Raw genomic sequence first — 40,802 nt, forward strand, 5'->3', positions numbered from 1 at the left:
TCGCGGCCACGTGTGCCCACGCGCGGCATGTAGTTGGACATGATGGCATAGCGCGACTTGGGCATCACCGGCGTCTGGTCGAGCGTCCACACCGGGCTCGCCCCGAGGCCGAGGAAGCCGATCTTCAGCGGATCGGCAATTTCATAGACCTGCGCCATATGCGCATGCAGCTCGCAGGCCGTCTCGTGCAGATGCACCAGCGGCGCGCCGGAAAGCTCGAACTGTCCGCCCGGCTCCAGGCTGATCGCGCCACCATGCGTGGGATCCACAAGACCGATCGGCCGGCCGCGATCCAGAATCGGTTCCCACCCGAGCAGTCCGGCCATGCCCTCCAGCAGTTGCCGGATGCCACCCTGGCCCTCATAGGCCACGGGCGCATGCGTGAACTTGCGGAAGCCGACCTTCTCGTGCTCGGTGCCGATCCGCCAGCGTTCCCGGGGCTTGTTGCCGTCCTCAAGGCGAGCGGCGAGTTCGGCCACCGAGGTGATCGGTGTATCGTCGGACGTGTCACGCGCCATAGATTAGTCTCCAAAGGCAATGGGCCGGCACCGTAACCATGTGCAGGCCAATGATCAATCCATGTGACGATCACGTCGATGTCGGACCTGGATTCGCGGTTCCCGACGCTGCGACCCTCTCCCCGGCATGGAACGCAATCCATTGTATTTTCGACATATATACATTTGCATCTGGTGACTTTTGCATGATGTTAAATGTACGATTTAGATTAAAGTCTTACCCATTTACGATTTGCTTACATAGTATTTTCAAGGGCGAGAGTAGTATTTTGATGTGGTCGAGTTTCTGTATTCGATGAAAGGAATTATTTATTTGGTCAAATTAGCGCTTTTTCCCATCAGTTGATGGGTGAGGGTGTTACATGTTCGGGTTTGCATATGAGTTGATGCTGGATGCCAACGACGGAGAAGCGTGCCAGCAGCAGGAAAGCTCTTGCCTCCCCCTGAGCCGGAGAGCCCTGCTGGCGGGAAGCGCGTCGGTCGCCGCCGCTTCGGTTCTGGCCTCGCCGGCCGCTGCCGCGCAGCAGAAGGCCGGCCGCTTCCGCCATCCTGGACTTCTTTTTTCTGCCGATGACCTCAAGCGCCTCGGCGCAAAGGTCAACGCTTCGGCTAGCCCCTGGATCGATGGCTGGCAGAAGCTGATGACCAGCGGCTTTGCCAACGTGAACTGGCAGGTGCATCCGGTTCCGATTCTCTATCGCAACTCCGGCGTTGCCGAGTGGCGCGACAACTACATCCCCCTCTGCCGCGACATCATGGTGGCCTATGCCTGCGCCTTGCGCTGGCACGTCCTCCAGGACAGGACGGCCGCCGATTGCGCCGTGCGGATCCTGAACGGCTGGTCCTCCACACTCACCTTGATCTACACCTCGGCCCGTTATCACGACGGGCAGCTTCTGGCCCGCCTCCAGGGATATGAGTTCGCCAATGTCGGCGAACTCCTGCGCGGCTACGACGGCTGGGCGAGCGCGGACTTCGAGCGCTTCAAGACGATGATGTGCGAGGTCTTCCTGCCGCACAACGGCGGCATCCTCAACATCGACAATGCCAACCTGTCCTCATACGCCAACTGGGAACTCGCCGCCGTCGCCATGGTCATGGCGGTGGGCGTGCTCTGCGACGACGCCGGACTGTTCCAGAAGGCCGTCGACTATTTCAAGCGCGGCGCCGCAAACGGCTCGGTGATGCAGGCGGTCTATTTCCGCCATCCCGGCAATCTCGGCCAGACCCAGGAGGCCGGTCGCGATCAGGGGCACAACACGCTTGTGACGGCCTTGATGGCGCCCATCTGCCAGATGGCCTGGAACCAGGGTGTCGACCTGTTCGGCTATGACAACAACCGCGTCCTGGCCGGTGCCGAATATGTGGCCAAGGCCAATTCCAGGGACGACAGCGGGGCCTTCCATACGGTTCCCTTCCAGCCCTACCAGGTCTTCAATGGCCCGTTGCAAGCCGAGCTGTCGACCGGGGCGCAGGGGATCGTTCGTCCGGCCTGGGCGATCTATTACAATCACTATGTCCGGCGGAAGGGCATCGCGGCGCCCTATGTGAGCCGCATGGTGGCCACGTCTGTGGCCGAAGGCGGCCCGGACAGGACGAGCCACACCAGCGGCGCCTTCGACCAGATCGGCTATGGCACGCTGTTGCTGACCGACACGGCCGTGGTTGCCAGAGCCCCGTCCGGGCTGACGGCGGCTGTCGTCGCCGGTGCCGTCCAGCTCGACTGGTGGGGGATGCCCGGCGCGACCGGCTATACGCTCTGGCGCAGCGGCAATCGTACCACGGGGTTCACCTCGATTGCCACCGGCATCAGCGATGTCTTGACCTATGTGGACACGCCGCCGTCGGCCGGTGTCTATTTCTACCGGGTCACCGCCACGACCGGGAACGGCGAGAGCAAGCCCAGCGATCCCGTTGTGGTTCTCTACGGCAACTATCCCTTCTTGGTCTATGATTTTGCCGAGCGGCGCGGCCCTCAGGTCACCGACCGGTCCGGCCTTGGCCTCAATGGCGCCTTGTATGGAGGCGCCAGTCGCGTCGCCGGCCGCAACGGCCAGGCCCTGGGGCTCTCCGCCGCACAGCCGGGCTGGGTCCAGCTGCCATCGGGCGTCGTTGCCCACATGGGCGATCTGACCGTCGCCGCCTGGGTCTACTGGAACGGTGGCGATCGCTGGCAGCGCATCTTCGATTTCGGCTGGAACACGACCAAATACATGTATCTCAGCCCGGCCGGCGGCAGCAGACAGCTGCAGTTCGGGATCGCGCTGAACGGCTACAAGAGCGAGCAGGGCGTCGTTGCGTCCAAGGGGTTGCCGACCGGCCAATGGTGTCATGTGGCAGTGACCATGACGGGCAAGGAAGTCGCCCTCTATCTGAATGGCGAGCCGGTCGCCTATAGCGACGCCATATCCTTCCCGCCGCTGCAGCTGGCCATGTCGCCGCGAAACTACATCGGCCGGTCGCAATTTCCCGCTGACCCGGCGTTCAACGGCATGATCGATTCCTTCCGCCTCATCGTCGGCGCCGTCGGCCAGGATGAGGTCAAGAGCCTGATGCAGTCCACCTGATCGGGCAGAACCGTCCGCCCCTTCCGCAGACAGGCGGCAACACCTGCCTGCGGACTTGACAAGCCACGGAGCCTCGCCTCTGTTTTGAGCCTTGCGATTTTCATCCTTGCGGGCTCACACGTGTCAAAAATCCTTGTTGCCGAAAATTACCCCGGTTCCCACCTTGGCGCCCTGCGCGCCGCCCTCGAAGCCGCCGGCGTCGAAATCGACGAGCGCTTCATGCACGAGGGGGCCGATCTTCCTGCGAGCCCCGACGGCTATGCCGGGATCATCGTGCTCGGGGGCGCGCAGAATGCGCTGGCCGACGACGAGCATCCCTATCTGCCGCATCTGGTGCGGCTCACGCGGGCCTTCGGCGACGAGGGCAAGGCCGTGCTCGGCATTTGTCTGGGTTCGCAGATCATCGCCCGCGCCTATGGCGGTCGCAATGTGGTCGGCGGTCGTCCGCTGGAGATCGGCTGGCAGAATGTGTGGCCCACCGATGCCGGCCGGGCCGACCCTGTGGTCTCAACCCTCGGCGATGCCGCGCCCATGTTCCACTGGCATTTCGATACCTTCGATCTGCCCGAAGGTGCCGTGCATCTCGCCAGCTCCGCGCTGACACCGAATCAGGCCTTCCGCGTCGGCGACAAGGTCTATGCCCTGCAGTTCCATTTCGAGGCCGACACCCAGCTGGTCGGCGAGTGGGTCGAGGGCTTTGGCGATCATCTCAACCGCGTGGCCCCCGAGTGGTTCGCCACCTATCCCGAGGCTCTCGCCGCTCACGCGCCGCGGGCCGACGCCGTCGGGGCCGCCATCGCCAGAGCCTGGGTGGCGCTCGCTCACCAGTCGCCGAGCGCCGCCTGAACCACGGTCAGCGCCGCCACGGCCGCCGTGTCGGCCCTCAGGATGCGCGGGCCGAGCGGAATGATGGTCACGAAGGGCAGGGCGTGCAAAGTGGTGCGCTCGGCCTCCGAGAAGCCACCCTCCGGCCCGAGCAACACGGCGAGCGGGCCGCGCGGCAGAGCCGACAGCACCGGCCAGGGATTGGTGCTGTTCTCGCCCTCGTCGCAGAAGATCAGCCTCCGGCCCGGCTCGTCCCTGGCAAAGCGGGCGAGCAGCTTGTCGAGCTTCTCCTCGTCCTCCACCTGCGGCACATGCAGCACGCCGCATTGCTCGGCGGCTTCGATCACATTGGCGCGCATGCGCTCGATGTTCACCCGGCTCGCCTGGGTGTGCTGGGTGATCACCGGCTTCATCCGGCCGACACCCATCTCCACGGCCTTCTGCACCATGTAGTCGAGACGTGCGTGCTTGAGCGGCGCGAACAGATAAAGCAGGTCCGGGTCTTTGGGCTGTGGCCGGCTGGCCTTGAGGTCGATCAGCTCGGCGCTCTTGCGCGAGGCTACGTGCAGCTGGCCGCGCCATTCGCCGTCGCGACCGTTGAACACCAGCACGTCCGCCCCTGCTTCGAGGCGCAGGACGTTGAGGAGATAGTTGCTCTGGTCGCGATCGAAGGTGACGGTGACCTCTGCGGCGAGCGAAGCGTCCACGTGGACGCGCGGGGTGCGGAAATCGGAGTGTGCCATGCCGGCTCTATAGCCGAGACGGCCGGTCCGACGGAACAAAAAAAGAGGCGGCATCTTGCGACGCCGCCAGTTGTCGCCGGCAGGGGGCCGGGAAGGGGGCGGGTTCGGCAGGGGACGAGCCGAACCCGGCGCGTGACGGCCGGAGGGCAGGGGCAGGGCCGAGACGCGCGAACTGTTGCCTGATACCAAGCGTCATTGAAAATGACTCTTGGTATTCCGCATTCGAATTTCTCATGCCTTTGACGCAAATGAGAAATTCGAACTGGTATGAGGACAGGACCTGGAGCATCGACCGATCACGTTGGTTCAACCCGATCGGAAAGCGCCCCAGATTCCGGCATCATCAAGCCGCGCAAAGCTCCAGCTGCCTGGGTGCCGGGCACGAGTAACGGATCACCGGTGGCGGCTGCAGGGCCGTCTCGAAGGCGATCGTCGCCGCCAGAAAGGCGTCGCGTGCGGCACGGTCGGCAAAGCCGACCACCTTGCCCTTGTAGAGGGTGAGAGCCTCGCCCGAGACCGGCTTGCCGGTCCACGGGCAGACGTCATTGATGCAATCGGAAAGCCTCAGGGACGTCATTCACTCCTCCCTCTGACCGGGGGCGCCGCGATGTCTCCGCGGATGCCAAGCGCGTAATTGCGGGCGATATCCAGGCTGCGAGCCGCGGCCGTATGGGCCAGCTGCCGCGATACGTCGACCGAAAGCGGTGCCGAGAAGGCATCCCGCAGGTCGTTGCGCGTCAGGCCGATGTCGGCGAGCTCGTAGTCCGTGAAATCGTGCAATTGTTTGGCCACCAGACGATTGGAGACGATCGTCCATGCACGGCCGGACAGGCGCACAAAGTTGCGCACTGCCATGGCAGCGGACGCAAACATGGCGGAAGCGAGGGCGTTCAGCGTGAGGACCGGGGTCATGATCGGCTCCAGAAAAAAGATCGTCAAAAGGGGTGGCGCGACAAGCGCGCTTTCGGTTCAGAGGTTGGTTGGAGGTTGGAAGGAAAGCGTCCCCTCTTTCGGGGAGCGTGCGGACTATCCCAGATCGTCAGTCATTGGTCCAACGAATGTTTTCGATTGCACCAATCTGATTTTGTGATGAGTACCGCCAGGATGGCCGCGAGCGGCCGAAACCGGTCAATTGTTGGCGGTACGCACTTCCAGGATCTGCGCTTCGCGCGCTGCACGGGCTTCCTCTCGCCTCTGGGCAAGAACATAGCTAGGCTTGGTACCAATCTCTGTCAGCAGTGCACCGGCAACGTCCGAACGGCTGATGCCCATGTCGCTGAGTTCGCGGGCGTCCAGCGCCATCAGGCCGAGGGTCTGCCGGCGGTCGATCTCGGCGGCGATGATCGCGCCGATGCCCTTGAAGGCGCGCAGGGCGAGCGTGCCGGTAAATCCGAAGCCGTCGCGCCAACTGCGCACGGTAGACTGGCTGTGGTCGAGGGTCAGTGACATCTTGGCTCTCCTTCAGGCAACGACAGTCCGTTCACGGCGACGGCGTGTCGCGTGGCGAGATCGGTTCATCTCTGGCTGTCTTTCGATGCTGTCGTTATCTCACATGCGCCATCAATCAGTCTAGCGCATGTTTTTCATATTTCTCATCACGGATATTGATGCGTTGTCCGTTTCATCATATGATCAGACCCAACAGCAGCCATCCACCCGAAAACCGCACGACTGCGGCGCGACGCGTTCTCGGGGGCGACAAGAAAATCATGACGGCCGAATGCGGCTTAAATTGGGGGGCACGATGAACGTTCTCGATCTCGACCAGCTTCGCACCTTCGTGGCCATCGCCGAGGTCGGCTCGTTCACGGCTGCGGCCGATGTCGTGCACAAGACCCAGTCGGCCGTGTCCATGCAGATGCGCCGCCTCGAGGAACGCGTCGGCCGACCGATCTTCTCGCGCGACGGTCGCCAGAGCCGCCTCACCGAGGATGGCCACCGCCTGCTCGAATATGCCCGCCGCCTCATCCGCCTCAACGACGAGACGCTGTCGGCCTTCGAGGACCCCGGCCTCACCGGCACCGTCCGCCTCGGCATCCCCGACGACTACGCCGACCGCCTGTTGCCCACCGTGCTCGCCGGCTTCTCGCGCATCAATCCGATGATCGAGATCTACGTCGATTGCCAGCGTACTCACACCGTCGTCGACATGATCCGCGAAGGCGCGCTCGATCTCGGCATCATCAGCCACGGCGCCCACAGCACCGCGCGCGGCCAGGTGATCCGCCGCGAACAGCTCTTCTGGGTCGGCTCGCGCGATCATTGCGTCCACGAGCTCGATCCGGTGCCGCTGGCCCTGGGCCCCGAGGATTGCTGCTGGCGCTCCGAGTCAGTGCGCGCGCTTGATCGCGAAGGCCGTCGCTTCCGCGTCGCCTATACGTCCGGCGCCGCTCTGGCGCTTTCCGGTGCGGTGCTCGCCGGCCTCGCCGTCTCGGTGCTGCCGGAAAGCGCGCTCAAGCCCAACATGCGCATCCTCGGCGCCCGCGATGGCTTCCCCGATCTCGGCCACGCCGAAATCGGCCTCATCCGCGCCGATCACGCCAAGAGCCCGATCCACGACGTGCTGGCCAATCACATCGTCAACTCGCTCAGCAACCTCGCCATCGTCGAGCCGCCCACCGTCGGCATGGCCGCCGAGTAAGCAACTGCGCCCCTTCGCCGGAGCTTGGCTCAGCGCTTGTTCGGTCGGCTCAGGATGATCAGATTGCCGGCCACCACCGCGATCAGGCCGGCAACCGCCAGCGGTGTCCACACATAGCCTTCCTCGACGCTCGATATCGCCAGCGCGAAGATCGGGAAGATGACAGTGGCATATCCCGCCCGCGCCGCGCCGATGCGCGACATCAGCGTCAGATAGGCGGCAAACGCCGCCACCGACGACACCAGCGCCAGCCACAGCATGCCGCCGATGTACTTCGCACTGACGTCGATGGCGAAGGAGCGGTCGTTGACGAGCGACAGCCCCAGCATCAGCACCGCGCCATAGGCCATGCCCCAGGCGGTGGTCGAGAAGATCGGCAGGCCCGACCGCTGGTTGGCGCTCGCCAGAATGCTGCCCGAGCAGAAGAACAGCGTGCCGGCCACGCAAAAGCCGAGTCCCGTCAGCGCTCGCCCGTTGAAGTCGGTGCCGGCGATCTCCGGCCAGAACAACAGCCCGATGCCCATGAAACCCGTCAGCGCCCCAAGCGCCACGCGGCGCTCGATCCGCTGGCCCAGCAGCAGCGCCGACAGCAGCAGATTGCCCACCGACGCCAGCGAAAACACCACCGACAGCAGGCCGGAGGCCAGATAGGCGCCGCCCCGATAGAACAGGTAGAAGTTGGTCGAGAAGATCAGCGCGCCTTGCAAGGCAAAGCGCAGGTGCACCGATGCGGGAAAGCGGAGCCTCTGGCCCGTTGCCGTCAGCCAGGCGAACATCACCGCCGCCGCCAGCAGGAAGCGATAGGCCACCGACACTTCCGGCGCCACCACGCCCACCTGCCATTTCAGCGCAATCCAGCTGGTCGACCAGGCAAAGATGGTGAGGCCATAGAGGCCAAGTTCGACCAGACCGAAGGAATGATGCGGGGCTGCGGCGTCACGGGGTGTGGCAAGCGTCGACATGAAGACTTCCGGCTGAGACGAGAGCCGGCATTGTGGCGGCTGCCCGCCACAGCGTCCAATGAGGATTGTTCGTCGCACCGATCGGTCGTGTTGATCGATCGGTCAGGATCAGCGCGTCACCACCGCAACCGCCGCGCCCGCCATGACGACGCCGGCCGACCGGTTGAGCCGCTGCATCGCACGCGGGCTCTTGAAGAACTCGCGCGCCCCCGCCGCCGCCGCCGCGTAGGCACAGCCGATCGCCGACAGCAACACCACCATGGTCGCCACCAGTTCAAGATAGCCCGTCACGGTGATGCTCTCCAGCGGCACGATTGTTGGCAGCAGCGCCAGATAGAACACGATCGCCTTGGGATTGCCCAGCGTCAGCGCCAGGCCTGCCAGCACGGTGCGCACCGGGCTCTCGGCCGCCTTGGCCGCCACTTCGGCCGGATCGGGCCGCGAGGTCCACAGCTTCCAGGCGAGGAACAGGAGATAGGCCGCGCCGGCATAGCGGATCACCACGAAGATCAGCGCGAATTTCTGCGCGATCGCCGCAAGACCGAAGATGGCCAGCGACAGATAGCAGAAGTCGCCCATCACGATGCCCGCGATCATCGGCACCGCCGCCCAGAAGCCGCCGCCGAGCGCGCGCCCGACGATGGCCCCGATGCCGGGGCCCGGGGTCGCGGCAGCAAGGGTGAAGGCGCCAGCGAAAAGCAGCAGGGAGATCAACGTCATGATGTCGTCCGGAGAAAACGCGGGCCCGTGCATTCGCGAATTGAAGCTTTCGCCATATGCCGAGCGCCGACCAGTATCGAATGCCAATGATAGCGCCACCCGGCCCAGCCTGACAAGGCGCCCTTTGTCTCTCCCCATCGCCAGCTCGGGTCGGGACGCCCCTCAAAAAGGGCCAGAAAACCCTCAAATTTACCTTGAATTACCCATTTCCGCAGGTCGCAAAGCCCGGAAACGTCGGGTTTTGCGATTATTTAACATGGTCACTCAACACTGATCGCATGAAAACGCCCGTTCTCCGCCTCCACCCGTCCGCCATCTTCAACCGCAAGGGCAACCTCGCCGGCTTCGTTGCCACGGCGCCCATGGCGGTGGCCATCGTCGCGCAGCTCGCCCTGATCGCGGCCGTGGCCTATGTCGCCTGGATGAGCGACATCGGGTTGGCGGACCGTCAGGCGGCGCTGGTGGCCAAGCGCCTGACCGACGAGATCGAGTATTATCGCAAGGATATCGGGGACATGGCCGCATGGCACGAAGTCTCCGACATGCTGGACAACGGCCCGTTCGATGCCCAGTTGCTGCAGGATACCTTCGCCTACAGCTCCTACACCTTCGCGCACCAGAAGACGCAGGCGGTCTTCACGCCGCAAGGCAAGCTCGTCTGGCTCGCCGACGAGGGGCTGACTACCGACTCGGCCCGCTATGACGAGCTGTGTGCCGGCTGTTCCGACGTTGCCGCGGCGGTGCAGGCCAAATATGCCGCTGCTGACAACCATTACATGGAAGATCTCTTCAACACGGAAATGCCCTTCGACGAGCGCCCCGCCTTGCCCGCAAGCTATCCGGCGGTGGCCAAGCTGGTGTCGATGAACGGCGAGCCCGTCTACATGATGGGATCGGTGATCAACGCCGCGCGGCCGCAGGATCGCAAGGCCGGTCCGCGCTACACCCTTGTGACGGCGCTGCATCTGGACAAGACCTTCCTCGCCCAGCTCGGGCAGGACCTCGGCATCACCGGTGTTGCCGTGGCAACCGACCGGGCTGCTCTCAAGGACGAAAACAGCTCACCCATCCTGGCGACTTATGACGGGCAGGTTCTGGGCTACATCACCTGGACGCATGAGCGGCCCTCGCTCGCCCTTCTGGTCAAGCTCCTGCCGGTTCTCGCCGTCTTCATGCTGATCTTCACCGGGCTGGTCGGCGCCCTCGTGCGCTGGCTGAAGCGCCTCTCCATCGACCAACTGGCCGGCGAGGTCCTGTCCAGCCACATGGCGCTGCACGACCCGCTCACCGGGCTCGGCAACCGCGCCTATCTTGCCAATGCGCTCGACGAGGTTCTGCCGCAGGCCGTCTCCGGCAAGCATCCCGCCGCCCTGCTGCTGCTCGACATGGACGGCTTCAAGGGCGTCAACGACACCTACGGCCATCAGGTCGGCGACGAGCTGATCCGCATGTTCGCCGATCGCCTGATGCGCGGCGTGCCGTCGAATGCGCGTGTCGTCCGCCTCGGCGGTGACGAATTCGCCGTCATCGTCCCCGACGCCGACCTTTCGCTGATCGAGCGTCTCGGCACTGGCATCCTCACCTTTGCCCGCGAACCCTTCCTGATCGACGGCATCGAGGCCCGCGTCGGCTGCTCCGTCGGTGTGGCGCTGGCTCCGGTTCACGCCGTCGATCGCACCGAACTCCTGCGCAAGGCCGACCTCGCGCTCTATCGCGCCAAGACCGACGGGCGCAATCGCTGGCGCCTGTTCGAAGACTCGCTCGATGTGGGCGCCCGCCAGCGCCGCGAGCTTGAAGAGAACCTGCGTTCGGCGCTCGAGTCCGGCGATCGCTTCTCGCTCGCCTATCAGCCCGAGTTTTCCGTCACCGGCCCCAATGCCACGCCCATCGGCGTGGAAGCGGCGCTGTGCTGGCGCCATGACAGCGGCGTGCTGGTCTCCGCCCGCGACATGATCCGCGCCGCCGAGGAAGTCGGTCTGGCCAGCGAACTCGGCAGCTTCGTGCTGCGGCGCGCCTGTCAGGACCGCAAGGCCATGGGCGAGGGCACCGTCACCGTCAACATGTCGCCGCTCGACGTCGCCGATCCCACCTTCCATGATCGCGTGATGATGATCCTCGACACCGCCGATTTCCCGCCCCATCGCCTCGAGATCGAACTGTCCGATGGTCTGCAGCACGCCAATGCCCCGCAGGTGCTTTCCGCCCTGCGCCGGCTGAAGGCGGCCGGCGTGCGCCTCTCCATCGACGGCTTTGGCGCCCGCTATGCCAACATCGCCCAGCTGCGCACCCTGCCCATCAGCAAGGTCAAGCTGGCGCCGACCCTGCTGCGCGGTCTCGAAGGCAGCCCGGACGCCCAGCGCCTGGTTGCCGCCATCACCGCATTGGGCAAGTCCATCGGTCTTGTGGTGGGGGCTGAAGGCGTCGAAACCGCCGGCCAGCTGCAGTTTCTCAAAGACGCCGGTTGTTCGGTTGCACAAGGAAGCTTCCTCGGCATCGGCGACGCTGCACCCAGCGTGCCGCCCCAGCGCAAGGCCGAAGACAAGGCAGCCTGATCAGGCTGCGCTCCGCACCGCTGCCCGCCGCCCGACCTCGGCGGCGGCGAACATCAGTCCGGCTCCCAGACAGACCGCCGCTGCGCTCGCCTCGAAGAGCGGCAGATATTCTGTGCCGTTCGCCATCACCCCGAACAGCGACGCCGACAGCAGCCGCGCCGTCACGTTGCTGAGGTCGAGCAGCGACGCCGACAGCCCGAGTCGGCCGCGGATCAGGTCCTGCATATAGGCAATGGGAATGCTGACCAGCGCCGAGATGGCAATCGCGCTCACCACCTGCAGGGCAAACACGTCCATCGTGCCGCGCGCCATCATCAGCAGCACGAGATAGGCGGCAAAGATCAGGGCCGCGATGGCCATCAGCGTTTCCCGCTGCAGCCGGCCGATGAGCCGCGCCCACAACATCATGAACGGCACTTCGAGGCCCGCGCAGATGCCGGCGTTGATGCCCACGTCGCGCGTCGTGCCGTGGAAGTCGTTGACCAGCGCCAGCGGCAGCGTCAAGGCGTGCAGTTCCAGCGCCATCTTGATGACCACATAGCCGGCCATGCCCACGAGGCCTGACAGTGCGATCGCCCGCCCGGGCCCGGCATCCGCTGCCCGCTTCGGCTGCTGGCTTGCGAGCCGTCCGGACGCCGTCACTTCCAGCCCGACGAAGATCAGTGCCACCACGCCATAGCCCGCCAGCGGCAAGGCATAGACGTCGAACACCGACCTTTCCGCCGCCAGCCAGCCGGCGAGCGGTGGCGCCAGCATCCAGGCCAGGGACAGGAGCGCCCGCATGGACGACAGCCGCACTTCGCCCTTTTCCCCCAGGCTCTCGGTGAAGAACAGCCGCATGTAGGCATAGATCTGGCCGTTCATTGCGCCGGCCACCGGCTGCAGTGCCAGCACCGAGGCCAGAAAGGTGATCTTGCTGCGAAAGAAGAAGTTGGCGCTCGCCGAGGCGATGCCGAACAGCGCGCAGAAGAGGATCAGCTTGCGCCGGTCGCCCGCCCGATCCGACAGGTGCCCCAGCAACATGGATGCGGCCACCTGCAGCAGCGATCCCGCAAACACGGCGCCGGCATAGGTTGCCGGTGCGAGGCCGATGGTCTCGACGCCGACGATCGCCCCATAGGGCACCGTCGCCCCCAGGGCGATACCGGAACTGAAGATCGAAATGGCGAGCAGGGAAGAGACGGGCAGGGTGCGGGGCATGTTCCCCCGCTTACACGGCAAACTTTCTGCCCGTCCATCAAATCTTTGCGATGGCACCCATCGCCCGTGCTTATCCCACCACGATCAGGTGCAGGCTGCGCGGCCCATGGGCTCCCAGCAGCAGCGTCTGTTCGATGTCGGCCGAACGCGATGGGCCGGTGATCATGTTCACCGTCCGCGGCAGCACGCCCACGCCGAAGCGGTCACGCAGCTGCGCCCAGACCGTTTCATAGTCGCCGGCGATGGTGCCGGCATGCACCACGATCAGGTGATGGTCGGGCAGGAAGTTCAGCGTCGTCGGATTGTGCGGTCCCGAGGTCAGGATCGCCGTGCCCGTCTCGGCCACGCCCGCATCGGCATAGGAGACGCAGACGAGGTCGTCGCCGGCACTCGGTCCGACCGCCACGATCAGCTGTCGCTGCGTGTTCCAGGGCAGGGCGGAGAGGCGTCCGTCGGCACCCATGCGCACCGCTTGCGGCAGGTTGTTCGAGCGCAGATAGCTCACCACGGCTTCCGGCACCTCGGTGGCGCTCTGGACCCGCTTCACCGAGGCGAACACGGCTTCGGCCTTGGCGCAGAACAGGGCCGTGCGTTCGTCCGGCGGCAGCTGTCCGCGTGCCGGGATCACCGATTTCGGCCGCCGCGTCAGCCGGTCGATCACCGTTGCGCGGCGGGTAAGGTCGGCGCCCGACGAGCCGATCGAGCGGCGCACGCGGGCGAGGATGGCATCACGGCTGGACATTACTTGCGACCCCGCTTCTTCCATTCGGTTCGGAAGGTCGAGCCCTCCGGCGCCGGCATGTCGCGCCAGGTCGTCCAGCCGCCGGCCAGCGGCAGCGACGTGAAGCGCCCCTTCTTGCGGCCGAGGAAGGACAGCGCCCGCGTGGCGATGCGTGTTCCAAGGCCATAGAGTTTCGGATGGGTGGCAGCAAACGCCCAGGCGCGCAAGGCCCAGCGCGTCGTGCGCGCGGTGAGATGTCGCTCGAACTCGCGCTCACGCCAGTGCCGCATCATCTTCGGCAGCGGAATGCGCATCGGGCAGACGCTCTCGCAGCGGCCGCAGAAGGTCGAGGCGTTCGGCAGGTGACCGCCCTGGTCGACGCCGATCAGCGACGGCGTCAGCACCGCGCCCATCGGCCCGGGATAGACCCAGCCATAGGCATGGCCGCCGATGGCGTGATAGACCGGGCAGTGGTTCATGCAGGCGCCGCAGCGGATGCAGCGCAGCATGTCCTCGAACTCGGTGCCGAGCATGGCCGAGCGGCCATTGTCCAGCAGCACCACATGATAATTCTCCGGCCCGTCCAGATCACCCGCCCGCTTCGGCCCGGTGGACAGCGTGGTGTAGACGCTCATCTCCTGTCCCGTGGCCGAGCGGCCGAGCACGCGCAGGATCTGCGCCACGTCGTTGAGTGTCGGCGTGATCTTCTCGATCGAAGCCACCACCACATGCGTCTTCGGCAGGATCTGCGTCAGGTCGCCGTTGCCCTCGTTGGTGACGATGATCGACGTGCCCGTCTCCGCCACCAGGAAGTTGGCGCCGGTGATGCCCACATCGGCGGCCAGAAAGCGTGCCCGCAGCTCGCCGCGCGCTTCGGCCAGCAGCGAGGTCGGTGCGGTCAGATCGCGTTTCGCGTCGAGATGGGTGTGGACCCGGCGGAAGTCGGCCTCCACCTCTTCCTTGTTCACGTGGATGGCCGGCGCGATGATGTGGCTCGGCGCTTCCCCGCGCAGCTGGATGATGTATTCGCCGAGATCGGTCTCGATCGGCTTGATGCCGTTGGCCTCCAGATGGGCGTTGAGGCCGATCTCCTCGGAGATCATCGACTTGCCCTTGGTCACCGTCCTGGCGCCGGCCTTCTGACAGATGTCGAGGATGATGGCATTGGCCTCGGCCGCATCGGCCGCCCAATGCACATGCCCACCGGCTTCCAGCACCCTCTTCTCGAAGGCCTCGAGATAGAGGTCGAGATGGGCGAGCGTGTGGTTCTTGATGTCGCGCGCACTGTCGCGCAGCGCCTCGAACTCGGGCAGGGCCTCGGCGGCAATGCGCCGTTTCTCGATGAAGCCCTTTTCCACATTGCCCATGGCCTTCTGCAGCGACGGGCTGTGCAGCGCCCCATGGGCATTGGACTTGAACTCGGGAGAGGTCGGATGAACGGACATGTCTGGCTTTCTTCCTGGAGCATCCGCCGATCAGGTTGAAACAACCTGATCGACAAGCGGCTGCTCCAACTTTTGAGGCAAGAGCGATTTCTGATCGATCAGGTGACCATACCTGATCGGAAATCGCTCTCGTCCGGCAGATAGTCGGGATCGCGCAATTGGGCGAACGAATAGGGGCATTCAGCTGGAAATGCCGCGCGCGGCAGTCCGGTCTCGATCATTGCTTCCTTGAGCCCGCGGCCGAAGGCAATCGTCACGATCTCCTGGATCTGCGCCTTGAGCGACGGGTTCGCCTTCAGGCGATCTTCGATGTTGTCGCGCTCACGGCTGATGGTGACCTGCCAGGACGCACTGCGCTTCTCCGGCTGGTACTGCCACTTCAGCAGATGGGCGATCAGCAGCCGATAGGACGATGTCAGGGCGTGCAACTGCTCCTTGCCCATGCTCTCCAGCTCCTCGATCACATTGGGCAAGTCCATTTCGGCAAAGCGCTTCTGGCGCAGGAGTTCGGCCTGTTCGAACGCCCAAGCATAGGTATCGTCCTCATAGTCCGTCGGGACGGCAAAATACGGCTTCTCCTTCGCCTTGCCCATGTCCGTCTCCATTTGTGAACCGCGACACGAACGTCAGCGGCCTTTACCCCTCTCTCCAACTCTCCCCCGCAAGGGGGGAGAGGGCCGGACAGGCGTTTCCGGCCAGAACCTTCCGCGCTTGATTGGTTCGCTTAGGAACCAAGCGGCGCTCTCTCCCCCCTTGCGGGGGAGAGTTGGAGAGAGGGGTGGCTGGCTGAAGCCAGTCAAAAAGCTAATCCCTCGCCCCACTATCGCACAAATCCTGCCTTACCGCTTCTCGCCAATCGCCGGGCCCGTCGCCAGGCCCGCCAGGATCTCCGCCACGTGGCGAACCTCGATGTCCGAGCCCTCGCGCTTCAGCTTGCCGGCCATGTTGAGCAGGCAGCCCATGTCGCCGGCCACCAGCGTCCCGGCACCGCTGGCCCGGATGTTGGCGGTCTTCTTGGAAACGATCTTGTTGGAGATCTCGTCATATTTCACGCAGAAGGTGCCGCCGAAGCCGCAGCAGACGTCGCTGTCCTTCATCTCGGAGATCGTCAGCCCGTCGACACTCTCCAGCAGCTTGCGCGGCTGGCTCTTGATGCCGAGTTCGCGCAATCCCGAACAGCTGTCGTGATAGGTGATGGCGCCTTCGAAGGCGGCGATCACCGCCTTCACGCCCAGCACGTCGACGAGGAAGCTCACAAGTTCGAAGGTCTTTGCCGACAGCTTCTCCGCCCGGATCGACCAGCCGGCGTCGCCCTCGAACAGGTCGGCATAATGGGTCTTCACCATGCCGCCGCAGGAACCCGACGGGATCACCACGAAGTCGAACTCTTCGAAAGTGGCAATCACCTGCTCGGCAATGCGCCGGGCATCGGCCTTGTCGCCATTGTTGTAGGCCGGCTGGCCGCAGCAGGTCTGATTGTCGGGCACGAACACGTCGCAGCCCGCATCTTCCAGCAGTTTCACCGCCGAAAAGCCGACCGTCGGACGAAACATGTCGACGAGGCAGGTCACGAACAATCCCACACGCGGCTTCTTCGTCATGTCGCAAACATCCGGAAAACGCTTTGGCTTCAACTGGTCTACGCGCAACGGCGACGGCAGACAATGGCCCCTAAATAAAACACCCATACTCGGATGTCGAGTATGGGTGTTTTTTATTTATAATAATCAGGAGGCATCTGCCGAACGTCGGTGCACCCGTCGCCCGGCCTTTCGCTGCCAGATATCGCGCCGCGCCAGACGCCACTGAGGCAGGCGAATGAGCCTCACTTGGTGGTGATGCGGCCTTCCACCTTCTCGTCGATGGTCTTCTTGGCGGCCACATAGTCGATCACGTCGGTCGCCAGCAGATGGCCACCGTGCGCGTCGACCAGCACCTTGCCCTTGGTCAGCGCGGTGAAGCCGTCGCCACCCGACAGCATGTAGTCGTTGGTCGCCACCTTGTAGGTCTTGGCCGGATCGATCGCTTCGCCGTTCAGCGTCAGCGACACGATGCGCTTGCCCGCTTCCGCCGCCGGGTCATAGACCAGCTTCACGCCCGCCGATACCTGCGGGAATCGGCCGGCGCCCTTCTCCACCTGGCTGACGCCGTTTTCCAGCGCGGCGAGCACGTCGGCGCCGGTAAGCTCGGTCAGCACGGTGATGTTGCCGAAGGGCAGCTCGGTCAGGATGTCCTTGCGCGTCAGCGTCGCGCCGGCATCATACTGCTTGTCGGCGCGGATGCCGCCGCCGTTCATGATGGCGAGGTCGGCGCCGGTCTCTTGCTTGATCGCGTCGGCGATCAGATTGCCCATGGCCGACTCTTCCTTGCGCACCACGTTGCGGCGCGAATCGAGCGGACCGGTCGTGGTGCCGATGGCAACGCCGAGATCGGCCTCCAGCTTGGCCGAGAACTGGTCGACCATCTTCTGACTTTCCGGATCGGCCGTCACGGTGGCCGTGTCGATCACGCGGAAATAGGGATACCACTTGACCGTACGCTTGCCGTCCTTCTCCTCTACGTTGATGTCGAGATCGATCAGGGTGAGGATCGCGCCGTCGATGGAGGTTTCCGCATAGGCGGTCACACCGTCATAGGCCAAGGCGAAGTCATGGTCGTCGCCCGAGACGAACACGTCGAAGGCATGGCTCTTCAGGATCGCCTGGTCGTCGGTATGCGGGGCCTGCACCACACCGATGACGAGGTCGGCGCCGTCCTTGCGCGCCTGCTTGGCGGCGGCGATCGCCGAGTCCGCCGTCGGGCCGAACTTCCAGTCGCCCGGCGAGGAAACTTCCGGCGTCGTGTCCTGCGCCACCGGGATCAGCGCCACCTTGAGGCCGGCGATCTCCTTGACCATCACGCCGCCGACGCCGTCGATCGGCGAGCCGTCGGCCTTGGTCAGGTTGATGGCGGCCCAGGGATACTTGGCTTCGGCGATGCGCTGCTTGAACACATCCTGGCCGAAGTCGAACTCATGGTTGCCTGGCACGGCAATGTCGAAGGGCACCAGATTGGTCAGCGCCACCGTGTTGGCGCCGAAGTCGAGACCGGACAGCAGCGAGGGCGAGAACATGTCGCCGTCGAACAGGTAGAGGAAGTTGCCGTGCTTGTCGCGCTCGGCGCGGGCCACAGCGTTCACCTTGGCAAAACCGCCCCGTTCCTTGCCGCCCTGGAAGTTGTAAATGTCGCCGACGCCCAGGATTGTCAGCTTGATGTTCTCCGCCTGCGCCGGAGCCAGCGCTGCCATCAGCGCCACGCCGCTCACGGCCAGCGTCTTCTTGAGAGAAACGAACTTGAGCATGACCTTGGCCTCCAAATCGGGATTTTTGGTTTCAAGGCGGCCACAGTGGCCAATAAAGATGACAAAGCCAAGACGCTTGTTTAGCCGGCTCTGCTGATCCTTTGGTCGGATAGTGAAAACTGCCAAGCTCCCCCTGTGCGGGCCTGCGCCATAAGACGCCATTTGCAGCCGCGCGGAATCGGATAAGCTCACCCTGCAATTGCCGCCGTTTCCAGCCGGAAGTCCTTTCATGACGAGCCCCGCCGCCCCCAACAGCGCTTCCCATGGTCCCTGGGCCGTGCATCCCTTGCGCGCCCGCATTCTCGGCGAGGTGCACGCGCGGCCGTTCCGCGTCATGGAAAGCCCGCGCGTTGTCCTGCATTATGCCTTCCAGACGCCACCGGCCTCCGCCTCGGCCGACCGGGCCTTCCTCAACTCCTATTGCCTGCAGCGCGGTCTCGAAGGGCCGGGCCTCGAGCGCAAGTTCCACGTGGTCGACGTGGCTGGCGGTACGCTGCGCTGGGAGCAGTTCACCGAGTTCACCACCTATACCTTCGACCGCGCTCCCTCGGGCGATCCCGATCCCTTCCGCGCGCCGGTCGAGGATCCCTTCGGCGCCGGCTTCCAGCCGCCGGGCGAACTGGTGGTCGCCACCCGGCTCGATCTCGTGCCCGAGGCCGAGCTTGCCGGCGGCATCGAGGGGGCCTTCGCCTCCTTCGAGGATATCTGGGTGTCCGCCTCGCATGTGGTGGACCGCACGGCGCTGATCGTCACCGATTTCCGCGTCGATCGCGACGGCCGCACCCGCATCCTCGTGGTCGATCGCGGCCTGCATGCCCGCCATGTCGGCGCGCTGATCCAGCGCCTTCTGGAAATCGAGACCTATCGCACCTTCGCCATGCTCGGCCTGCCCGAGGCGCAGGCCATCGCCCCCACCATCAACTCCATCGAGAAGCGTCTCGTAGAGATCGCATCGGAAATCCGCTCATCGGCCGGCCTCGAGCAGAACCGGCTGATGCTCGAGCATCTGTCCGAACTCACCGCCGACCTCGAGGCCGCCGCCGCTGCCAGCGCCTATCGCTTCGGCGCCTCGCGCGCCTATGACGAGATCGTCGGCTCGCGCCTCGGCGCCATCCGCGAGGAGGGCTATGAGGGCTATTCCACCTGGGCCGCCTTCCTCGCCCGCCGCACCGCGCCGGCCATGCGCACGCTGGAAACCCTGCAGGCCCGCCAGCACGACCTGTCGCAGCGCCTTGGCCGCGCCGCCAACCTGTTGCGCACCCGCGTCGACGTCGAGCTCGAACACCAGAACGGCGACCTGCTCGACTCCATGAACCGTCGCGCTCGCATGCAGCTGCGCCTGCAGCAGACCGTCGAAGGCCTCTCCGTCGCCGCCGTCAGCTATTATGTCGTCGGGCTGGTCGGCTATCTCGCCAAGGGCACCCACTTCCTCGGCCTCGAACAGCCCCCCGAACTCATCACCGCCCTTGCCGTCCTGCCGGTCCTGCTGCTGGTCTGGCTGGTGGTCCGCTCCATCCGCAAGAGCCACGGCGGCGAGGAGGGGCATTGAGGGGGAAGGGCTTCGCCCCCTCAAAACCTCGGGATTTCCGGAAACGGTAGCGCACCGCCGGAGATGTGCATCCGGCCGAGTTCGGCGCAGCGGTGCAGCTCGGGGAACACCTTGCCGGGGTTGAGCAGCAGATGCTCGTCGAAGGCCAGCTTCACGCCGATCTGGTGCGCCATGTCCATGTCGGAGAACATGGTGGGCATCAGGTCGCGCTTTTCGATGCCGACGCCGTGTTCGCCGGTCAGCACGCCGCCCACCTCGACGCAGAGGCGCAGGATATCTGCGCCGAAATTCTCCGCCGCCTCCAGCTCGCCGGGCTTGTTGGCATCGTAGAGGATCAGCGGGTGCAGGTTGCCGTCGCCGGCGTGGAACACATTGGCGACGCGCAGGCCGTGCAGCTGTGAAAGCTCGCGCATGCGCCTCAGCACCGTCGGCAGCGCCTTGCGCGGGATGGTGCCGTCCATGCAGTAATAATCGGGCGAGATGCGGCCGACGGCGGGGAAGGCAGCCTTGCGCCCCGCCCAGAAGGTCAGTCGCTCCGCGTCACTGGTGGAGAGGCGGATGTCGAAGGCGCCGCAGGCTCTGGCGATGGCCTCGACGCGGGCGATCAGGTCGTCCACCTCGACGCCCGGGCCGTCGAGTTCGACGATCAGCAGCGCCTCCGCCTCGCGCGGATAGCCGGCATGGACGAAATCCTCTGCGGCGTGGATCGCCGGCTTGTCCATCATCTCCATGCCGCCGGGAATGATGCCCGCCGCAATGATGCGGGCGACGCAGTCGCCGGAGGCTTCCGAATTGTCGAAGGCGATCAGCAGCGCCCGCGCGGTCGCCGGCGCCTGCAGGATGCGCACGGTCACCTCGGTGACGACGCCCAGCATGCCCTCCGAACCGATGACGAGGCCGAGCAGGTCATAAGCCGGCGCATCGAGATGCTTGCCGCCGAGCCTGATGATCTCGCCGGTCATCAGCACCAGCTCCACCCCGAGCACGTTGTTGGTGGTGAGCCCATATTTCAGCGAATGCACCCCGCCCGAGTTCTCCGCCACATTGCCGCCGATGGAGCAGGCGATCTGCGACGAGGGGTCCGGCGCATAATAAAAGCCGCGATGGGCGACGGCCCGGGTGATGGCAAGATTGGTCACCGCCGGCTCGACCACGGCGACGCGATTGTCGAAGTCTATCTCCTTGACGCGGGTGAAGCGCATCATCGACATCAACACCGCGTCTTCCAGCGGCAGCGCCCCGCCCGACAGCGACGTGCCTGCCCCGCGCGGCACCACCTTCACCTTCTCCGCATGACAATAGGCGAGCACCGCCTGCACCTCGGCCACCGTCGACGGCAACACCACCACCATGGGCGGCTGACGATAGGCCGTGAGGCCATCGGACTCATAGGGCTTGAGACCCGTCGGCGTATCGATGACCCCACCAGGCACAAGGCGTTTGAGGGCCGCGACGATGGAGGATCGGCGGGCGAGCGTGGCAGGGTCCGGGGATGGGAGGACGGGATGCGACATGGGCGACAACCAAGTTTGACAAATGTAAACTGCAACTTTAAAATGTATAATATCAAAAATTGCATTCGCGTTCTATATAAAAGAGTAAAAGCCATGGAAGATGTCGACAAGGAGCGCCTAAAATATCTAAATGAAGCATACAAGACATATATAACACATATTAATTCTATGTTTAACTATTCAATTCTAGTTTTAAGTATACTTTGCAATGGACTAATAAATTCCTTGTCAGATGACCGTTTAAATTCGACGATTGCGCCGGCAGTGATTGCTACTGTATCTTTTATGGTGTCTGTTATTTTTTGGCTGATTCATTTAAAGGGCCGGCAACTACTTGATACTATTGAGGCTCTTCTAAAAGGAAGATGAAAATATTCTATTTTCTGGCAAGCCAGGCTTCCTCACATATGAAAACAACTCTACATCCCCGCTCTTGAGGCATAAATATCAGTTTCAACTATTATATTTTATATCTTCATTTTCATTTTTTGTTACATCATTTTATCTTTGGGTTCTATTTGCATCTTCAAAGATGTGTATTGTAAATTGGATTTAGTAATACATATCAGTATCCACCAAATCTCTTGTGCGTGATTAAGGTAAAAATTGATCCACCTAGCCCTCCTCACCCCGCAGCCTTCCTCGGCCTCCCGCCCTTGGCGCCGTTGGCGCGAGAGGCCGCTGTCTTCGCGGGCGAGCGGGATTGGCCGGCACGGCGGGCAAGCTCGCGCGTCATCCAGTCGCGCGTACCGAAAATACCGGCGATGAGGGTCGGTACGTAAAGGTCAACGTCAAGTAATGGCCAATGCAGGTTGAAGCCGAGGCCGTCGATTTCGATGCCCTCAAGATCTTCGGGCGCGGCGCCCTGCAGATCCTGCACGAGGCTGACGGGAAAGACATAGGTACAGCCGTTGACGAGGTCGACGGCAACCCGCCCTAAAGAGGGTTCGTAACGGGCGGCAACGGCACGCGGCTCGGTCTCGATCAAAGTACGACCAAGCGCCTCTGCGCGTTCGAAATCGGCATCAGTCAAGTTGGCCATGAATGCGCTCCCATTGCTCCAGCAGGCGTAATTGGTGTTCGATCACCTCATCGACAAGGCGGAGCAGATCAGACCGCTTGATACCGATGGTGCTGACCACTTCCGGCCTGCCGTCAGGACCAAGCAGATTGATCTTCGCCTGTCCCGGGCCGGTGATGTGGACATGCGCCGGCTCGTGATCGGCGGTATAGATGACGAAGCGAAATCCGTGGGCGCGATGAACGACAACCATGCCTGAAGATAACCCATCTGATAGGTTTTTCAAGGACCGAGATGTCCTCCGAGTAGCAAGGTACATCGCCCCCTCTCATCCCACCCTCGACATCTCCTTCCCCCTCGTGCATCTTGGCGCATCTGCCCCTTGTGAGTGCACCGCCTTGATAACACGTCCCGATTCCGCTTCGCCCTATCGCCGCACGCTCGTGGACGCCTTGAACGTCGCCTCGGCGCAAGGGCTGGTGGCCCCCGACAAGGTGGAGGGACTGGCCGCGTTTCTGATCGCGCGCCCGGCGCTGCTGGCGCCCTTTCAGCCCGTCGAGCTCGACAATCCCGACGAGGCGAGCGAGGCGCCGCGGTTTCTGCGCGGCTTCCACGATATCCTCATCACCATCGGCCTCGTGGCGGCGCTGGTGGGCATTGCCGGCCTGCTGACCATCTATGCGGTGTTCCCCGCCATCATCCTGCTGGCCGAAATCCTGGTGCGGCGGCAGCGGCTGGCCCTGCCGGCGGTGGCGCTGGCGGCGGCGACCTTTATCGCCACAGGCGGGCTGACGGGCGGGCTGATGGGGAGCGACTTCAACTGGACGGCCGACAGCTGGCAGACCCCGGCCTGGGCCGGTTGGATTGCGGCGGCCATGCTGGCCTTCTTTGCCGTCTACAAGGTGCCTGTTGCTCTCGCCGCCGGCCTGACCACCGCCTATGCCGCCGTCGCCTTGTCGGTGGTGGTTGCCTGGGTGCGCGGGCATGGCGGCCTCGGCGCCGACGGCTCCGAGCGTGTGTTCACGCTGATGCTGGCCGCCTTCGCGGTCGCCGTGTTCCTGACGGCCCTTCGCTTTGACCTCCGCGATCCCCGCCGCGTCACCCGTCATTCCGATACCGCCTTCTGGATGCACCTCGCCTCGGCGCCGGCGCTGCTCTACGGCGCGCTGGCGCTGGCCTTCGGCACCGATATGGACGCCTGGTTCGCCTCCGATGTGGCCGTGGCCCGCGCCCTGATGACGGTCGGCCTGATCGCCACGCTGATGGTCATCGGCATCCTGATCGACCGCCGCGCCTTCGTCACCTCCGGCCTCATCTCGCTCGGCTGGTCCATCGGCGTGCTGATCGAGAAGGGCGGCTGGAACAACCTGAGCGGCCAGACCTCCTTCTTCCTGGTGCTGGTCGCCATCGGCATCATCGTGCTGACGCTCGGCATCGGCTGGCGCTGGATCCGTCGGCAGGCCGTCGGTCTTCTGCCGGCCGATATCGCCCTGCGCCTGCCGCCGCTGCACTGACGCACCTTGCAAGGACCTGTCCCATGAAAGCCATGTATTTCGAAGCCTTCGGCCAGCGTCCGGAGATCGTCGACGTGCCCGAGCCCACACCGAGCGACGACGGTGTGGTGATCGGCGTCAGCGCCACCGGTCTGTGCCGCTCCGACTGGCATGGCTGGAAGGGCCATGATCCCGACATCCGCCTGCCGCATGTGCCGGGCCATGAGTTCGCCGGGCGCATCCTGGCGGTGGGGCGCAACGTGCGGCGCTATCGCGTCGGCGAGCGGGTGACGGTGCCCTTCGTCGCCGGCTGCGGCCATTGCGACGAATGCCGCTCGGGCAACCACCAGGTCTGCCCTGATCAGACCCAGCCCGGCTTCACCCACTGGGGCAGCTTCGCCGAATGCGTGGCGGTGGATTTCGCCGACACCAATCTCGTCCGCCTGCCCGACGAGGTGGACGACGCCACGGCGGCCAGCCTCGGCTGCCGCTTCGCCACTTCCTTCCGCGCCGTGGTCGATCAGGCCCGGACGCGCGGCGGCGAATGGGTGGCCGTGCACGGCGCCGGCGGCGTCGGCCTCTCGGCCATCATGATCGCGGCGGCGCTCGGGGCGCAGCCCATCGCCATCGACATATCCGATGAGAAGCTGGCGTTCGCCAGGGCCTGCGGCGCGGTGGCCACCGTCAACGCCCGCTCGGTCGCCGACGTGGTGGAAGCAGTGCGCGAGATCACCGGCGGTGGCGCCCATGTCTCCATAGATGCGCTCGGCAGCCCTACCACCTGCTTCAACTCGATCCGCAACCTGCGCCGCCGCGGCCGGCATGTACAGGTGGGGCTGATGCTGGGCGACCACGCCACCCCCGCCATCCCCATGTCGCAGGTGATCGGCCACGAGCTGGAGATCTACGGCAGCCACGGCATGCAGGCCTGGCGCTATGACGCCATGCTGGCGATGATCGCGAGCGGCAAGGTGCGCCCACAAATGCTGATCCGCAACCGCATCAAGCTCGAAGACGCGGTGGAGCCGCTGGTCACCATGGACACCGCGGACGGGCTGGGCATGACGGTGGTGGAGTTCTGAGCACGGGATAAGCGCGCCGCCTGAGCACCCGCCGCTCATGTTGAACCAACGTGAGCGACAAGCGGCTGCTCGCGCCTTTGAATCTGGAGCGCTTGTCGGCCTGACGACTTCGTCAGGTCGGAAAGCGCTCCTGAGCACCCGCCGCTCATGTTGAACCAACGTGAACGACAAGCGGTTGCTCGCGCCTTTGAATCTGGAGCGCTTTCTTGTCGGCCTGACGACTTCGTCAGGTCGGAAAGCGCTCCAGAGCTTCAAGCAGCCCCACGGGAAACAGCTTCGTTCCGCTGGCGCGGAGATCATCGAGCGAGACCCAGCGGGCCCGGCACGGCGTTCCGTCAGCCTCGTGGAACAGGAAGGCGTCCCGCGCATGGATCTGCCGGTCGGCAAGCCTGATCTCGGCCGCAAACACGATCTCATGGCCCAGCGCGCCCTCGTATTCGAACAGGTTCTCAAGTGCCATCCAGGGCCCGACGATCTCGATGGCCGTGCCGAGTTCCTCGCCAAACTCGCGCACGAGCGCCGTCTCGCGCGTTTCGCCGAACTCGACGCTGCCGCCAAGCGGACGCACGCCCGCAAGCTGTCCCGTGGAGAGCGTCACCTCCGCCACCAACAGCTGGCGCTCTCGCCACACCAGGCCGATGACCTTGACCTTGATCTGCTGTTCCGGCCGCCATGTCGAACCGACCGCCAATCCGGAATCAGGGACGTACTGGACAGTGGACGCGACCGTGGCTGGCAGGGCGAGCTTAGCATCGTTCATGCGCGATCCTCGTTTCCCTAGGGTTGCCTGTCATGAAAAGCCCGTTTTGGAGGGCATACTCGCTGTCGTCCGATGGTCCAGAGCGAATTTTACGCGAGGTGTTATGGCACAGGGCAAGGCCCAAGGCAGCCCCAGACCTTCACTGCGGTGCCATCTGAACTTCTGCATGTTTCTCTTGTTGGTGAGTCCATTGCAAAGTCAAATCGGACGGAAGGTGCATAGTTAATGATGTATTTATGTATTTAATAAAATTTTGAATCAAACTTGAATCTATCAAGTGGCAATATATAGATTGTGATATTTCGTTTTGCTCCAAAAATAAGGTAATTGATGCGATGAGAAGAAACGTATTTTGGAAATTTACTGTGCTTTAAAAGGGTAGGTGCAACTTGCAGGCATCTTGATCAACTGGAGTTCGCCAGCTTGTCCGCAACTGCTCGCAAGATCCCGCACTCTGCCGCCCTTCCGTCGCTGGTCATGGGGGCTGCCACTGTTGCCCTGTTCGCGTCGTTGAACGTGTCTTACGCGTCGACCTATTACGTGGATGCGACAAGCCGGTGTTCTCGGAACTGCGGGACGTCGGCGTCGCCGTTCCAGGAAATCTGGCAGGCCCAAAAGGTCGTCAAGGCGGGTGACACCATTTCTGTGGGGCCGGGCACCTATTACGACACCTACGTCTACCGCATGAAGGGGACGGCGACTGCGCCGATCCGTTTCGTCGGCACTCCCGGTTCGGTGAAGACCAATCTGCGCGGCAAGATCGGTGCGGCCATCATGGTCAACCAGTCTTCCTATATCTCGATCGAGAACTTTGACATCAGTTCGCCCGGTGACCGCAAGGACGCGGCGTCTGGCCGCCATGGCGTTGCCATCCAGTCCAGCTCTCACGTTACCGTAAACGGCAACGACATTCATGACTCCGGCTTGAACGGAGTGAGTGCCGTTTCGTCTGACTACGTTACTGTGACCGACAACTACATTTATGGAAATGCCTATAACACTGGCTATATGTTCGCCAGCGGCATCAGCATCTATGGCTCGGTCGATGTTGATAACAACACCAAAGACTACAAGAACATCATTTCCGGCAATGTCGTCTACGGTAACTCAAACGTCGCGCAGTGCGCGACGGTCGGTGGATGCGCGAAACTGAGAACTGACACCGATGGTCATGGGATCATCATTGATGACAACCGTCATCAGCAAAACACCAAGGTGCCCTACAAGGGGCGGACCTTGATCACCAACAACTATGTCATCGGCAACGGTGGTCGCGGCATCTACACCTACAGCAGCCTCAACACGACCATTGTCAACAATACGGCGCTGTTCAACAATCAGGATCCCAACTCCGCCAACTGGAACCCTGGTGAAATCGCCGCCGGCGACTCGGGCAACATCATCATTTCCAACAATGTGGTCTATTCGACCGGTGCCACGATGCCGAACGGCATGGGTGTCCGTCGCAGCTACGACTTCGACTCGAATATCGCGCCGGTCCTTGCCAGCGGCAACATCGGGTACAATGCGCTCAGGTCTGCTGACTTGATGACCTATCGGCGTGATCCGCGCTCTGTCGTCACCTTCGATGCCACCAACAGCTTTGTGAACCCGTCATTCACCTCGCTGCCCTCAATTCCGACCTGGAACAAGTGGCTGAACACCTTGACCATCAATGTCAGCGTGAGCAGCACGTCCCGCGCGGTTCGCTTCGCAAAGACGAAGTTCATCGACAGCGACGAGGCCCGGTTCGACATGTTTGGCACCAATCGTCTGCCAAGCCCGAATGCAGGCGCGATGCAGGCGACGAGCGACTTCAAGAACCTGCTTCGCTTGAAGCCCCCCGCCGCCTGGAAGTGAGATGGATGAGGGCCTGTGTGGCCCTCATTTTGCGAGAGCCGAGCGATCGGGCCGACGGCTTCGCGGTTGTCCGATCGCCTGCAAAGGCCGCGTGGCTCAGCTCGCACTGCGGTCGGTCTGCGCAACTGCCGACTGGTTGGTACCGGGGCCTGGCTTCGATCGACTGCCGACTGTGCTGGCCCGACAGCTGCTTCGCCTCCAAAAAGCAAAAATGCCGAGCGCTCTTCCATGAGGCGCTCGGCATTTCTCATTCAGCTTCCATTGCGTTTGCAGCAAATGAGGCGGTCAGGGGCGGAGGATGAAGCCAATGGGCCGCCGGACACCCGCGTCGGCGGGTGCCATCTTGCCCCTTTCCGCCTCTCCGGATCTGTCGGTCTCTTCCGGGTGGGAGATTGCCTTACTCCGGGAGGACACTGGACTGAACTCACCTTGCATACCCTATGGCGACGGCATCATTTCTTGCCGCGAAAGATGGCCCATTGCTCGGCGATGACGGCGATCGTGAAGCGAGGCACAAGAACGATATATCGCCGCCACAGTCGCCGCGGCTCCTTCAGCAGGCGATACAGCCATTCAAAGCCATAGTCGCGCATCCAACCAGGAGCCCGCTTGATTGTACCGGCGTGGAAGTTGAATGCAGCGCCGATTCCGGAGAAGACACCCCGGCCGATCAACGGCCCCAGAGCCTCCATCAGGAACTCCTGCTTCGGGCTGGAGATTCCGATCCAGATGAAATCGGGGTCGGCCTGCCGAATGGTCTCGATGTCCGTGCCGATCAGCGCTTCGATGTCTGTGAGCGGCCCGGACGGAATCATGGGGGGCGTGAGGGCGCCCGCGATCTTCAGACCAGGGTGCTGAGCGTTGAGGTTCTGCACCAGCTCCTCAACGATGCCCGGTCCGCCGCCATAGAAGAAATGCGACTGGCCGGTCTTCACCGATGCCGCGCAAACGGCTTCGAGCAGGTCCGCGCCTGCCACACGTCCGATGGTGGACTTGAAGCCGCGCAGACGTCCGATCCACACCAGCGGCATGCCGTCGGGCACAATCAGGGTCGCCGTCTCATGCAGGCTGGCATATTCGGGCTCGTCGATGGCGAGCATCAGGCTAGCCGCCTCGCGAACGAAAATCCGGCTCGGCTGCGGCAAGCGCGCCAAGCTGGTGAGTTGCTTGACGGCGGTTGGAAGGTCGATCGCATTGACCGGCACGCCGAGAATGCGAAAGCGTGGGATACTCGCTCCGTCCGCAACCGGCGGATCATCGGTCGTGTCAAAGGGGGTAGCAATTCGGCGCATGTAATACTCTTTCAGATCATCAGGTCATCATCTTGCGCTGCCGGCGCTGTTTCAGCCGTCCGGCGTGTCAGTCTTGGTATGAAATGATTGGGTTGCTTTCGCCGCAGCATCACGGCCGCGCGGCGTCGTCCATCATCTCCGCGTAAATGCCGAGCAACTTGGCTGCGATGGCTTCGGTGTCGAAATGCTCCCGCGCGAAATCGGCGGCCTTCTGCTTCATTGTGTTGAGGTGGTCGAGATCGCCGGCAAGTTTGACAATGGCGCGTTCGATCGACAGAGGGCTCCCCGGTTCCACGAACAGGCCTGTTTCGTCGTCGGCCACGATCTCCTTGAGTGACGCGATGCTGGTGACTATGGGCACGACCCCGTGTGACATGGCCTCGACGACAGCCATCGGCATGCCCTCGCCGCGCAGCGAGGGCAGCACAAGCACGTCGAACGACCCGAGGCGCTCCAGCAAAGCCGCACGTTCGATGATGCCCGTGAAGCGAATGTTCGGCTTGCTCTCGATCAGCGGCGCAAAGGGGCCGGCACCGAAGACGGTCAGTTCGGCGACGTCAGCCGGAATGTTGTCGAAGGCCGCAACCAGGGGCACGATGCCCTTTTCCTCGGCCAGCCTGCCACAGAACAGCACCTTGAGCGGCCTTCCATCCGCCGGGCGGATGACAAGGCTGCGAGGCTGCTCGATCCCATTGTAGAGATAGTCGAGCCCCGCGCTCGGGACCCCGTAGAGACGTGTGAAATTCTCGCGCTCGGTCGCGCTCAGCAGCACCGTGCGATCCGAGAGTCTGGACAGCAGCCGAATGAGTTGAGCCAGGCCGGTGGGGGCGCTTTCTTCGAGATAGCGTCCGCCATGAAGATGCAGCAGAACCCGCCGGCGCGTTATCCACGCCAGCACGATGCCCACGGAGTCGCGGAGCAAAGACTTGACGTTCAGCGCCGTGTTGTAGTGGACGATCTTCTCGCGGCAGGCGACCAGGCGACCGAAGCTGCGGAAGATGTCTCCGAGCCTCGCCAACGCGCCTCTCGTGTCGCCATCGATTCGGCCCATCCGGACATGGGAGAAGGCCACCCTCCCGCGTAGCGCCGTCTCAAGCGCTTTGATGACGGAGGCAATTCCGCTCACATTCTGCGCGACCTCAAGGGATGGCCCCACGATCACGACTGGCAAAGGCTGACCGGAATTACCCCACTTTGACATAAGTTCAACTTTCCTTCGATAAATTCACATCATGCAAGCGATCGCCGCGGATTGGGCAAACCAAAGGCCACCTTGAACCGTTGGCTCAAGATCTTGACAACGGAATATATTCACGCTCAACGAAACTCAGGTATTCCTACAACCGGTCAATGGCGGTCTAGTGACAGTGCCAAATTGACGTGTTGGACCAATCCAGGGCGGGGGTCTGCGGTTAATCACTCGATCTCCCCATAAATTACCAACCAAAGCCTAGCAGCGCCAAACAGATATTACAACCATGAAGGGATTATAATCATGAAAATTATTCTCGTTAATTGCAGTTGTCACGCCACTTTCGTAGGCATTCAGCCCTGATGCAGAGGCACGGTTGAGGATAGTAACAAGTCAGTTTGCCTGCTTCTTGTGCATATCTGGTCTCAACCAGATGTCGAGCGTCCGCCAGTTCGATCCTGCTGAAACAGCTGGATCGAGTTGCCGCTGGCAAGGCTGTCGAGGGGGGCATCTCTCGTTCGATCAGGCAAGGCCATCTGATCGAAGATTGCGCTAGAGCTGAAGGTATGGCTTCCAGCTGTCGTCCAGCGCATCCTTCACGCGTTTCTCATAATCATCGGCGGAAAGCATCTCGCTTTCGCTCTTCCAATGTGAAACTCTACTCATAAATTCGTCATATGATGTAATATACTTAGCAGGGTTCCCTGCAACTACGCAATTGTCTGGTATTGACTTCGTCACAACGGAACCGGCGCCAACGACAACGTTGTTTCCGATCCTCACTCCCGGCATGAGGATGGTCTGCGTTCCGACAAATACGTTATTTCCGATGGAAATTCTCTTGTAAAGGTAGCGACGCCCCTTTGTATCCTTTATCAACCAGCCAGAACCATCGTGATTTACAAACACGACTTCGCTGGAGATGGTAACATTGTTCCCGATGTCAATCAGAAACGGTTCACTTCCGAAGTTCTTCGTAAGGATGCGGCATCCACTGCCTATCTTTACACCGGATTTCCTGGCAATTGTTTCGCCTGACAAGAAGATCCTTTGAAGCTTGTTGAAAATTTGGCGCAAGCGAAGCATTTTTTCCCCTTGTTTAGGTGTTTCAGGCGGTCACTGTCGGTTCTAGACGATTTGTGTTGTTCAGCAGGGCGTCGACGGAGTTGAAGTGCTGAGCACGGGGCCAGCCCTCATGGCAGGATGCGCCAGACAAACCCCATGTATGCCACCGACGCCAGAAGGGAGGCGCCCGCGTAAAGGGAGAGTGCCATGGTGGCGTCATGCATCATGCCGCCGGCGATCAAGGCGCCAATCCTGGCCGCTGCGCTGACGATCTCCATGATGAGCTGTTCCTTTTGCCGTCCGACCACCACCGTTACCGCAGCGGAAGGGACCGCAGCATTCTGAAAAGCCCAGCCCACAGCGAGGATGGCTATGTAGGTTCCGGCCGTTCCCCATTGCGGTCCGAACACCCAAACGAACAGCGTCTCGCCAAAGGCAAACAGAAAGGCCGTGATCAACAGGCAGGCGACAAGCAAGGCCAGGGATGCCTTGAACGTGATCGGACGCAGGGACTGACCGTTGTTCTTCAGTGTTGCCATACGCTGGAAGAGGACGCTGCGGATATTCTCGATCAGAACGACATTCGGCAGAACAAGCAGGCGATAAGACATCCAGAACCAGCCTGCCTCGGTCGGACCAAACAAGTAGGTCAGGAGATAGGTAGGAATATTGGTAGCCACTCCGCTCACAAACGTTTGGGGCGCTCCGTAGCGGGGTAGGGTAGGGTGCCGGGCCGCAGCACTCCACAACAGGCCCACGTGCGGCAGCTGCCGCACCGCTGCCATCAAGTCATGTCGGAGCGGGATCATCACGATCAGCAGCGCTAGCGCTGTCGCCAACCACTGGCCGGCCACCAGCCCCCAAGCTGCGAACCCGGCCAACGCAAGCGAGATTTGGAACACGGCCATGCCGGCTGACTTTGCCACCTGAAATGCCGCCAATGAAAGGTAGATCCGCCGCCGCAACCCAAGAAACTGGAGCGGGTTGAACAAGGCAGCGACCAGGATCGAGGGAGCGCCGAAGGCCAGCAGCAATGAGCCAAAGCCTTCCGGCATCCGCGACGATTCGCTGATGGCGGCAACGAAGAAACCGACCGCCGCAAGGACAGACGTCACAATGGCCAGCGCGAAGCAGACACCGACGATCGAGATCGCTCCGGACTCCTCTTTCTCAAGGGAGACCGCCTGTTCGTATTTCAGGGTCGCGACCATGCTGATGATCGTCACAATCGCCGAAAAACTGCCGAACAAGCCGTAGTCAGCCGGCGTATACAGCCGCGTCAGAATCGGTGAGATCAAGACGGCGAGGGCCTGCGCAATTGCAGATCCCAATGACAGTGTGAAAATGTCTTCGAACAACGCGACCGAGCGGAGTCTCTTTAGCAAATGGTGTCTCCATGGAGTTGGGCGGCTTGGCTCAACTGATGCCACTAACCTGCTGTCGGGCCTGGCGCGGCACCGCCGCTCTCTGCAATGACTTAGCGATTTTGTCTAGTATTGAGAGGTCAACGCTGCGCGCGCTTTATGTCAGTCGGTAGGCGTTTTGCGTTTTGCGGGTGCATTGATCTCAAGCCGCGATACACTGATCTTGCGGACCAATGCTTTCACTCTCGCAACCGTGTTGGGCCCACAGAGCCCCAGCAAAAAGATCCCCAGAAAGGCCGGCGCCGGTCTTTGTATCCTTGCATATTCATAGACAAACTTGCTGGCTCGACGTCTCTCGCCGAGAGAGAGCAGGATATACAAAAGCCGAAAGGCATATTCCCTTAGGATCAGAGGGGCATGAATCGCCATTTGGGCTCCATGCTGAGCCACGACTTGGGCCAGCTCGCTGGCACGGTCATTCTGCGTGACAACATTTCGACGCGCGGAGTCGGTGTTGATCATCTTGACAAGCTGGTCGCCAGCGTCCTGATGATAGAGCCTGATGACATCATCGAAAACCCAGCTCGAGAAGAGCTTGTTGAACTCGACCCAATAGAACTCTTCCCAGCCGAAGCTGTCCGGGTACCGCAGGCGATCAAAGGTTTCTCGGCGGCATACAGTGCTCGAGTCCCGCATCTTGCCAAAGTTGGCATTGAGATGGCCCAGGTAGGCCGCGTAGTCCCTTTGCCCGAGCGGCGTGTTGACGGTGGGGCTGACCACGCCCGCATCCGTCACACAGCGGAAGAACAGTGCGTCAATCTCCGCAGGAACTTGGGCCAGGCGCGTTCGAATGGTCGCAATGGCATCTGGGGTGAGTTCGTCGTCACTGTCGAGCGGCAGAACCCAGGGCGCCCTGGCTGCGGCCACTCCGGTGTTGCGGGCCGGGCCAACGCCCCTGTTCTTGTCATGGCGCAGGACGACAACCCGTTCGTCGTCAAAGCTTTCCGCCACTTCCACGGTTTTGTCGCGTGAGCCGTCATCGACCACGATGACTTCGAAGTCACCATCCGACTGGCTGAGGCAGCTGCCAATTGCTCTGCCGATGACCCGTTCCCTGTTGTAGGCCGGTATGACAATGGTGATGAATGGCCGCATGCCACAAACTCCTGCACCGATACGCAGCTTGACAATGATCTATCCGGTCTTCCTTGCCGGGTTACTGGTCCGCTTTATGTCCCTCTACCGACCGAACGACATTGTCCCCCCAATGTCTTTTGCCGTGCGACACGTCTTTCTGCTTTCGAGCGTCTCGTGCCTGTCGGCATTCGGGGCAAAGCTGCGTTCAAACTGCAGTGGCCGGTGAACCAGCCACCGGGACGGTCTGCTGTCCGCCCCGTTGCCCTGGCCTGCGCCTCCTCGCCAGCCTCACAATCTCTGGAATACAGAGCGTGAAGACGACCGTTGTAATGAAGCCTGGATTCTTGGTGCCGAGATTGTTGTTTGTCGATGCCAGCAACACCCAGCTTGCCACCGTGACATAGATGGTAAGGTTTGTTCCCCAGCTGAGGAATACGAAGAACCCGATCAGTCCAAGCAGGTACACGAACGAATAGATGATGCCGAAATAGATGATGAACAGGACAACAGGCGATTCAATGATTCTGATCTTCAGGATCGATTTCGATACCTCCACGACGTCCATGTAGTTCGATCCGTAGAGGAACTCGCTGTCTGTCATGTACCGGAAAATGCCATAGACGTTGATTCTCGCGAGCGTGCTGTCATCGTTGAACCCGCTCAGCAGACGGTCGAAGGCGCCCAGCGAGAACAGAACGATGATCATCGCCGACAAGGCAGCCACCGGCATGATCGTGAAGAAAACCGCGCTGCTGCCGTTGAGGGTCGCATTGGCACGGCCCCTGAAAACGGCGAGGTAGTAGAAGATCCCTGCAACCGGTAGCGACACGAGCGTTGCCATGCGGGCCTGTGAAAAGACGATGCCGACAAGACACGTGCCGAGCATGAGGGTACGCACCCAAAATGAACGCTTGATCGACATCAGGCCGGGAAGCGCCGCCACGGTCAACTGACCGGTGAGAAGGGGGTGACCGAATAGCCCCTCCGGTCGGAACATTGCTTCATCCGGCGGATAGGGAAACAATCTGGTCTTTGTCAGAAACTCGTAGGTCACGACCAGCGCATTCAGCACGACCAGATAGTGCAAGGCCATGGCCGCAGAGTCGCGCTGGCTTTGGTTCATGCGCTGAATGACAAAGACGCCTGCCGGTGCGATCAACACGGTGTCGAGGAGATAGCTGTAGAGCCCGCTCGATTTTGCCGCGCTCGCCACCAGGCACAGTGCGACGGACCCGATCATGAGCAGGGAACCAAGCGTTGCTGACCGACGATAGAGATCCTGGACCACGGGGACAAAAAAGATGCCGATGGCGCAAGACAGATAGATGATCCAGCTGCCGGGGTGAATCTTTTCGAGCTGAGAACCGCCGTCGGCATTATAGTGAATGAACAGGTCGAGCGTAAAACTCGAGATGCCGTCACGTGTGAGGCACCCAAGAACAAACAGAAAGAACATCAAATTGCGCATCGATTGTTCAACTTCATTGGGCCGGTCTGTCTGAAACGACACGCCTGCCTTTATCTGTTCTCACCCGTCGCGTACCGCGGGAGTGGCTTTCATGGGGACCTGCCCGAAAGGCTCGGCCCCGCGGTATGCTGTGGCCACACTGGTCAGCCATGAAAGCCGTGACGCCGACGCTGTCCCAAGCACCTGTTATGCGGTTTGTCGCCCGCATCGCACGCCGCCGCCACGCTTGCGGCATTTGCACGGCTCAATCGAACACGAACAGCGTCTTGCCCTGTCTGTGTTGGCGAAACGCTGCAAAGGCGATCCCGAGCAGGAGGAAGGCAAATACGGAAGCCGACAGCGTGAGCTTCCCCTTTGGCCAGGACTTGTCGGTCGGCGGGATTGCCGGCGAGATCACCCAGGCCCGCTGGGCAACGTAGATCGACTGGGGCGACAGGGTGAGGTAGGCTTCCAGAAAGTTTGCGTACATCGTCTTCGCCGTGTCCGCGTTCACCGTCAGGTCCCTGAGGCGACCGCTGTCCATGCTGATGGAATTCGACTTCTGCAGGTAGGTGTTCAGCATCTCCTGCTGCGCGCTGACCTTCAGGTTGGCGACCTCAAGATCCCCCTTGAGATTGCGCAGCAGTCTCTGCAGTTCGACCTTGATGCCTTCGTCGACGTCCGCCAGGTGCTGGCGCAAGTCTTTCACCGCCTGGTGATCCGAGCCGAGGCGCCGTTCCAGATCAGCAAGGCGGCTGGTGCTATCGGCATAGTCCTTGCGCATGGCATTGACGACGTCGTCCTGAACGTCATAGGCGTTGATCGTTGCCGCAATGCCCTTGTCCAGCATTCCGTTGATCGCCTGAATCTTGGCGGCAATGCCATCGCGATCCTGCGAGAGGACGTTGAGTTGAGTGTTGGCGTCGATCACATTCTGATCGTTGATCCGTCCGCGGTCCGTCTCGACGATCGAGTTCGCCTGCTTGTACTGTTCGAGGGCGGTTTCCCGCTCGATGACGCTCTGTCTCAGAGCCGCGACGCGTGATTCCGCCCAGCTTGCGGACTGTTCAGCGTCCTTCTTCTTCTGGGCGACCGACCAGCTGATATAGGAATCGGCAATCGAGTTGGCCCAAAGGGCGGCTGTGTCGGGCGTCTTTGCCGTGACCTCGATGTTGATCACATAGCTGAGACCAATCCGGCCGACGCTGATCTGCCTGCGCAGGTCATCAAGCAGGGCGTCTGCGGGCTGCGTGTCGGGCGTGCCCCCGGAGCCAAGGCCCAGTTGAGCCTTGAGGTTGGATATCTGGGCGCCGATGTAGCCGAAGAAGGGCAGCGGCGCCGATTTGAACTCGGGCGAGTTCACGAGATCATATTTCTCGATGATCGGCTTCAGGACCGAGCTTGAGGTAATGATCTCGACCTGACTGTCGATATAGGACGCCTCGCTCAAGGGATCGATCTTGTTCGAGTTACCCGATGGCAGGCCGTTATTGCCGCCGGACACGTCGATCATCAACGCTGTCGAGGCGGTGTATTTTCGCGGCAGGGTCATTTGCAGGGCAACGCCGACGACTACACCCAGGACAGCCGCTCCGAACAGCACTTTGCGCTGGGCCTTCAGACCGTTCAGGACGGCCACCCAATCTGCCAGCAAGAGCGATTCAGTGCGGTTCGGCCGAACAACGGCATCGGGATCATCAAGCATCGAGACGCACCTTAATCAGGAATGGAGTGTTCAAGGAGTGTTGCATGTGCACGGGTGTGCGCGGTGTTTGGTGTCCGCCGCATGAGCGGAGGGAGGCTTTGTCAGCCCCGATGCCGTGACGGTCCGGCAATCGGGCGGGTCAACTGTGGTCTGGTTGTGCCGGTCTCTCAAACCCGAGGATGCCGGCATACTGATCAACGCAGCGACTTGCGAAGTAGTCGCCAAGGTCAATGTCCCGCATCTGCGGTGCCTTTATCGCCGCTAGGATCGCTTGCGCCATGGCCTGTGCATCGCCGGGTGGCACCAGCGCTCCATACTTGCCATCCGCGAGAATTTCGCGTGGCCCATAGAGGCAGTCCGTGGACACAATCTTGCAGCCGAAGAACAGGGCTTCGGCCAGCACGTTGCCGAAGCCTTCGAATTGCGACGACAGAACGAAGATGTCTGCGTCGAGGTAATGCTGCGACAGGTCTTTCACAAATCCGGGCATGGACACGGCATCAGCAATGCCGAGGTCCCTGGCTCTTGCCTCCAGCGCCTGGCGTTCGCTTCCTTCGCCAAGCAGGTCCAGCCTCACAGTCGGCTCCTGCTTGAGGACAATACTGAACGCGTCAAGCAGGGTCGCAAAGCCCTTTTCCGGGCTGAGGCGGCCGCAGCCCATGATGCGAATTCCGGGTGCCCTGGGCCTGTTCTCGGCAATGGCTCTTGCCTTTGCCGCCGCCATCTCGTCGGTGATCACAGGATTGTAGACGAGATGCACCGGTCTCTTGGTGATCTGGCTCAGATCCTGGCAAATCCCCTTGGAGACGCCGACGATCTCGCTGGCGGCGCCGTAAGTCAGCTTGATCAAAGCCGTAAACAGCAGGCGGCTGAGTAGCCCGCGCGCGCGCAGCAGCTCGTGCACCGGGGCGTGCTCGGTGATGACAAGCTTTGCCGCCGGTGCAAAGCGGCTCGAAAATCCGGCCAGGATGCTTGCAAAGGTGATCACCGACACCAGGGCAACCGGTTGCCGCTGGCGCAAGTACTTGACGAGGGCAAAGACGGCGTATCGAGTCCTGGGGGCGTCCAGGGAATAGACCTTGATCGATGGCGGAACATCGCCGGCCAGGACGCCGGCCGGGCTCTGTACGACGATCTCGATCGGGACGCCCGACTTGGCAAGTAGCTTGGCGACTCGCAACATGCTGATTTCTGCGCCGCCAGCGTTGAAGTTTGGAAAGAACACGCAGACGGGCCTCGGCGCGCCGAAGGCAACTGGGGCCAGTTCCCGGGCGAGCTGGAGGTATTGGTCGACAATCTTCGACGACGTGAACTCGCTTCCGCGGGCGATCAAGACCTCTCTGCTGGGGCGATCACCATCGAGCACCTTGATGATTGCGTCCGACATGGCAACCGCATCGCCGACCGGAACGAGTTTGCCATAACGGCCGTTGTCGAGGATTTCCGCCGGTCCCCAGGGGCAATCGGTGCTGACGATCGGGGTGCCGCACCCCAGTCCTTCCACCAGAACATTTCCGAAGCCTTCGTGCTTGGAAGACATCACCATCACGTCCGCCGCAACGATCAACGGCAGCGGGTTGGAGATGAAGCCTCCGAGCTTCACGCTGTCGCCGATGCCCAGCGATGCCGCCTGCTCCCGGAGTTCGGCTTCGAGCGGTCCAACCCCCAGGATCAGCAGCCGCGCATCGGGGCGGTTCTGCACCACCGTGGCGAAGGCCGTGATCAGTGTCGCAAAGTCCTTCTGCGGAACAAGCCGTCCTACGGAGATGACGAGGGGGCCGGTGCGGTCCTTGACCCATGTGTCGTCGAATGACGCGCCAACAAGGCGTTCGAAGTCATCGGTGATCACCGGGTTGTAGATGACGCGCAACTGCGACGCCTTGATGTTGCAGAACTCCGCCAGGTCATCGGCGACGCCCTTGGACACGCCAAGCACGATATCGCTGAGCGGCAGCAGCAAGCGCGACGCGAGGGGCTGGACCCGATACTGCCATCCGTGCACATGCTTGGCTTCCGCCGACATCGAGTTGTGCTGGCAGACCACCAGCCGGGTTTTGCTCCCGGTGGCCAGGCGTGCCAGGACTGCGATGAGATTGTTGGGCCCAAGGCTGGAGATGACGAGATCGTATTCGTTGCTCTTGAAGATCTTCCTGAGTTTCGGCAGGGCCAGCAAGGTGCGCTTGGCGCCGAGATCGCGAACGGTGATGTTGCTCGGAATGAGTGACGCCAGATCACCGGTCGCCGAACTGACCAGCAGCGTCACGTCGATATCGCGCTTGGCCATCTCCTTCGCCAGGTTGATGCGCATGCGCTCAACGCCGCCGCCACTGAAATTCGGGAAATAGAAGGCAATCTTTGGCTTTGTCACCGCTATCGCTCCGGTGTCTAGTTGCTCAAGTGATCAAACTACAACCAAATTTTCGTTAAAAATTCAACGTAACGCTGTTCAATCGAGAACTTTCGCGTCATTGCAGAAGGCTCGATTGGGGGCGAAAGCGAAGCATCCGACAGGTCTCCCTGCCGGATCTGTCACCCGAACTTGCTCATCGCCGGTCTGTGTCACTGATGGGCTCCTGCCGGTCGCATTGTGGCGTTGCCAGCGAGGAAGGCGGCGTAGGCGCCGGCGATGCCGGTCCGCAGGTCGATCCTCGGCTTCCATCCGAGGCCGCGGATCTTGTCGGCGCTCATCAGCTTGCGCGGAGTGCCGTCGGGCTTGGTGAGGTCGTGGACGATCTCGCCCTTGAAGCCGACCACGTCGCAGACCAGCTTCGTGAGGTCCAGGATGGAGAGATCCTCGCCCGAGCCGACGTTGACATGCTCAAAGTCGGAATAGACCTTCATCAGGTGCACGCAGGCGTCGGCGCAATCGTCCACATTGAGGAACTCGCGCAAGGGCGTGCCGGTGCCCCAGACCACGATCTCCTTGTCGCCGCTGAGCTTGGCTTCGTGTGCCTTGCGGATCAGCGCCGGCATCACATGGCTGGAGTTGAGGTCGAAGTTGTCGCCCGGCCCGTAGAGGTTGGTGGGCATGGCGGAGATGAAGTCGGCGCCATGCTGCTTGCGATAGGCCTGGCACAGCTTGATGCCGGCGATCTTGGCGATCGCGTACCACTCGTTGGTCGGCTCGAGTTCGCCGGTCAGCAAGGCGCTTTCCACGATCGGCTGCGCGGCGAACTTGGGGTAGATGCAGGACGAGCCCAGGAAGCACAGCTTCTCGACGCCTTCGCGGAACGACGCCTCGATGATGTTGGCCTCGATCATCAGGTTGTCATAGAGGAAGTCGGCCGGATAGCTGTTGTTGGCAAGGATGCCGCCCACCTTGGCCGCCGCCACGAAGACCGCGTCGGGCTTGGCCTTGGCCACCCAGGCGCGCACGCCGGCCTGATCCTTGAGATCGACCACGTCGCGGCCGGCGACGAGAACTTCACAGTTCTCCGACGCCAGACGTCGCACAAGGGCCGCGCCGACCATGCCGCGATGGCCGGCAACCCAGACCTTCTTGCCGTTGAGATCGTAGCTCATCGCCCCCCCTCCACGCTGACCGGGAGGTCGAGGCCGTGCTTCTTGAGCAGCGCATAGCGCCGGGCCGACTTGTGGTCTTCGCAGATCATCTCGCGGCACATGTCGCGCGCGGAGATCTCGGGAACCCAGCCCAGCTTGTCCTTGGCCTTCTTGGGATCGCCCAGCAGCGTCTCCACTTCCGACGGGCGGAAGTAGCGCGGATCGATGCGGACGATGACGTCCCCGACCTTGAGTGCCGGCGCCAAGTCGCCGGTGATCGCGGTCACGACACCGATCTCGTCGACGCCGGTGCCCTTGAACTCGATGGTGATGCCGAGGTCTTCACCGGCCCAGGTGATGAACTCGCGGACCGACTGCTGCACGCCGGTGGCGATGACGAAGTCTTCGGGCTTGTCCTGCTGCAGCATCAGCCACTGCATGCGGACATAGTCCTTGGCGTGGCCCCAGTCGCGAAGCGAGTCGATGTTGCCCATGTAGAGGCAGGGCTCGAGGCCCATGGCGATGTTGGCAAGGCCGCGGGTGATCTTGCGGGTGACGAAGGTCTCGCCGCGGCGCGGGGACTCGT

Annotated in this window: 36 protein-coding genes (1 of these 36 running past the window's edge); 9 read left to right on the forward strand and 27 right to left on the reverse strand. The window is 62.3% G+C overall.

Annotated elements, in window-relative coordinates; translation table 11 throughout:
- Nucleotides 1-518, reverse strand: partial view of a glutamate--cysteine ligase gene (locus tag L2I41_RS04380; protein WP_237152292.1) — the 5' portion only. It extends 859 nt beyond the left edge of the window; the window shows 518 of its 1,377 coding nt (coding positions 1-518); its start codon is at nucleotides 516-518; the stop codon falls past the left edge of the window.
- Between the two features lie 362 nt (nucleotides 519-880).
- Between L2I41_RS04380 and L2I41_RS04385 the strand changes: the two genes are divergently transcribed.
- Both L2I41_RS04385 and L2I41_RS04390 read left to right on the forward strand, forming a co-directional pair.
- Nucleotides 881-3,085, forward strand: a complete 2,205-nt coding sequence (locus tag L2I41_RS04385) for a LamG-like jellyroll fold domain-containing protein (protein ID WP_237152293.1) — start codon at nucleotides 881-883, stop codon at nucleotides 3,083-3,085.
- Nucleotides 3,086-3,205: 120 nt separating this feature from the next.
- Complete coding sequence (locus L2I41_RS04390; protein WP_237152294.1) at nucleotides 3,206-3,931, forward strand: type 1 glutamine amidotransferase; 726 nt, start codon at nucleotides 3,206-3,208, stop codon at nucleotides 3,929-3,931.
- Here the strand turns inward: L2I41_RS04390 and L2I41_RS04395 are convergent.
- From L2I41_RS04395 to L2I41_RS04410, 4 genes are all read right to left on the reverse strand, one after another.
- Nucleotides 3,907-4,653 carry a 16S rRNA (uracil(1498)-N(3))-methyltransferase gene (locus L2I41_RS04395; RefSeq protein ID WP_237152295.1) on the reverse strand — a complete coding sequence of 249 codons (747 nt, stop codon included), beginning with the start codon at nucleotides 4,651-4,653 and terminating at the stop codon, nucleotides 3,907-3,909. The two genes, L2I41_RS04390 and L2I41_RS04395, sit on opposite strands and share 25 nt — an antisense overlap.
- Before the next feature lie 343 nt (nucleotides 4,654-4,996).
- Nucleotides 4,997-5,230, reverse strand: a complete 234-nt coding sequence (locus L2I41_RS04400; RefSeq protein ID WP_237152296.1) for a glutathione S-transferase — start codon at nucleotides 5,228-5,230, stop codon at nucleotides 4,997-4,999.
- Nucleotides 5,227-5,565 (reverse strand): YjiS-like domain-containing protein, encoded by a 339-nt coding sequence (locus L2I41_RS04405; RefSeq protein ID WP_237152297.1) that lies wholly within the window; start codon nucleotides 5,563-5,565, stop codon nucleotides 5,227-5,229. The genes L2I41_RS04400 and L2I41_RS04405 overlap by 4 nt, the downstream gene beginning before the upstream one ends.
- 216 nt (nucleotides 5,566-5,781) lie before the next feature.
- The gene (locus L2I41_RS04410) at nucleotides 5,782-6,102 is read right to left on the reverse strand and encodes a DUF1127 domain-containing protein (RefSeq protein WP_237152298.1); all 321 of its coding nucleotides are present in this window, start codon (nucleotides 6,100-6,102) and stop codon (nucleotides 5,782-5,784) included.
- Between the two features lie 295 nt (nucleotides 6,103-6,397).
- Here L2I41_RS04410 and L2I41_RS04415 point away from each other — a divergent pair, with 295 nt between their 5' ends.
- Complete coding sequence (locus tag L2I41_RS04415) at nucleotides 6,398-7,294, forward strand: LysR substrate-binding domain-containing protein (RefSeq protein WP_237152299.1); 897 nt, start codon at nucleotides 6,398-6,400, stop codon at nucleotides 7,292-7,294.
- A gap of 29 nt (nucleotides 7,295-7,323) precedes the next feature.
- On the opposite strand, the gene L2I41_RS04420 is transcribed toward L2I41_RS04415, so the two are convergent.
- Together L2I41_RS04420 and L2I41_RS04425 are read right to left on the reverse strand one after the other, a co-directional pair.
- The gene (locus L2I41_RS04420; RefSeq protein ID WP_237152300.1) at nucleotides 7,324-8,256 is read right to left on the reverse strand and encodes a DMT family transporter; all 933 of its coding nucleotides are present in this window, start codon (nucleotides 8,254-8,256) and stop codon (nucleotides 7,324-7,326) included.
- 108 nt (nucleotides 8,257-8,364) lie between these two features.
- Nucleotides 8,365-8,976 carry a LysE family translocator gene (locus tag L2I41_RS04425; RefSeq protein ID WP_237152301.1) on the reverse strand — a complete coding sequence of 204 codons (612 nt, stop codon included), beginning with the start codon at nucleotides 8,974-8,976 and terminating at the stop codon, nucleotides 8,365-8,367.
- A gap of 278 nt (nucleotides 8,977-9,254) precedes the next feature.
- On the opposite strand from L2I41_RS04425, the gene L2I41_RS04430 reads away from it, so the two are divergent.
- A complete protein-coding gene (locus L2I41_RS04430) occupies nucleotides 9,255-11,528 on the forward strand; it encodes a putative bifunctional diguanylate cyclase/phosphodiesterase (protein WP_237152302.1) in 2,274 nt (757 codons plus the stop codon).
- Here the strand turns inward: L2I41_RS04430 and L2I41_RS04435 are convergent, their stop codons facing one another.
- The 6 genes from L2I41_RS04435 to L2I41_RS04460 all read right to left on the reverse strand — a co-directional run bounded on the left by L2I41_RS04435 (nucleotide 11,529) and on the right by L2I41_RS04460 (nucleotide 18,234).
- Nucleotides 11,529-12,728 carry an MFS transporter gene (locus L2I41_RS04435; protein WP_237152303.1) on the reverse strand — a complete coding sequence of 400 codons (1,200 nt, stop codon included), beginning with the start codon at nucleotides 12,726-12,728 and terminating at the stop codon, nucleotides 11,529-11,531.
- A 70-nt stretch (nucleotides 12,729-12,798) separates the two neighbouring features.
- Complete coding sequence (locus L2I41_RS04440) at nucleotides 12,799-13,470, reverse strand: LutC/YkgG family protein (RefSeq protein WP_237152304.1); 672 nt, start codon at nucleotides 13,468-13,470, stop codon at nucleotides 12,799-12,801.
- A complete protein-coding gene (locus L2I41_RS04445) occupies nucleotides 13,470-14,894 on the reverse strand; it encodes a LutB/LldF family L-lactate oxidation iron-sulfur protein (RefSeq protein ID WP_237152305.1) in 1,425 nt (474 codons plus the stop codon). Before L2I41_RS04445 ends, L2I41_RS04440 begins: the two co-directional genes overlap by 1 nt.
- Before the next feature lie 98 nt (nucleotides 14,895-14,992).
- Nucleotides 14,993-15,487 (reverse strand): DUF29 domain-containing protein, encoded by a 495-nt coding sequence (locus tag L2I41_RS04450; protein WP_237152306.1) that lies wholly within the window; start codon nucleotides 15,485-15,487, stop codon nucleotides 14,993-14,995.
- Between the two features lie 246 nt (nucleotides 15,488-15,733).
- On the reverse strand, nucleotides 15,734-16,495 hold the full coding sequence (locus L2I41_RS04455; protein ID WP_237152307.1) for a (Fe-S)-binding protein: 762 nt from the start codon (nucleotides 16,493-16,495) through the stop codon (nucleotides 15,734-15,736).
- Nucleotides 16,496-16,719: 224 nt separating this feature from the next.
- Nucleotides 16,720-18,234, reverse strand: coding sequence for a bifunctional metallophosphatase/5'-nucleotidase (locus L2I41_RS04460; protein ID WP_237152308.1), 1,515 nt, complete (start codon nucleotides 18,232-18,234; stop codon nucleotides 16,720-16,722).
- Between the two features lie 229 nt (nucleotides 18,235-18,463).
- Here L2I41_RS04460 and L2I41_RS04465 point away from each other — a divergent pair, with 229 nt between their 5' ends.
- Entirely contained in the window at nucleotides 18,464-19,783 is a 1,320-nt protein-coding gene (locus tag L2I41_RS04465) for a DUF3422 family protein (protein WP_237152309.1), read from the forward strand.
- A 20-nt stretch (nucleotides 19,784-19,803) separates the two neighbouring features.
- Here L2I41_RS04465 and L2I41_RS04470 read toward each other — a convergent pair whose 3' ends face one another.
- Nucleotides 19,804-21,297, reverse strand: coding sequence for an FAD-linked oxidase C-terminal domain-containing protein (locus tag L2I41_RS04470; protein ID WP_237152310.1), 1,494 nt, complete (start codon nucleotides 21,295-21,297; stop codon nucleotides 19,804-19,806).
- Between the two features lie 93 nt (nucleotides 21,298-21,390).
- Here L2I41_RS04470 and L2I41_RS04475 point away from each other — a divergent pair, with 93 nt between their 5' ends.
- A complete protein-coding gene (locus tag L2I41_RS04475) occupies nucleotides 21,391-21,666 on the forward strand; it encodes a hypothetical protein (protein ID WP_237152311.1) in 276 nt (91 codons plus the stop codon).
- A 256-nt stretch (nucleotides 21,667-21,922) separates the two neighbouring features.
- On the opposite strand, the gene L2I41_RS04480 is transcribed toward L2I41_RS04475, so the two are convergent.
- On the reverse strand, nucleotides 21,923-22,339 hold the full coding sequence (locus L2I41_RS04480; protein WP_237152312.1) for a DUF2442 domain-containing protein: 417 nt from the start codon (nucleotides 22,337-22,339) through the stop codon (nucleotides 21,923-21,925).
- Nucleotides 22,323-22,571, reverse strand: a complete 249-nt coding sequence (locus tag L2I41_RS04485; RefSeq protein ID WP_237152313.1) for a DUF4160 domain-containing protein — start codon at nucleotides 22,569-22,571, stop codon at nucleotides 22,323-22,325. The genes L2I41_RS04480 and L2I41_RS04485 overlap by 17 nt, the downstream gene beginning before the upstream one ends.
- A 145-nt stretch (nucleotides 22,572-22,716) precedes the next feature.
- On the opposite strand from L2I41_RS04485, the gene L2I41_RS04490 reads away from it, so the two are divergent.
- A complete protein-coding gene (locus L2I41_RS04490; protein WP_237152314.1) occupies nucleotides 22,717-23,832 on the forward strand; it encodes a hypothetical protein in 1,116 nt (371 codons plus the stop codon).
- A gap of 23 nt (nucleotides 23,833-23,855) precedes the next feature.
- Nucleotides 23,856-24,893 (forward strand): zinc-dependent alcohol dehydrogenase family protein, encoded by a 1,038-nt coding sequence (locus tag L2I41_RS04495; protein ID WP_237152315.1) that lies wholly within the window; start codon nucleotides 23,856-23,858, stop codon nucleotides 24,891-24,893.
- A gap of 226 nt (nucleotides 24,894-25,119) precedes the next feature.
- Here the strand turns inward: L2I41_RS04495 and L2I41_RS04500 are convergent, their stop codons facing one another.
- Nucleotides 25,120-25,653 (reverse strand): NUDIX hydrolase, encoded by a 534-nt coding sequence (locus L2I41_RS04500; protein ID WP_237152316.1) that lies wholly within the window; start codon nucleotides 25,651-25,653, stop codon nucleotides 25,120-25,122.
- 423 nt (nucleotides 25,654-26,076) lie between these two features.
- Here L2I41_RS04500 and L2I41_RS04505 point away from each other — a divergent pair, with 423 nt between their 5' ends.
- Nucleotides 26,077-27,513, forward strand: coding sequence for a right-handed parallel beta-helix repeat-containing protein (locus L2I41_RS04505; RefSeq protein ID WP_237152317.1), 1,437 nt, complete (start codon nucleotides 26,077-26,079; stop codon nucleotides 27,511-27,513).
- A gap of 452 nt (nucleotides 27,514-27,965) precedes the next feature.
- Here the strand turns inward: L2I41_RS04505 and L2I41_RS04510 are convergent, their stop codons facing one another.
- From L2I41_RS04510 to L2I41_RS04555, 10 genes are all read right to left on the reverse strand, one after another.
- The gene (locus L2I41_RS04510; protein ID WP_237152318.1) at nucleotides 27,966-28,805 is read right to left on the reverse strand and encodes a WecB/TagA/CpsF family glycosyltransferase; all 840 of its coding nucleotides are present in this window, start codon (nucleotides 28,803-28,805) and stop codon (nucleotides 27,966-27,968) included.
- Nucleotides 28,806-28,914: 109 nt separating this feature from the next.
- On the reverse strand, nucleotides 28,915-30,006 hold the full coding sequence (locus L2I41_RS04515; RefSeq protein ID WP_237152319.1) for a glycosyltransferase family 4 protein: 1,092 nt from the start codon (nucleotides 30,004-30,006) through the stop codon (nucleotides 28,915-28,917).
- A gap of 543 nt (nucleotides 30,007-30,549) precedes the next feature.
- Nucleotides 30,550-31,083, reverse strand: a complete 534-nt coding sequence (locus tag L2I41_RS04520) for an acyltransferase (RefSeq protein WP_237152320.1) — start codon at nucleotides 31,081-31,083, stop codon at nucleotides 30,550-30,552.
- Nucleotides 31,084-31,190: 107 nt separating this feature from the next.
- Complete coding sequence (locus L2I41_RS04525) at nucleotides 31,191-32,447, reverse strand: oligosaccharide flippase family protein (protein ID WP_237152321.1); 1,257 nt, start codon at nucleotides 32,445-32,447, stop codon at nucleotides 31,191-31,193.
- A gap of 141 nt (nucleotides 32,448-32,588) precedes the next feature.
- Complete coding sequence (locus L2I41_RS04530) at nucleotides 32,589-33,581, reverse strand: glycosyltransferase family 2 protein (RefSeq protein WP_237152322.1); 993 nt, start codon at nucleotides 33,579-33,581, stop codon at nucleotides 32,589-32,591.
- Nucleotides 33,582-33,768: 187 nt separating this feature from the next.
- Nucleotides 33,769-35,073: a VpsF family polysaccharide biosynthesis protein gene (locus L2I41_RS04535; RefSeq protein ID WP_237152323.1), complete on the reverse strand. Its 1,305-nt coding sequence runs from the start codon at nucleotides 35,071-35,073 to the stop codon at nucleotides 33,769-33,771.
- A 202-nt stretch (nucleotides 35,074-35,275) separates the two neighbouring features.
- Nucleotides 35,276-36,715 carry a GumC family protein gene (locus L2I41_RS04540; RefSeq protein ID WP_237152324.1) on the reverse strand — a complete coding sequence of 480 codons (1,440 nt, stop codon included), beginning with the start codon at nucleotides 36,713-36,715 and terminating at the stop codon, nucleotides 35,276-35,278.
- A gap of 139 nt (nucleotides 36,716-36,854) precedes the next feature.
- Nucleotides 36,855-39,083: a glycosyltransferase gene (locus L2I41_RS04545; protein WP_237152325.1), complete on the reverse strand. Its 2,229-nt coding sequence runs from the start codon at nucleotides 39,081-39,083 to the stop codon at nucleotides 36,855-36,857.
- A 191-nt stretch (nucleotides 39,084-39,274) separates the two neighbouring features.
- Nucleotides 39,275-40,237 carry a GDP-L-fucose synthase gene (fcl, locus tag L2I41_RS04550; protein WP_237152326.1) on the reverse strand — a complete coding sequence of 321 codons (963 nt, stop codon included), beginning with the start codon at nucleotides 40,235-40,237 and terminating at the stop codon, nucleotides 39,275-39,277.
- Nucleotides 40,234-40,802 (reverse strand): GDP-mannose 4,6-dehydratase (locus L2I41_RS04555; protein ID WP_237152327.1); only part of this gene is annotated, 569 nt, incomplete at its 5' end. The genes L2I41_RS04555 and fcl, both read right to left, overlap by 4 nt.

Source organism: Oryzibacter oryziterrae (assembly GCF_021864535.1).
In the GTDB taxonomy this organism is placed as follows: Bacteria; Pseudomonadota; Alphaproteobacteria; order Rhizobiales; family Pleomorphomonadaceae; genus Pleomorphomonas; species Pleomorphomonas oryziterrae.

Excerpts from the sequence above, each read along its gene's own strand:
- L2I41_RS04385 (WP_237152293.1), top strand. The coding sequence starts at position 881 with ATGTTCGGGTTTGCATATGAGTTGATGCTGGATGCCAACGACGGAGAA.
- L2I41_RS04395 (WP_237152295.1), bottom strand. The coding sequence starts at position 4,653 with ATGGCACACTCCGATTTCCGCACCCCGCGCGTCCACGTGGACGCTTCG.
- L2I41_RS04400 (WP_237152296.1), bottom strand. The coding sequence starts at position 5,230 with ATGACGTCCCTGAGGCTTTCCGATTGCATCAATGACGTCTGCCCGTGG.
- L2I41_RS04405 (WP_237152297.1), bottom strand. The coding sequence starts at position 5,565 with ATGACCCCGGTCCTCACGCTGAACGCCCTCGCTTCCGCCATGTTTGCG.
- L2I41_RS04410 (WP_237152298.1), bottom strand. The coding sequence starts at position 6,102 with ATGTCACTGACCCTCGACCACAGCCAGTCTACCGTGCGCAGTTGGCGC.
- L2I41_RS04415 (WP_237152299.1), top strand. The coding sequence starts at position 6,398 with ATGAACGTTCTCGATCTCGACCAGCTTCGCACCTTCGTGGCCATCGCC.
- L2I41_RS04420 (WP_237152300.1), bottom strand. The coding sequence starts at position 8,256 with ATGTCGACGCTTGCCACACCCCGTGACGCCGCAGCCCCGCATCATTCC.
- L2I41_RS04425 (WP_237152301.1), bottom strand. The coding sequence starts at position 8,976 with ATGACGTTGATCTCCCTGCTGCTTTTCGCTGGCGCCTTCACCCTTGCT.
- L2I41_RS04430 (WP_237152302.1), top strand. The coding sequence starts at position 9,255 with ATGAAAACGCCCGTTCTCCGCCTCCACCCGTCCGCCATCTTCAACCGC.
- L2I41_RS04435 (WP_237152303.1), bottom strand. The coding sequence starts at position 12,728 with ATGCCCCGCACCCTGCCCGTCTCTTCCCTGCTCGCCATTTCGATCTTC.
- L2I41_RS04440 (WP_237152304.1), bottom strand. The coding sequence starts at position 13,470 with ATGTCCAGCCGTGATGCCATCCTCGCCCGCGTGCGCCGCTCGATCGGC.
- L2I41_RS04445 (WP_237152305.1), bottom strand. The coding sequence starts at position 14,894 with ATGTCCGTTCATCCGACCTCTCCCGAGTTCAAGTCCAATGCCCATGGG.
- L2I41_RS04450 (WP_237152306.1), bottom strand. The coding sequence starts at position 15,487 with ATGGGCAAGGCGAAGGAGAAGCCGTATTTTGCCGTCCCGACGGACTAT.
- L2I41_RS04455 (WP_237152307.1), bottom strand. The coding sequence starts at position 16,495 with ATGACGAAGAAGCCGCGTGTGGGATTGTTCGTGACCTGCCTCGTCGAC.
- L2I41_RS04460 (WP_237152308.1), bottom strand. The coding sequence starts at position 18,234 with ATGCTCAAGTTCGTTTCTCTCAAGAAGACGCTGGCCGTGAGCGGCGTG.
- L2I41_RS04465 (WP_237152309.1), top strand. The coding sequence starts at position 18,464 with ATGACGAGCCCCGCCGCCCCCAACAGCGCTTCCCATGGTCCCTGGGCC.
- L2I41_RS04470 (WP_237152310.1), bottom strand. The coding sequence starts at position 21,297 with ATGTCGCATCCCGTCCTCCCATCCCCGGACCCTGCCACGCTCGCCCGC.
- L2I41_RS04475 (WP_237152311.1), top strand. The coding sequence starts at position 21,391 with ATGGAAGATGTCGACAAGGAGCGCCTAAAATATCTAAATGAAGCATAC.
- L2I41_RS04480 (WP_237152312.1), bottom strand. The coding sequence starts at position 22,339 with ATGGCCAACTTGACTGATGCCGATTTCGAACGCGCAGAGGCGCTTGGT.
- L2I41_RS04485 (WP_237152313.1), bottom strand. The coding sequence starts at position 22,571 with ATGGTTGTCGTTCATCGCGCCCACGGATTTCGCTTCGTCATCTATACC.
- L2I41_RS04495 (WP_237152315.1), top strand. The coding sequence starts at position 23,856 with ATGAAAGCCATGTATTTCGAAGCCTTCGGCCAGCGTCCGGAGATCGTC.
- L2I41_RS04500 (WP_237152316.1), bottom strand. The coding sequence starts at position 25,653 with ATGAACGATGCTAAGCTCGCCCTGCCAGCCACGGTCGCGTCCACTGTC.
- L2I41_RS04510 (WP_237152318.1), bottom strand. The coding sequence starts at position 28,805 with ATGCGCCGAATTGCTACCCCCTTTGACACGACCGATGATCCGCCGGTT.
- L2I41_RS04515 (WP_237152319.1), bottom strand. The coding sequence starts at position 30,006 with ATGTCAAAGTGGGGTAATTCCGGTCAGCCTTTGCCAGTCGTGATCGTG.
- L2I41_RS04520 (WP_237152320.1), bottom strand. The coding sequence starts at position 31,083 with ATGCTTCGCTTGCGCCAAATTTTCAACAAGCTTCAAAGGATCTTCTTG.
- L2I41_RS04530 (WP_237152322.1), bottom strand. The coding sequence starts at position 33,581 with ATGCGGCCATTCATCACCATTGTCATACCGGCCTACAACAGGGAACGG.
- L2I41_RS04540 (WP_237152324.1), bottom strand. The coding sequence starts at position 36,715 with ATGCTTGATGATCCCGATGCCGTTGTTCGGCCGAACCGCACTGAATCG.
- fcl (WP_237152326.1), bottom strand. The coding sequence starts at position 40,237 with ATGAGCTACGATCTCAACGGCAAGAAGGTCTGGGTTGCCGGCCATCGC.